This is a genomic window from Kitasatospora sp. NPDC001175 (assembly GCF_053598215.1).
Genome location: NZ_JBSFJU010000002.1, coordinates 229,157 through 283,756, shown reverse-complemented (window position 1 = coordinate 283,756; position 54,600 = coordinate 229,157). Strand labels below are relative to the sequence as shown.

The 54,600-nt window shown below is 72.2% G+C and carries 56 protein-coding genes (2 of these 56 only partly in view); 27 read left to right on the top strand and 29 right to left on the bottom strand.

Features of this window, described 5'->3' with window-relative positions:
- Positions 1-757, top strand: the 3' portion of a protein-coding gene (locus tag ACWDAK_RS03215) for an aldo/keto reductase (RefSeq protein ID WP_344636415.1). It extends 167 nt beyond the left edge of the window; the window shows 757 of its 924 coding nt (coding positions 168-924); its start codon lies beyond the left edge, outside the window; the stop codon is at positions 755-757.
- A gap of 215 nt (positions 758-972) precedes the next feature.
- Here ACWDAK_RS03215 and ACWDAK_RS03210 read toward each other — a convergent pair whose 3' ends face one another.
- On the bottom strand, positions 973-1,368 hold the full coding sequence (locus ACWDAK_RS03210; protein ID WP_427394409.1) for a DUF1508 domain-containing protein: 396 nt from the start codon (positions 1,366-1,368) through the stop codon (positions 973-975).
- 240 nt (positions 1,369-1,608) lie between these two features.
- Positions 1,609-2,223, bottom strand: coding sequence for a helix-turn-helix transcriptional regulator (locus tag ACWDAK_RS03205; protein ID WP_427394410.1), 615 nt, complete (start codon positions 2,221-2,223; stop codon positions 1,609-1,611).
- A 113-nt stretch (positions 2,224-2,336) separates the two neighbouring features.
- Between ACWDAK_RS03205 and ACWDAK_RS03200 the strand changes: the two genes are divergently transcribed.
- Positions 2,337-3,563: an FAD-dependent oxidoreductase gene (locus ACWDAK_RS03200; RefSeq protein ID WP_427394411.1), complete on the top strand. Its 1,227-nt coding sequence runs from the start codon at positions 2,337-2,339 to the stop codon at positions 3,561-3,563.
- A 114-nt stretch (positions 3,564-3,677) separates the two neighbouring features.
- On the opposite strand, the gene ACWDAK_RS03195 is transcribed toward ACWDAK_RS03200, so the two are convergent.
- Entirely contained in the window at positions 3,678-4,190 is a 513-nt protein-coding gene (locus tag ACWDAK_RS03195; RefSeq protein WP_344636419.1) for a DinB family protein, read from the bottom strand.
- A gap of 202 nt (positions 4,191-4,392) precedes the next feature.
- Here ACWDAK_RS03195 and ACWDAK_RS03190 point away from each other — a divergent pair, with 202 nt between their 5' ends.
- Together ACWDAK_RS03190 and ACWDAK_RS03185 are read left to right on the top strand one after the other, a co-directional pair.
- The gene (locus ACWDAK_RS03190; RefSeq protein WP_427394412.1) at positions 4,393-4,797 is read left to right on the top strand and encodes a DUF488 domain-containing protein; all 405 of its coding nucleotides are present in this window, start codon (positions 4,393-4,395) and stop codon (positions 4,795-4,797) included.
- 105 nt (positions 4,798-4,902) lie between these two features.
- Entirely contained in the window at positions 4,903-5,424 is a 522-nt protein-coding gene (locus tag ACWDAK_RS03185) for a cupin domain-containing protein (protein WP_427394413.1), read from the top strand.
- A 98-nt stretch (positions 5,425-5,522) separates the two neighbouring features.
- On the opposite strand, the gene ACWDAK_RS03180 is transcribed toward ACWDAK_RS03185, so the two are convergent.
- The 3 genes from ACWDAK_RS03180 to ACWDAK_RS03170 form a co-directional block, all read right to left on the bottom strand.
- Positions 5,523-6,152, bottom strand: coding sequence for a GOLPH3/VPS74 family protein (locus tag ACWDAK_RS03180; RefSeq protein WP_344636422.1), 630 nt, complete (start codon positions 6,150-6,152; stop codon positions 5,523-5,525).
- 168 nt (positions 6,153-6,320) lie between these two features.
- On the bottom strand, positions 6,321-6,554 hold the full coding sequence (locus ACWDAK_RS03175; protein WP_344636423.1) for a hypothetical protein: 234 nt from the start codon (positions 6,552-6,554) through the stop codon (positions 6,321-6,323).
- A gap of 22 nt (positions 6,555-6,576) precedes the next feature.
- On the bottom strand, positions 6,577-7,530 hold the full coding sequence (locus ACWDAK_RS03170; RefSeq protein ID WP_344636424.1) for an SPFH domain-containing protein: 954 nt from the start codon (positions 7,528-7,530) through the stop codon (positions 6,577-6,579).
- A gap of 570 nt (positions 7,531-8,100) precedes the next feature.
- Here ACWDAK_RS03170 and ACWDAK_RS03165 point away from each other — a divergent pair.
- Entirely contained in the window at positions 8,101-9,954 is a 1,854-nt protein-coding gene (locus tag ACWDAK_RS03165; RefSeq protein WP_344636425.1) for a stealth family protein, read from the top strand.
- A 54-nt stretch (positions 9,955-10,008) separates the two neighbouring features.
- Here the strand turns inward: ACWDAK_RS03165 and ACWDAK_RS03160 are convergent, their stop codons facing one another.
- Positions 10,009-12,180 (bottom strand): PIG-L family deacetylase, encoded by a 2,172-nt coding sequence (locus tag ACWDAK_RS03160; RefSeq protein ID WP_427394414.1) that lies wholly within the window; start codon positions 12,178-12,180, stop codon positions 10,009-10,011.
- Positions 12,181-12,499: 319 nt separating this feature from the next.
- Between ACWDAK_RS03160 and ACWDAK_RS03155 the strand changes: the two genes are divergently transcribed.
- Positions 12,500-13,240, top strand: coding sequence for a class I SAM-dependent methyltransferase (locus tag ACWDAK_RS03155; protein WP_344636427.1), 741 nt, complete (start codon positions 12,500-12,502; stop codon positions 13,238-13,240).
- 16 nt (positions 13,241-13,256) lie between these two features.
- On the opposite strand, the gene ACWDAK_RS03150 is transcribed toward ACWDAK_RS03155, so the two are convergent.
- Positions 13,257-13,454 carry a superinfection immunity protein gene (locus tag ACWDAK_RS03150; protein ID WP_344636428.1) on the bottom strand — a complete coding sequence of 66 codons (198 nt, stop codon included), beginning with the start codon at positions 13,452-13,454 and terminating at the stop codon, positions 13,257-13,259.
- Between the two features lie 171 nt (positions 13,455-13,625).
- On the opposite strand from ACWDAK_RS03150, the gene ACWDAK_RS03145 reads away from it, so the two are divergent.
- Complete coding sequence (locus tag ACWDAK_RS03145; protein ID WP_344636429.1) at positions 13,626-14,639, top strand: hypothetical protein; 1,014 nt, start codon at positions 13,626-13,628, stop codon at positions 14,637-14,639.
- Here the strand turns inward: ACWDAK_RS03145 and ACWDAK_RS03140 are convergent.
- Together ACWDAK_RS03140 and ACWDAK_RS03135 are read right to left on the bottom strand one after the other, a co-directional pair.
- On the bottom strand, positions 14,600-15,394 hold the full coding sequence (locus tag ACWDAK_RS03140) for a pyrimidine reductase family protein (RefSeq protein WP_344636430.1): 795 nt from the start codon (positions 15,392-15,394) through the stop codon (positions 14,600-14,602). The two genes, ACWDAK_RS03145 and ACWDAK_RS03140, sit on opposite strands and share 40 nt — an antisense overlap.
- Before the next feature lie 128 nt (positions 15,395-15,522).
- The gene (locus tag ACWDAK_RS03135; RefSeq protein WP_344636431.1) at positions 15,523-16,383 is read right to left on the bottom strand and encodes a helix-turn-helix domain-containing protein; all 861 of its coding nucleotides are present in this window, start codon (positions 16,381-16,383) and stop codon (positions 15,523-15,525) included.
- A gap of 171 nt (positions 16,384-16,554) precedes the next feature.
- Here ACWDAK_RS03135 and ACWDAK_RS03130 point away from each other — a divergent pair, with 171 nt between their 5' ends.
- Entirely contained in the window at positions 16,555-17,337 is a 783-nt protein-coding gene (locus ACWDAK_RS03130) for an alpha/beta fold hydrolase (RefSeq protein ID WP_344636432.1), read from the top strand.
- A 445-nt stretch (positions 17,338-17,782) separates the two neighbouring features.
- Positions 17,783-18,535 (top strand): ferritin-like domain-containing protein, encoded by a 753-nt coding sequence (locus tag ACWDAK_RS03125; RefSeq protein ID WP_344636433.1) that lies wholly within the window; start codon positions 17,783-17,785, stop codon positions 18,533-18,535.
- 103 nt (positions 18,536-18,638) lie between these two features.
- On the opposite strand, the gene ACWDAK_RS03120 is transcribed toward ACWDAK_RS03125, so the two are convergent.
- Positions 18,639-20,255, bottom strand: a complete 1,617-nt coding sequence (locus ACWDAK_RS03120; RefSeq protein WP_427394415.1) for a hypothetical protein — start codon at positions 20,253-20,255, stop codon at positions 18,639-18,641.
- Positions 20,256-20,694: 439 nt separating this feature from the next.
- Positions 20,695-21,711 (bottom strand): glycoside hydrolase family 19 protein, encoded by a 1,017-nt coding sequence (locus ACWDAK_RS03115; RefSeq protein ID WP_427394416.1) that lies wholly within the window; start codon positions 21,709-21,711, stop codon positions 20,695-20,697.
- A gap of 47 nt (positions 21,712-21,758) precedes the next feature.
- Between ACWDAK_RS03115 and ACWDAK_RS03110 the strand changes: the two genes are divergently transcribed.
- Positions 21,759-21,956: a hypothetical protein gene (locus ACWDAK_RS03110; protein WP_427394417.1), complete on the top strand. Its 198-nt coding sequence runs from the start codon at positions 21,759-21,761 to the stop codon at positions 21,954-21,956.
- A gap of 215 nt (positions 21,957-22,171) precedes the next feature.
- Here the strand turns inward: ACWDAK_RS03110 and ACWDAK_RS03105 are convergent, their stop codons facing one another.
- Positions 22,172-23,035, bottom strand: coding sequence for an alpha/beta fold hydrolase (locus ACWDAK_RS03105; RefSeq protein ID WP_427394418.1), 864 nt, complete (start codon positions 23,033-23,035; stop codon positions 22,172-22,174).
- A gap of 60 nt (positions 23,036-23,095) precedes the next feature.
- On the opposite strand from ACWDAK_RS03105, the gene ACWDAK_RS03100 reads away from it, so the two are divergent.
- Positions 23,096-23,695: a TetR/AcrR family transcriptional regulator gene (locus ACWDAK_RS03100; RefSeq protein WP_427394437.1), complete on the top strand. Its 600-nt coding sequence runs from the start codon at positions 23,096-23,098 to the stop codon at positions 23,693-23,695.
- Positions 23,696-23,738: 43 nt separating this feature from the next.
- On the opposite strand, the gene ACWDAK_RS03095 is transcribed toward ACWDAK_RS03100, so the two are convergent.
- Positions 23,739-24,338 carry an NUDIX domain-containing protein gene (locus ACWDAK_RS03095; protein ID WP_427394419.1) on the bottom strand — a complete coding sequence of 200 codons (600 nt, stop codon included), beginning with the start codon at positions 24,336-24,338 and terminating at the stop codon, positions 23,739-23,741.
- Between the two features lie 294 nt (positions 24,339-24,632).
- Positions 24,633-24,932 (bottom strand): hypothetical protein, encoded by a 300-nt coding sequence (locus tag ACWDAK_RS03090; protein WP_427394420.1) that lies wholly within the window; start codon positions 24,930-24,932, stop codon positions 24,633-24,635.
- A 131-nt stretch (positions 24,933-25,063) separates the two neighbouring features.
- On the opposite strand from ACWDAK_RS03090, the gene ACWDAK_RS03085 reads away from it, so the two are divergent.
- Both ACWDAK_RS03085 and ACWDAK_RS03080 read left to right on the top strand, forming a co-directional pair.
- Entirely contained in the window at positions 25,064-25,891 is an 828-nt protein-coding gene (locus ACWDAK_RS03085) for a helix-turn-helix domain-containing protein (RefSeq protein ID WP_427394421.1), read from the top strand.
- Positions 25,888-26,100, top strand: a complete 213-nt coding sequence (locus ACWDAK_RS03080; protein WP_427394422.1) for a DUF397 domain-containing protein — start codon at positions 25,888-25,890, stop codon at positions 26,098-26,100. Before ACWDAK_RS03085 ends, ACWDAK_RS03080 begins: the two co-directional genes overlap by 4 nt.
- A 239-nt stretch (positions 26,101-26,339) precedes the next feature.
- Here ACWDAK_RS03080 and ACWDAK_RS03075 read toward each other — a convergent pair whose 3' ends face one another.
- The 4 genes from ACWDAK_RS03075 to ACWDAK_RS03060 form a co-directional block, all read right to left on the bottom strand.
- Positions 26,340-26,684, bottom strand: a complete 345-nt coding sequence (locus tag ACWDAK_RS03075) for a hypothetical protein (RefSeq protein ID WP_427394423.1) — start codon at positions 26,682-26,684, stop codon at positions 26,340-26,342.
- Positions 26,681-27,241, bottom strand: a complete 561-nt coding sequence (locus ACWDAK_RS03070; protein ID WP_344636443.1) for an RNA polymerase sigma factor — start codon at positions 27,239-27,241, stop codon at positions 26,681-26,683. Before ACWDAK_RS03070 ends, ACWDAK_RS03075 begins: the two co-directional genes overlap by 4 nt.
- A gap of 129 nt (positions 27,242-27,370) precedes the next feature.
- On the bottom strand, positions 27,371-27,712 hold the full coding sequence (locus ACWDAK_RS03065; protein WP_427394424.1) for a hypothetical protein: 342 nt from the start codon (positions 27,710-27,712) through the stop codon (positions 27,371-27,373).
- Between the two features lie 212 nt (positions 27,713-27,924).
- Positions 27,925-29,166, bottom strand: a complete 1,242-nt coding sequence (locus ACWDAK_RS03060; RefSeq protein ID WP_427394425.1) for an FAD-dependent oxidoreductase — start codon at positions 29,164-29,166, stop codon at positions 27,925-27,927.
- Positions 29,167-29,249: 83 nt separating this feature from the next.
- Here ACWDAK_RS03060 and ACWDAK_RS03055 point away from each other — a divergent pair, with 83 nt between their 5' ends.
- Positions 29,250-30,038 carry a TetR/AcrR family transcriptional regulator gene (locus tag ACWDAK_RS03055; protein ID WP_344636446.1) on the top strand — a complete coding sequence of 263 codons (789 nt, stop codon included), beginning with the start codon at positions 29,250-29,252 and terminating at the stop codon, positions 30,036-30,038.
- 22 nt (positions 30,039-30,060) lie between these two features.
- Here the strand turns inward: ACWDAK_RS03055 and ACWDAK_RS03050 are convergent, their stop codons facing one another.
- From ACWDAK_RS03050 to ACWDAK_RS03040, 3 genes are all read right to left on the bottom strand, one after another.
- Positions 30,061-30,489: a hypothetical protein gene (locus ACWDAK_RS03050; protein WP_427394426.1), complete on the bottom strand. Its 429-nt coding sequence runs from the start codon at positions 30,487-30,489 to the stop codon at positions 30,061-30,063.
- A gap of 80 nt (positions 30,490-30,569) precedes the next feature.
- A complete protein-coding gene (locus tag ACWDAK_RS03045) occupies positions 30,570-31,340 on the bottom strand; it encodes a metallophosphoesterase (RefSeq protein ID WP_344636449.1) in 771 nt (256 codons plus the stop codon).
- Between the two features lie 378 nt (positions 31,341-31,718).
- Positions 31,719-32,162: a hypothetical protein gene (locus ACWDAK_RS03040; protein WP_427394427.1), complete on the bottom strand. Its 444-nt coding sequence runs from the start codon at positions 32,160-32,162 to the stop codon at positions 31,719-31,721.
- A 316-nt stretch (positions 32,163-32,478) separates the two neighbouring features.
- On the opposite strand from ACWDAK_RS03040, the gene ACWDAK_RS03035 reads away from it, so the two are divergent.
- Positions 32,479-33,609 (top strand): alpha/beta hydrolase, encoded by a 1,131-nt coding sequence (locus ACWDAK_RS03035; RefSeq protein ID WP_344636451.1) that lies wholly within the window; start codon positions 32,479-32,481, stop codon positions 33,607-33,609.
- A 169-nt stretch (positions 33,610-33,778) separates the two neighbouring features.
- Positions 33,779-36,154 carry a glycosyltransferase family 39 protein gene (locus ACWDAK_RS03030; protein WP_427394428.1) on the top strand — a complete coding sequence of 792 codons (2,376 nt, stop codon included), beginning with the start codon at positions 33,779-33,781 and terminating at the stop codon, positions 36,152-36,154.
- A 141-nt stretch (positions 36,155-36,295) separates the two neighbouring features.
- Here the strand turns inward: ACWDAK_RS03030 and ACWDAK_RS03025 are convergent, their stop codons facing one another.
- The gene (locus tag ACWDAK_RS03025) at positions 36,296-36,772 is read right to left on the bottom strand and encodes a MarR family transcriptional regulator (protein ID WP_344636453.1); all 477 of its coding nucleotides are present in this window, start codon (positions 36,770-36,772) and stop codon (positions 36,296-36,298) included.
- A gap of 137 nt (positions 36,773-36,909) precedes the next feature.
- Between ACWDAK_RS03025 and ACWDAK_RS03020 the strand changes: the two genes are divergently transcribed.
- The gene (locus ACWDAK_RS03020; protein WP_427394429.1) at positions 36,910-37,830 is read left to right on the top strand and encodes an alpha/beta fold hydrolase; all 921 of its coding nucleotides are present in this window, start codon (positions 36,910-36,912) and stop codon (positions 37,828-37,830) included.
- Positions 37,831-37,898: 68 nt separating this feature from the next.
- On the opposite strand, the gene ACWDAK_RS03015 is transcribed toward ACWDAK_RS03020, so the two are convergent.
- A complete protein-coding gene (locus ACWDAK_RS03015) occupies positions 37,899-38,258 on the bottom strand; it encodes an ArsR/SmtB family transcription factor (protein WP_344636455.1) in 360 nt (119 codons plus the stop codon).
- Between the two features lie 107 nt (positions 38,259-38,365).
- Here ACWDAK_RS03015 and ACWDAK_RS03010 point away from each other — a divergent pair, with 107 nt between their 5' ends.
- A complete protein-coding gene (locus ACWDAK_RS03010; RefSeq protein ID WP_427394430.1) occupies positions 38,366-39,349 on the top strand; it encodes a quinone oxidoreductase family protein in 984 nt (327 codons plus the stop codon).
- A gap of 238 nt (positions 39,350-39,587) precedes the next feature.
- Here the strand turns inward: ACWDAK_RS03010 and ACWDAK_RS03005 are convergent, their stop codons facing one another.
- Positions 39,588-40,340 (bottom strand): HNH endonuclease family protein, encoded by a 753-nt coding sequence (locus tag ACWDAK_RS03005; protein ID WP_344636457.1) that lies wholly within the window; start codon positions 40,338-40,340, stop codon positions 39,588-39,590.
- 259 nt (positions 40,341-40,599) lie between these two features.
- On the opposite strand from ACWDAK_RS03005, the gene ACWDAK_RS03000 reads away from it, so the two are divergent.
- From ACWDAK_RS03000 to ACWDAK_RS02975, 6 genes are all read left to right on the top strand, one after another.
- Positions 40,600-41,094: a MarR family winged helix-turn-helix transcriptional regulator gene (locus tag ACWDAK_RS03000; protein ID WP_344636458.1), complete on the top strand. Its 495-nt coding sequence runs from the start codon at positions 40,600-40,602 to the stop codon at positions 41,092-41,094.
- A 258-nt stretch (positions 41,095-41,352) separates the two neighbouring features.
- Positions 41,353-41,985, top strand: coding sequence for a nucleotidyltransferase family protein (locus ACWDAK_RS02995; protein WP_427394431.1), 633 nt, complete (start codon positions 41,353-41,355; stop codon positions 41,983-41,985).
- A 101-nt stretch (positions 41,986-42,086) separates the two neighbouring features.
- On the top strand, positions 42,087-43,040 hold the full coding sequence (locus ACWDAK_RS02990) for a hypothetical protein (protein WP_427394432.1): 954 nt from the start codon (positions 42,087-42,089) through the stop codon (positions 43,038-43,040).
- A gap of 239 nt (positions 43,041-43,279) precedes the next feature.
- Positions 43,280-44,074 (top strand): hypothetical protein, encoded by a 795-nt coding sequence (locus ACWDAK_RS02985; protein WP_344636461.1) that lies wholly within the window; start codon positions 43,280-43,282, stop codon positions 44,072-44,074.
- A 114-nt stretch (positions 44,075-44,188) separates the two neighbouring features.
- A complete protein-coding gene (locus tag ACWDAK_RS02980; protein WP_344636462.1) occupies positions 44,189-45,028 on the top strand; it encodes a (2Fe-2S)-binding protein in 840 nt (279 codons plus the stop codon).
- Between the two features lie 161 nt (positions 45,029-45,189).
- On the top strand, positions 45,190-46,212 hold the full coding sequence (locus ACWDAK_RS02975; protein ID WP_344636463.1) for a DUF2637 domain-containing protein: 1,023 nt from the start codon (positions 45,190-45,192) through the stop codon (positions 46,210-46,212).
- 143 nt (positions 46,213-46,355) lie between these two features.
- Here the strand turns inward: ACWDAK_RS02975 and ACWDAK_RS02970 are convergent, their stop codons facing one another.
- From ACWDAK_RS02970 to ACWDAK_RS02955, 4 genes are all read right to left on the bottom strand, one after another.
- Positions 46,356-48,581 carry a SpoIIE family protein phosphatase gene (locus ACWDAK_RS02970; RefSeq protein ID WP_427394433.1) on the bottom strand — a complete coding sequence of 742 codons (2,226 nt, stop codon included), beginning with the start codon at positions 48,579-48,581 and terminating at the stop codon, positions 46,356-46,358.
- 450 nt (positions 48,582-49,031) lie between these two features.
- Entirely contained in the window at positions 49,032-49,442 is a 411-nt protein-coding gene (locus ACWDAK_RS02965; protein ID WP_344636465.1) for an ATP-binding protein, read from the bottom strand.
- Between the two features lie 548 nt (positions 49,443-49,990).
- Positions 49,991-50,449: a MarR family winged helix-turn-helix transcriptional regulator gene (locus tag ACWDAK_RS02960; RefSeq protein WP_344636466.1), complete on the bottom strand. Its 459-nt coding sequence runs from the start codon at positions 50,447-50,449 to the stop codon at positions 49,991-49,993.
- Positions 50,450-50,557: 108 nt separating this feature from the next.
- Positions 50,558-51,535, bottom strand: coding sequence for a quinone oxidoreductase family protein (locus ACWDAK_RS02955; protein ID WP_427394434.1), 978 nt, complete (start codon positions 51,533-51,535; stop codon positions 50,558-50,560).
- A 297-nt stretch (positions 51,536-51,832) separates the two neighbouring features.
- Here ACWDAK_RS02955 and ureA point away from each other — a divergent pair, with 297 nt between their 5' ends.
- The 3 genes from ureA to ACWDAK_RS02940 all read left to right on the top strand — a co-directional run.
- Positions 51,833-52,543, top strand: coding sequence for an urease subunit gamma (gene ureA, locus ACWDAK_RS02950; protein WP_427394435.1), 711 nt, complete (start codon positions 51,833-51,835; stop codon positions 52,541-52,543).
- A 91-nt stretch (positions 52,544-52,634) separates the two neighbouring features.
- Positions 52,635-54,359, top strand: coding sequence for an urease subunit alpha (locus ACWDAK_RS02945; protein ID WP_427394436.1), 1,725 nt, complete (start codon positions 52,635-52,637; stop codon positions 54,357-54,359).
- Positions 54,360-54,422: 63 nt separating this feature from the next.
- Positions 54,423-54,600: the start of an agmatine deiminase family protein gene (locus ACWDAK_RS02940; protein ID WP_344636470.1), read on the top strand. Its footprint extends 860 nt past the window's final position; only the first 178 of its 1,038 coding nucleotides appear in the window; the start codon lies at positions 54,423-54,425; its stop codon lies off the right edge, out of view.

The window sequence follows — 54,600 nt, the reverse complement described above, 5'->3', positions numbered from 1 at the left end:
AGCGGTCGAACTCGGTGTGAACCACATCGACACCGCTGCTTTCTACTTCTCGCCGCTGCGCTCCGCCAACGGGTTGATCAACCGGGCGCTGGCGCCCTACCCGGACGACCTCGTCATCACCACCAAGGTCGGTCCCGGCCGCGACCCGTCGGGCGCGTGGCTGCCCCATGCCACGCCGGAGCAACTGCGTGGCCAGGTCGAGGAGAACCTGCGCCAGCTCGGCCGCGACCACCTCGACGTGGTGAACCTGCGCATCGTCGGGACGGATTCGATCGCCGAGCGCTTCGGCGCACTGGCCGAGTTGCGCGATGCCGGGCTCATCCGCCACCTGGGCCTGTCCAACGTCCACCCCCACCACCTCGCCGAGGCCCGGGCCATCGCACCGGTGGTCTGCGTGCAGAACCGGTACGGCCTCGGCGCAGGGCCCGAGCAGGACGAGTTCCTGCGCGGCTGCGGCGAGCAGGGCGTCGCGTTCGTGCCGTTCTACGCGATCGCCGGCGCCGGTAGTACGGCCGGCGCGAGCGGCACCGACAGCGCGGAGGTGCTCTCCGTCGCCCGTGCGCACGGAGCGAGCGCGGCGCAGGTGCGGATCGCGTGGACACTGCACCGCGGCCCGCACGTACTGGCCATCCCCGGTACCGGCGACCCGGATCACCTGGCCGCCAACGTGGCCGCCGGCGCACTGCGCCTCGGTGCGGACGAACTGGCGCTGCTGGACTCGCTCCACCGGGGCGGAGCGAGCGCTGACGGTCGGTAGGTCCGGCGCCCGGCGGGCGGTAGCCCCGCTCCTCGGTGCGACGGGTGGCCGCCTCAGCCGAAGCGGCCCTCGACGTAGTCGAAGGTGCATGGGGCGGCCGGGTCGGTGAAGAGCCCCGGCCGTTCCGAGCTGCCGCCCGGTGGCCGCGCCGAGTGCCCAGTCGACCGTGCGGTCCGGCACCTGGAGCGCCGGCAGCCGGGGTCGGCGCCCGCCGGTCATGGCGGCAGTCCGGGCCCGGCGGAATGATTGGACCCTGCGGGAAGACCGGACCCTGCGGGAAGACCGGGCCCGGCGGGAAGGCCCCTGTTCCCGGGGAGGTCCGGCTTGGTCAGCAGCGCGACGAACCGGCGGAAGGCGTTCTGGCAGGTCGCGTACCGCTCGTACGCCCGGCTGGAGCGTGCCACCGGATCGTCCCGGGCGCCTGGGACCGCCCAGATCCAGCCCAGACCCTCCCGGACGTGAGTGATCCTGGCCACCAGCTCCGGCCCGGCGGCGGCCAGTTCGGCGAAGGCGCGCTCGGCTGTGGGGGCGGAGTCGTACACGGGTGAGGAGACCGCGACCACCCGCCCGTTCGGAGCCTTCAGCTGCCACCGGAAGCGGCCGCTCGGCACCCGTTCGGTCCGCAGCCCCTCCCGGCCGGCGCCGGCCGTTCCACGCTCTCCGGAACGTCCGGAACCCACCACTGCCCCCGCGGGACTCGTGCTGAATGATCGTCACCGGGTCCAACGCTACGTGTGCACACCGGCGGGCGGGAAGCCGGAGCATCCGTCAAAGCCAGCCATTGGCACAGAAGTTCTCCCTCGTTAATCTCCACTGGACCAGACCTCCCGAGGCGCCGCGAAGCAAGGCGGTCAGCTACCGGCCGACGGCTCCGGGGCATCCTCGGCCGGCAGGTCGGCGGCCGTCCAGGACAGCCGGCCGGAGTGGAAGTCCTCGATCACCGCGCGCAGCCAGCGGACCTCCGCCTCGGTCACGGCGCGCAGGTACTCGATCTCCAACAGGCTGACCCGCCCCAGCCCGTCCGCGGGCTCGTCAGCGAGCGAGACCTCCAGTCCGGCCAGCTTCTCGGTGGTGGCGCGCAGTCGCCGCTCCAGGACGGCCGGGATCTCGTCCGGGTCGAGCATCAGCAGGTTGGAGAGAGCCGCGGGGAACTGCGGGTACTCCGGCCTGGGTACCGCCAGCATGTCGATCAGCCACTCGCGGGCGGTCTCGCGACCGGCGTCGGTGATCTCGTAGACGGTGCGCTCCGGGTACGCCTGCTCCCGCCCGGTCTCCCGGACGGCGACCAGACCGGCCTCCTGCAGGCGGTCGATGGTCCGGTAGAGGCTGGCTCGCTGGCCGACGTTGACCACCACGTCCTTGCCCCACTCCTTGATCAGCCGCTGCATCCCGTAGGGGTGCAGCGGCTTGTAGTGCAGCAGCGACAGGACGGTCAGGGCGAGTGGGGAACTCCGGTGACTGCTCATGCATCGATCCTATCCACACCGAAACTAGTTCTTTGGTATCTAGTTGACCAGTTACTAGTTTCAGTGCAACTATCGAGCCATCGGAACGCCCTCGGGCGAAGGCAGGAGGAATCATGGCCAGCAAGACCCGTACCGCCCTGGTCATCGGCGGCGGCATCGCCGGCCCGGTCTGCGCGATGGCCCTGCGGCAGGCTGGGATCGAGGCCACCGTCCACGAGGCCCACCACCGCACGGCCGACGGCGTCGGCGGCGGTCTGGGCATCGCGCCCAACGGCCTGGACGCCCTGGACGTCGTCGGCGTCGGCCACCTGGTGCGGCCCATCGGCATCCCGACGACCGGGATCGTGCTGCAGGACTGGGCCGGCAAGAGGCTCGGCGAGTTCGGCAACCCGCCCGGGGTGCCGCCGACGCAGTTCGTCTGGCGCACCGACCTCTACCGGACCCTGTACGACGAGGCGACCCGCCGCGGCGTCCGCATCGAGCACGGCAAGCGGCTGGTCGGCGTGCGGGAGGCCCCGGAAGCGGTGACCGCGCAGTTCGCCGACGGGACCACGGCCGGTGCCGACATCCTGATCGGCGCCGACGGCATCCGCTCCACCGTCCGCACCCTGATCGACCCTGCCGCACCCGGCCCCCGGTACGCCGGCCTGATCAGCTTCGGCGCACGGGTGCACCATCCCGGCGTGCCCGCCACCCGGGGCAAGATGAACATGAGCTTCGGCAAGCAGGCCTTCATCGGCTACCAGGTCTTCGACGACTCCTCGGCCGTCTGGTTCGTCAACCTGCCCCACCCCGAGCCGATGACCACGGCTGAAGCCCAACGGACCTCGGCCGAGCAGTGGTTGGCGCTACTGCAACGGAAGTTCACCCAGGACCGCACGCCGGCCGGGCGGCTGATCGCGGCGACCGACCCGGCCGACCTGGTGATCGCCGGGCCGATGGAGAACATGCCCAAGGTCCCCGCGTGGAGCCGGGGCCGCATGGTCCTGGTCGGTGACTCGGCCCACGCCCCCTCCTCCAGCTCCGGCCAGGGCGCCTCACTCTCCGTCGAGAGCGCCGTCCAGCTCGCCCGCTGCCTGCGCGACCTGCCGCACGACCAAGCCTTCGCCGCCTACGAGCAGTTGCGACGACCCCGCGTCGAGCGGATCATCGACGAGACGACCCGCAAGAACAGCAACAAGGCCGCCGGGCCCGTCGGCCGCGTGGTCAACAACGTGCTGATGCGCGTGGTCACCAGGCTGGTCAGGCCCGAGAAGGCGGCCTGGATGTTCGACCACCGCATCGACTGGGACGCCCCGGTCTCCCCCGCCGACCACCGGGATCCGGCCCGGGCAGCCTGACCTGGTTGGCCGTCAACTCGAAGTCGCGGTCCCAGCCGGACACCATGGTGTTCCACGGAACGGCGAACTTCCGTGGCCGCCCGGTGGGTTGACGTGCCCCGGAGCGCGGTGATCTCAGCCCTGGGACGCCGGGTCGGCGGCCCGGGGGTGGTCACCGGTGGAACCGTCGATGAGCTCGCGGACGATGTCCATGTGGCCCGCATGGCGGACGGTGTCCTCGATCATGTGGATCAGCACCCAGCGCAGCGACACCCGCTCACCGGACCAGGAGGAGCCGAGGGTGTCGAGGTCCAGGCGGTCGATGACCCGGTCGGCGGCCGCCCGGGCGCGGCCGTAGAAGGCCACGATGTCGGCGGTGCTCTCGTCCGGGCCCGCCCGCATGTCGTCCTCGGGGGCGAACCACAGCGGCTCCGCCTCGACGCCGAAGGTCGTGCAGAACCAGCCGTACTCGACCGCCGCCAGATGCTTGACCAGGCCCAGCAGGCTCGTCCCCGTCGGTGTCATGGGCCGCCGGGCCCGCTCCTCGTCGAGGCCGGCCAGCTTCCACAGCACCACGTCCCGGTGCCGGTCGAGGCTGGCGCGAAGGCTCTCCTTCTCCCCGCCCGTGAGCGGTACCCGTGCACTCATGCCGCACACCGTAGCAGCGGCCGCCGACAGCTCCCGGTCCGGCCAACTCGGGCCGAACGGCGACGACATGGCGCCACCTTGGAGGAGGACCGGACGGGAAGCCGGAGGTGAGGGCCGAGAACGCCCGGGCGGGGCGCGGTGGTCCGGTGCGGGGCATAGTGGCCGTAGGGGGCGTACCCGAGGAGCTGCACGGAGGCCGGTCATGGCCAGACACGTCGAGTACCGCAGGATCTACTCAGATGCCGGCGCCGATGACGGTGTGCGCGTGCTGGTGGACCGGGTGTGGCCGCGCGGGCTGCGGAAGGACGCCGGGGCGTTCGACGTCTGGATGAAGGAGGTGGCACCGTCCACCGAGCTCAGGCGCTGGTACGGTCATGATCCCGAGCGCTATGGCGAGTTCCGCCGCCGCTACCTCGCCGAACTGCGTGATCCGGATCATCAGGAGGCCCTGCGCAGCCTGACCGAGATCGCCGACAGCGGGCCGCTGACCCTGCTCACCGCCAGCCGCGACGTCGACCACAGCCAGGCCGCGGTCCTCGCCGACCGGCTGGGCGGCCACGGCGGAAGGAGCCGCAGCGGAACGGGCCGCGGCGGAAAGCAGCCGTAGCAGTCGTAGTCGTCCAGGGGCCGTCCGGCACGCGCCGGGCGGCACCGGCGCGGACCGGCCCCCGGACCGGCCCACCGAGACAGTCCCCGAGAGCAGGAGTTGCCCATGCCGCCCACCGGCTCCGACGTCCCCCGCCTGCTGGCCGACCTCACCGAGTGCGTCGCCGCGGCCTCCCCGGACCGGCGTGGAGCGCTCTGGCGGCTCGCCGAGCCGGGACGGCAGCTCGACGCCAACCTGGTCCGCCTCCCGGCGGACGGCGCGGTCGAGGAGCACGCCGAGCCGGACCTGGACGTCCTGCTGCTGGTGGTCGAGGGCAGCGGCACCCTGTACTCCGAGGGGCGGCCCCAGCCGCTGACCCCCGGTGCGCTGGCCTGGCTGCCGCACGGCTCCCGGCGGGCGCTGCACGCCTCCTCTCGGGGACTGGCCTGGCTGACCGTGCACCGGCGGCGCCCCGGGATGACCATCCGGTCCGCACCACCGGCCGACCCCGCCCCGGCCGACCGGCCCACCGGGGGCGGCGATCCGGCCTGCTGGCTGGACCGGGTCTGCCCCGCCTGCGGGCGGCTGGCCGAGGGCGCGGCGCCGGCCTTCTGCAGCCGGTGCGGCGAGCGCCTGGAGGCCGTCTGAGCCACCGGCGGTACGCCTTCTACGTCTCCGGACTCCCGCCTCCGGACTCCCGCCGCAGCACGCGCGACCCTCCGTCAGGTCGGGCCGGTCGACGCGCCCTACGACGCGGTCATCGCGTCGCGGCTCTGGATCGCCCGCCGCAGCGCACGCGGCACCGGACCGGCCGCCGGGGCCAGCTTCTCGATCCGCGACCGGAACTCGCGCCTCTGCCGCCAGGTCAGCACGGTGCGCAGCTGGGCCGCGTCGGCGAGGGCCACCAGCGCCGCGTCGTCCGGGTCCACCCGGGAGAGCGGGCCGCGCAGCGCCGAGGAGACCGCTGCCTCCAGCGCCTTGCGCACCCTCGGCTCGCGCAGGGTGATCCGGGCGGCGGGGAACAGGCCGAGGACGCGGTGTTCCTCGACCGTGATCCAGCCCGCCGCGGCCAGGCCGTCCCGTACGGTGCGCGCGGTCCGGTGGCGGCGCCAGCCTATCCAGAGCTGCCAGCTGCGCGTCCGGCCATCGTGGATCTGCCGCCAGAGGTCGGCGAGCAGCGGGTCGAGCCCGGCGGGCACGATCCCCACGGCGGCGGCCGTGCGCCCGTCCTCGCGCAGCAGGCCCCGGCGCAGCAGGTCGGTGAGCATCGCCGCACGCATCAGGAAGTCCAGGTTGCGTCGGCAGGTGAGGCGCTCGCGCTCCGGGTCGTAGGCGAGCAGGTAGAGCTTTCCGGCGAGGGTTTCGGGCAGTTCCATGACGGACTCCGGGTGGCTTCGGCTTGACTCGGCTGGGTGCCGACGGGTCGGTCTCGGTACTGGGAGCGAGCAGAGCGGCAGCCGGGGAAGGCCGGGTCGGGGCTCCTGGGTCACCGGACCTCGCGGCCGGGCACCCGGCCGGGCCGTCCCGGCCGCAGCTCTTCGGCTTCAGGAGTCGCCCGGTTCCTGGCCCTCCGGCTCCAGGCGAGCCTTCGGCGGGCGGCCACGGCGGGGCAGGCGGGCCGCATCGCCCGGCATCCGGGCAGCTTCGGTGAGCGCCCGACGGAGCAGGAACTCGATCTGCGCGTTGGTACTCCGCAGCTCGTCCGAGGCCCACCTGGCCAGCGCGTCGTGGACCGCGGGGTCCAGGCGTAGCAGGATCTTCTTCCGCTCCGTCGCCACCGCGTGCTGCTCCTCACTGGTTCTACTGGTAGAGCGAGCCGGTGTTGACGACCGGCTGGGTGCCCCGGTCGCCGCAGAGCACCACCAGCAGGTTGCTCACCATCGCGGCCTTGCGCTCCTCGTCCAGCTCGACCACGTCGCGCTCGGCGAGCCGGTCCAGGGCCGCCTCGACCATACCGACCGCACCCTCCACGATCAGGCGACGGGCCGCGACCACCGCGCCGGCCTGCTGGCGCTGGAGCATCACCTGCGCGACCTCGGGAGCGTAGGCGAGGCGGGTGATCCGGGACTCGATCACCCGCACACCGGCCGAGGCGACCCGGGCGGCGATCTCCGCGGACAGCTTCCGGGTGATCTCGTCGGCGTTGTCGCGCAGCGACATCTCCCCCTCGCTGTGCGAGTCGTAGGGGTAGCTGTTGGCGATGTGGCGCACCGCGGTCTCGGTCTGGATGGCGACGAACTCGGTGTAGTCGTCCACCTCGAAGATGGCCTTCGCGGTGTCCTCGACCTGCCAGACCACGACCGCGGCCATCTCGATCGGGTTGCCGTCGGCGTCGTTGACCTTGGCGGTCTCGGTCTCGTGGTTGCGGATCCGGGTGGAGATCCGGCGGCAGCTGGTGAACGGGTTGATCCAGGTCGGTCCGTCGGCGCGGATGGTGCCCCGGTAGCGGCCGAACAGCTGGACTACCCGGGCCTGCCCGGGCGAGACGACGTGCAGGCCCCGGGACAGCAGGAGCCCGGACAGGACGAGCACCGGCCCGAGCACCAGTAGCGCGATACCGGCCCCGGTCGTACCGTCCTGCTGCAGGTTGCCGCCGGCGATGGCCAGGCCGATGCCGCCGAGCACGCAGAGCAGGACGAGCCCGAGCATCGGCAGCCCCGGCAGACCGGAGATGGTGCGCTCGGTGACCTTCGGGGTGGGGACGTCGAGGGCGAAGTCGTCCGCCGAGTCGATGTTGTTGTGCGGCGTGGTCATGGGACCGGGTTCCTCTCCTGCGGTATGGCACGAACCTAGCAAAGTGATATCACTTTTTGGCACCCCGCAAACCCCTTCCCTGCCCGACCTCCCGCATCGAGGGCCCCCATCCCCTCCCGACGCACACGGAGGACCCGGTTCCACCAACGCCACGGTGGGCCCCTGGCGGAGTTCCGCCAACCGCCCGCCACCGGCGGACGACGGATGGAAATGTGGTGGATTTCACGATCACCGCAGGCACCTCGACCCTGCCCCCGCACCGCCTCCGGCCTGGGCCTTCCCGCCACAGCGGGTCGGGGACGGACCGATGCGGAGGTACCCTGGAAAGCCTGCTGACGGATGGTCGGCATGGGCCCGCGGCGCCGGAACGACCGGCCGCGCGCAGCCTCGCCCACGCCACCGGGACACCACATCGAAAGTCAGCAAACCGGACATAAGCCTCGACATCTCCCGAAGGAGCGACAGACGCCCCTTGACTCAAGACTGAGGGGGATGAAGATGTGATGAAATTAAGTGTCCGATCCGACTGACGGACGGTGAGCTCCGGAATCCATGCACCAGGGGGATACGTTGGCTGGCTCGCGAATAGACGGCGAACCTGGCGGGCAGACGGCACTCCCCGCCAAGAAACAGTCGGCCGTCGCACCGACCGCCCCCAGCACCGTCGGCGTGCTCCAGTCGGAGCGTTCGAAGGTCGTCCGGGTGTACCGGCGGCTGCTCCCCGAGCGCAGCCGCGCGGCCATCGCCGGCATGGTCCCGTACGAGCTCCGCACCCAGGTGATCCACCGGCTCTCCCGCAGCCTCTCGGTCCAGCAGAAGGTCGCCACGGTGCACGGCGGTCTGCTGGCCAAGCGCCACCCCGCACTGTTCGAGTCGGGCCGGGTCACCCTGATCCAGGTCGGCCGGGCGCGGAAGATCGTCAGCCTCCGCCCGGACGCCGCCCCGCTGCAGGCCCGCAACGACAACCTCACCCTGGTCCGCACCGCCCTGGCCGAGGCCGGGATCGACTGCTTCGCCGTCCGCGGCTTCCAGGAGACCTCCGCCACCGTCGCCGTCTCGCGCGCCGACCGTCCGGCCGCGCACCGGGCGCTGGCGGCACTCTGCGCCACCGTCCCCGGCTACGTCTCGGTCATGCCGACCGACCGGCCCACCGTACCGACCCGTTCCGAGCCCGGCTTCGAGAAGCACACCTGGTCCACCGTCGCGCAGGCCGAGGTCATCCGGATGACCTGGTTCCACGCCGACCCCGGCACCACCTATGTGATGGGCCACGAGTACGGCTGCGACATCGAGTTCTGGGCGCCCGAGGACGGCGAGCTGGTCGCCCCGCGCCGCAACCGGATCACCGAGCGGGTCCCGGCCTGGCACGAGACCGTCCCCGCGCCCGTCGGCATGTTCACCCGGCTGGAGGCCTGGGACCGCCCCGAGAACCCGGTCCCGACCCGGCCCGAGTTCGCCCGCGCGCTGCCCGAGGACATCCGCTTCCCCATCGACGTCGTCTACACCTGGGTGGACGGCAACGACCCGGCCTGGCAGCGCCGCCGCGCCGAGGCCGACGGCTCCGCCCGGGACCTCAACCCCGAGGCCGCCAACGACGCGCGCTACATGAGCCGGGACGAACTCCGCTACTCGCTGCGGTCGTTGCACCTGAACGCGCCCTGGGTGCGCACCGTCTACCTGGTCACCGACGACCAGACTCCCCCCTGGCTGGACACCTCCAACCCCCGGATCAAGGTGCTCAGCCACCGGGAGATCTTCCGCGACAAGGACGTCCTGCCGACCTTCAACTCGCACGCCATCGAAAGCCAGCTGCACCACATCGAGGGGCTGTCCGAGCAGTTCCTCTACTTCAACGACGACGTCTTCCTGGGCCGCCCGATCTCGCCGCAGCTGTTCTTCCACTCCAACGGGCTGAGCAAGTTCTTCCCGTCGGTTGCGGCCGTACCGCTGGGCACCACCCCCTCGCTGCTGGACTCGCCGGTCTCGGCGGCGGCCAAGAACAACCGGCGGCTGATCGAGGAGGACTTCGGCAGCACGCTGGTGCAGAAGATGCAGCACGTTCCGCACGCGCTGCGACGCGAGGTGCTGTCCGAGATCGAGGAGCACTTCAAGGAGCTGCACCAGGCCACCTCGGAGGCCAAGTTCCGCAGCCCCTCGGACCTGTCGGTGGCCTCATCGCTGCACCACTACTACGGCTACCACAGCGCCCGCGCCGTGCCGTCCGAACTCAAGTACGCCTACCTGGACTTGATGCACCAGAGCACATCGCGGCGGCTCGCCCGCATCCTCGCCGCCCGGGACCTGGACGTCTTCTGCATCAACGACACCGTCTCGGACCGCAAGGACCTGGCGAACCAGCTGGAGCTGCTGCAGCCGTTCCTGAACGCGTACTTCCCGCAGCCCAGCCCCTTCGAGAAGCGGTGAACCGAGCGGCGCCGGACCGGGCACCCAACCGGGAAGCGCCCGGGGAGCGCGCGTTCAGACCGTGGTCCAGGGCCCGAAGGCGCTGCCGCCGTCCGGGGCCGACCGGCGGGTGAGGTGGAGGCGGGCGTCGGTGCCGATCACCGCTGCCACCATCCGGCCGGTCGAGTCCTCTGCGAGGGCCGGGGCGTACACCAGCTGCCCGCCGCTCTCCGCCCAGGCGATCCCCGCCGTGCCCGGACCCGCGACCAGCAGGCTCAGCAGCCCGGACCCGGCCCGGTCCGCGACCGCGGTGCCGCCGCGGCCGCCCGAGCCGTGCCGGGCCACCGCGACCTCGCCGATGCCGTCGTGCCCGGCGAGGACGGCCGGCAGCGGCGGCCAGTGCTCGCCGTCGGACTCCTGTCGGTAGGCCACCACGTCGCAGCTGCCGGCCTCCCGGTAGTAGAGGGTGAGCCGACCGGGAGCGGACTCCACCGGGGTGACCGAGCCGGCGACCGGCACCGGGACGCCGATGCGCTCCTCCCGGAACTCGCCACCCGGCTGCGCCTGACGCCAGCGCAGCACGCCGTAGGTGTCCGTCGCGAAGACCTGGACCGTACCGTCGTGGCCGGTGAACGCGGTCACCGCGTCCTGCAGCCGCGCTCCGCCGAGCTTCTGCCAGGGACTCCAGCCGCCCTGCGGCAGCTCGTGGCGGTGGCTCAGCCCGTGGGCGAAGTTGCGGACGAAGACATGGAGGCGCCCGTCCGCGTCGAAGGCGGCGGCAGGACCGCCGATCTCACGGCGCACCCGCTGGTCGGAGTTGCCGTAGTCCGGGCCCTCCAGCGACTCCCAGGGGCCGAAGTCGCCGCCGGGGGTGCTCTGCACCGCCCGCACCACCTCCACCCCGACCGCGTCCTTCTCCCCGGCCCAGCGCCGCAGCGCGACCAGCTGGACCCGGCCCGCCTTGTCCAGCCGCACTTGGAGCCTGGGCATCAGCCAGTCGCCGGCCAGGTAGCGGACCGCGCCCCAGCTCCCGCTCCCGGGTGCCTGCTCGGCCCAGTGCGCCACCCGGCCGCCGAGCACCGCGAAGGCGTTCAGCCGGCCGGTGCCGTCCTTGACCAGCCAGTCGGTGTCGGGGGTGTAGCGGTAGGCGGTGCTGATGATGTGGGTGGAGTCCCCGGGGTCGGGGCGCACCTGGTAGTCGCCGCAGTCGTTCGCCGGGCACGGGGCGCCGTAACCCGCGTACGGCATCAGGTACTTGCGCTTCTCGGCCTTGGCCGCGTAGCTCAGGTTCGACGGCCAGAACTTGCTGGTGTAACCGCGGAAGTGCTCGACCACCGGGCGCTCGCCGGTCTGCTCGGTGTACTGGCGCAGCGCGGCCAGCACGAACTGGGCGGTCGCGGTGTGGTCGATGTGGTCGGCGAGCGAGATGCCCGGCTCGTACGGGTCGTGCTCGGGGTCCGGGTCCAGGGTGCGCAGCACGGTGGGCCGGCGCTGCTTCAGCAGGTCGACCAGGCAGGCGACGACCCGGTCGCGACTGAAGTCCTGCGGCTGGGTGACCGGCGAGCCGGTGCCGGGCAGGGTGCTCTCCAGCGGGACGTCCTGGGACCAGAGGGTGCGCATCCGCACACCGGTGCCGTCCGGCGCCTTGGCCGAACCGTGCAGGTTCTGGGCGAGGTTGAAGAAGTACAGCTGCACCGCCGGGCGCTCGGCGAGGGTGCAGCGCTCCACCTGGGCACCGTCGCCGAGGGTCACCACCTCGCGGCGCCAGGCGGCCCGCTGGTTGCCGGTGGCCATCAGCGCGTAGGCCGAGCGGAGTCCGTTGTGCCGGGCCTCGGTGTAGCCGGGCTTGTCGGTCGGGGTCCTCTCGTGTTCCCGGTCGTCGTCGGTGGGGCTGTTCTTGCCGTCGGCCTCACCGGCGGTCATCACCACGGTGGCCACCGTGGAGCCTTCCGCGATGGAGCGCTGGAGCAGCGGGTTCATGAAGTACAGGTCGTCGTCGGGGTGCGCGATGATCTGCAGGTGCGAGCCGTGCCAGCGCTCTCCGGTGGGCGCGCCGCCGGCCCTGGACAGGTCCGTCAGAGCGGCCTCGTCCTCGTCCGGGCCGGCCCGGAACATCCCGCCGAGGCCGGTCAGTGAGAGCGCGGCCAGCCCGGCGCCGATGACGGTCCGGCGGCCCCACGTACGAGCGGTCCACCGGGTCGGTACGGCTTCGGGCGCGCTGTCCTGCGCGGCTGGAATCGGGCTCACGGGTCGGTCCCCCTGGGCAGTGTCGGGGTCGGCCGCGCTCCGCTGAAGTGGGGGTCCCCGTGTCAAGATCTGTTTCGGGGAACAATACTAAAATTCGCTGTTGGGCCCCTGGTCATGGGTGTCCATCAGCGATTCACCCGGCAGCGGATCCATCGGCCGGGTCACGCCCGGCAAGCGGCCGATGCCCTCCCGGCTGCCCCGGTGGCCGCCTCACCACATCCGTCCGGCGCGGCGACACAGGGCGACGGCCGCGCAACGGAGCGCGTCCGGCTGCCCGGCAGCGATTGAGGGACGGTGGAGTTGCGCCGATGATGGACTGATGGAGCAGGCGCCCCGCGAGCCGGGCGCGGAGGCCCCGTACGCGGTCTCCGCGGAGTTCTACGACGTCCTGCACGGTGCGCAGTACCGGCGCCAGGCACTGGCGCTGCGCGGTCCCGCCGCGGCCGCCCGGATCGGGATCGTGGAACTCGGCGCCGGCACCGGGCTGGTGACCGCGGTGCTGCTCGGCGCCTCGACCGTGCCGGTGCACGCGGTGGAGCCGGCCGCCGCGATGCGGGCGGTCCTGCTCTCCCGGCTGGCCTCGGCCGGCAGCGAAGCGCTCGGGCGGGTGACGGTCCATCCCTGCCGTGCCCAGCAGCTCGGGCTGTCGGCGGAGGTGGACCTGGCCGTCTGCCTCCGGGTGATCGCCTGCCTGCCGCCCGCCGAGCGCCGAGAGGTCTGGCACGCCCTCGCCGACTGGTTGCTACCGGACGGCCTGCTGTTCGTGGACCGCCCGCCCACCGCGCTGCTCACCGGGGCCGGACGCCATCGTGTCGGCGAGGCCCGGGTCGGAGCGGACGTCTACACCGCCTGGCTGACCGAGCGGCCGGAGCACGACCGCATCCGGCTCGACTACCTCTACCTGGTGCACCGGCGTGGCCGGGAGATCCGGCGGGCCCACGAGACCTTCCACCAGTGGCCGCTGGCCGACGACGAGTTGGCGAAGGAGTTGGCCGAGGCTGGTTTCGACCCGGAGGACGGCTACCGCCCGGACCTGCTCCGGCTCCGGCGGCTGGCCTGACGGCCCCGGGCCGCCGCTACCGCTGCGAGCGCGAGCCGCTGAAGGACATCGCCAGCGCGACCACCCAGCCGAGGAAGGTCCAGCCCAGGAACAGGTTGACGACCAGCACGGACCCCTTGTTCAAGGTGCCGCGCAGGAAGGCGACCAGAGTCGGGACGAAGTACACCACCACCCCGACGACCAGGAACACCGACACTCCCCCGCTTCTCACCATGCTGCGAGCGTACAAGTCCCTTGCGGTGAAGGACAGATGGCGGAATGCACGTTGTCGCACCGCAGGCACGCACGCCAGCCCCGGCCACCCAGTGTGGCCACCTCTTCACCAACCGGCACACCAGCCCCTAGCATCGGCTGCGGCCGGTCAGCCTCCCGAAAGGCGGCAGCAATGCCCACCATCAGCGTGGTCACCGTCGTGCCCGACGAGCACCGCCTCCCGGAGGCGTACCGCTCGCTGTCCGCCCAACGGCTGCCCGACGGCTGGCAGTGGCAGTGGGTCCTCCGGGGCGTCCGGGACCTGCCGGAGGCCGGGCTGCCCGAGGACGGACGGATCTCCGCGGCAGCGCCGGCCTGCGACCGGGACGCACTCACCCGCACCACCGGATGCCTGCTGCGGACCCTGGACGCCGACGGGCTGCTCCCGCAGGACGCGCTGAAGCGGGACATCGAGCTCATGACCGCGCGCCCCGAGCTCGGCTGGTGCCTCTCGCCGGGCCTGCAGCTGCTGCCCGACGGGACCACGGCGGCCGACCCCGACGGTCCACCGCCCGGTCCGATCGCACCGGGCATCCTGGCCGGCACCCTCCGCTCCGGTCAACTCCCGGCCCCAGGAGCGGCGTTGACCGTACGGACCGAGCTGCTGCGCGCTCTCGGCGACCGGCTCGACGAACCCGGCGGGGCGGGGCTCGGGCTACTGCTGGCCTGCGAGGCCGTCGCCCAGGGCTGGATGCTCGCCGAGCCCGGCACGATCCACCGGAACGGCCGCCGGCTCCCGCCCTCCGAAGACGCGGTGGCCGCGGCGCTCGGCCGGGCCGACGCGCTGCTGCGCACCGGCTGGCGCCGCCAGAGCCCACCCGCGCTCAGCCGGTTCGAGCAGCAGCTCGGACGGTCGTCGGATCCGCAGTGGTCCCACGACCACCGGGTGGAGATCCACGGCGCCGTGAACGCGGTGCTGCGCGAGGCCGACGACATCATGAAGCGGCGCACCAGGAACGGGCTTTGGACCCCACCGGGCGAGATCGCCGAGGGCGGCAGCAACATCGGCCTGGTGACGGCGGCCCGGGTCTGGGTGCTGGACCGCCTGGAGGCTCGGATCCGCGCCGCGCGCGAGGTGCTCGACCAGGTCGAACGCGACAGCCGCGCCTACCGCGAGGAGGGGCCGGCCGCCCGGCTCCGGGTGTAGCGCGTGAAGAGGAAGCCGTCCTCCTCCAACACGGCGGCGAGGACCATCCTGGTCCGGTCCGCCGCACCCCGCTGATCCAGGATGCGCGGGCTCTCGCCCGCCGTGAGCAGCGGGGAGACGGTCAGGCAGAGCTCGTCCAGCAGCCCGGCCGCCCACAGCCGGCCGAGCAACCGCGGACCGCCCTCGCAGTGCACCCGGCACAGCCCGCGCGCCGTCAACTCGCGCATCAAAAGCGATGGTTCGACCTGCTCCTCGCCCGCGACGACCACCTCGGCGACCCGCTCCAACGCCCGCCGGGCGGCGGCCGGTGCCCGGCGTGCGGTGATCACCATGGTCCGTGCGCCGGGGGACGCCGCGGGGCGGGCGAAGAGGTCCGAGGCGGGATCGAGGTCCAGCCGGGCGCTCACCACCGCGATCGCGGGCGCCGGTTCCTGCCCGGCGGCCGACCTGGCCCGCACCAGCTCCGGGTGCACCTCGGCAGGTCCGTACCCCTCACTGCGCGCCGTCCCCGCACCGACCAGCACCGCGTCGGCCAACGCCCGCAGCACGCCCAGCAGTTCCGCGTCCGCCGGCCCCGAGAGGCCGCCCGACCGGCCCCGCCACACCGCCGCCCCGTCCAGCGCCGACACCATGCACGCCCGCACCCAGGGCCGCCCGGCCGCCGCCTCTGCCGGATAGCGGTACACCTCGGCCAGCCACCGGGTCCGGTCCGACTCCGGTGCCACCACCACGGGTTGGGGGTACAGCTGCCGCATGCCGACCAGTCTGGCACCCTCGCGTCCCTGTCGCGGTCCAACGGCCGGGCCGACGGTGTGCCGACCTGTCACCAGCCGCCAGGGAAACGCGAGTTCGCCGTGCCCGTCCGCCCCGGATGCCTCCGGGCTCAGCCGGTCGGGCTGAACCGCTCGGTGCCGACCACGTCGAGGAGGGCGAGGCGGCTGGCCGCGTCGGTGCCGGGCGGCGGGGTGTAGAGGACGAGGCGCTGGTCGCCCTCGGGGGCGAGCAGGACCTGGCAGTCGAGGTCGACGGGTCCGATCACGGGGTGGAGGACCCGCATCCGGGTGTGGCGGCGGACGGCGACCTCGTGCAGGTTCCACAGGGCCCCGAACTCGGGGCTGGCGGCGCGCAGCCGCTCCACCAGCCGGACGGCGGCCGGGTCGCCCGAGCGGCGGCCGGTGGCGGCGCGCAGGTCGGCCACATGGAGGCGGCTGTAGTGGTCGTGCTCCTCGACGGGGTACGCGGCGCGGACGGCGGGGTCGCCGAACCAGCGCCAGACCACGTTCCGGCCGTGCTCGGACACCGTGCACACCCCACCGAGCAGCGCCTGGGCGACGGCGTTCTGGGCGAGGACGTCGCCGAGGTCGCTGAGCACCTGGGCCGGGGTGGTGGGGAGTTGGTCGAGCAGATGCAGCAGGCCGGGGCTGACGTGGTCACCGGCGGCGTGGGCGGCGGGCGGGCGGTGCCCGGCGAGCAGGTACAGGTGGTCGCGTCCGTCCACGTTCAGCCGCAGCGCCCGGGCGAGCGCGGAGAGCATCTGCGGCGACGGCTGCGGGCCGCGGGCCTGCTCCAGCCGGATGTAGTAGTCGGCCGACATCCCGGCGAGCTGGGCGACCTCCTCGCGCCGCAGCCCCGGGGTCCGGCGCCGGGGACCGGAGGGCAGGCCCACGTCCTGCGGGCGTACCCGGTCCCGGGAACAGCGCAGGAAGTCGGCCAGCTCAGCACGGTTGATGATCATGCCGGACATCTTGCCCGACCCGTGCCCGGGCCGAACCAGGGACTGCCGATCCCAGGCTCAACGAAGCTCTCCCGCCCCGGACCGGTCGGCGGAAGTCTTGGCGGTGCCGGAGCGAACGCCCGGCCCCGGCAGCGCCGGGCAGCACCCCGGCAGCGGCCGGGAGAGTCGAGGAGTACCACCATGGCAACCGTTTCCGTCGCCGGCGCCCAGGTCCACTACGAGCGCACCGGCTCCGGCCCGACTCTCGTCCTGGTCCACGGCACCGGATCCGGCGGCGCGGCGGTGAACTGGGGCCAGACCGTCCCGTCCTTCACCGGGCACCGCACCGTCATCACCCCGGACCTGTCCGGCTCCGACCGCACCACCGACGACGGCTCGCCGCTGACCGTGGAGGGCCTGGCGGCCCAGGTGATCGCCGTCATCGAGAACGCGGGCACCGGCCCGGTCGACCTGCTGGGCTTCTCGATGGGCTCCACGGTCACCGCGGCGGTCGCCGCGCTCCGCCCCGACCTGGTACGGCGGCTGGTCCTGGTGGCCGGATGGGCCCACACCGACGGCGACGAGTACCTGCGCAACCTGTTCACCCTGTGGCAGCAGCTGGGGCGGACCGACTCCGAGGCCTTCGGACGGCTCGTCACCATGACCGGCTTCAGCCGCGACTTCCTCAACTCCATCGGCCGCGAGCAGATCGAGCAGCTGATCCCCAACATGCCGCCCACCCCGGGCACCCTGCGCCACGTCGACTACGACCTCCGCGTCGACATCCGCGCCCTGCTGCCCCGCATCCAGGCAAAGACCCTGGTCATCGGCTGCACCCAGGACGCCACCGTGCCCGTCGAGAACAGCAGGGCACTGCACGCGGCGATCGCGGACAGCCACTACGCCGAGATCGACGCGGGGCACGTGGCGCTCTTCGAGAAGCCCGAAGAGTTCGTCAAGCTGGTGGACGAGTTCACCCGTTGAGCCACCGGATGGCGACGATTCGGGCCGCACTCCCCCGGGGGCCGCTGCTGCCCGCTCCGCATCCGCCCGCACCGGGCGGGTGCGGAGCAGCGCTTGGGTCGGGAGGGCGGTCGCGACGAGGCTGAGCGGGATCGCTCCGGCGGCCGGCGGCAGCGGGGTGCAGGCGGCCGCTTCGTCCGGGGCGGGGTGGTCGATGTCTTCCCGGACTCGCGGCCTCAGGTCAGAGCCCGTACGGGGTCCGCCGCGCGTCGACCGGCCACGGATTTGAACGCGTTCAATGTTAGGTTACGGTGTGTCGAGGACGCCGCGGCGGCGCGCCGTTTCCGCTGCGTACCCGCCTTGGGGACCGGTGTGTCCGCACGCCGCCCGGACCGGCGGGGCGAGTCCCGGCCGGTCCGTACGGACGGGCGTCCTTCATTCGACGGCCGACACACAGGGGGAAGAAATGAGTACGGACGGATTCGCCGACTGGGTGGCGGAGTTCGAAGCCGAGAAGGAGCGCCGGGCCAGGGCCGGGGACCCTGACTGGTCGCAGGGGGCGACCCTGCCGGCCGCCGTCTGGCGCAGCCTGCAGCGCTTCCAGGTCGGCGAGGACGGGGACGGCCGGAACCTGATCAGCAAGGCCGACCAGGCCGGGGACGACACCTACGCGACCGCGGTCCGCCTGTTCGTCGCGGAGGAGCAGAACCACGGGCGCCAGCTGGCCCGCCTGCTGGCGGCCGGTGGCGTCGCCACCCTGGAAGGCCACTGGAGCGACCGGATCTTCGTGCGGTTCCGCCGACTGCTGGGAATGCGCCTGGAGTTGATGGTCCTGATGATCGCCGAGCTGGTCGCCGTCGAGTACTACCGGACCGTCCGCGACCGGGTCGCGGACCCGCTCACCCGCGAGGTCACCGCCAGGATCCTGGCCGACGAACGGCGCCACATCCCCTTCCACTGCAGGCGCCTTCGCCACTCGATCGAGGAACTGCCCGCAGCCCTGCGGCCGGTCGCGATACTCGGCTGGCGCCTCCTGCTGCTGGCCGCCACCCTCTTCGTCATCCTGGACCACGGCCCGGCACTGCACGCACTCCAGGTGCGGCGGACCCGCTTCCTCGCCGGAGTCATGCGCTCCTCGACGAGCGTCGCGGCGGCCATGCTCGGCAGGCACCAGGCGCGCACGGCGGGCGCCGCCTCGCGGCATCCGCTCTCGGCCTGACGGTACGCGGGCTCCGCCGCCGGACCGCCGGGGCCCCTTGCTCCGGCCCGTCCGGGGATCGTCCTGATCACCGATCCCCGGACAGGCTTGAACCGACTGAACGTCAGTTCTTCTTGACGGTGCCACCCTTGGCGTCGTCAGGGCTGCCGGCGGCGCCGTTTCCGACACCGCGCACCACGATCGGCCATTCGCGGTGGAAGACCGGGAGCGGCAGGTCCTTCTCCAGGATCGGGGTGCCGAGGATGGCGATGCGCGCCATCAGGGCGCCGTTGATGTCGATCCCGCCGTAAAGACCGAACTTCCCGTTGACGGTCGGTGCGGCACCGCTGGTGTCGATGGCGACCGAACCGTCCAGCGTGGTCTTCAGGTACGGCTCGATGGTGGCCTTCACACCCACGGTATCGTAGAGGGCGACCGACGCTTCGGCGACCAGGCCGGTGCGCACCGAGGCGTTGCCGGCGAGCTTGGCCCGGACCGGGGAGATGGTGGTGGTGCCGGGGTCGGTGGCCTTGGTCCAGCCGCTCCCCTTGGTGTAGTCGGCGTGGACGCCCCAGCTACCGGCGAGGTCCTGCTCGACGTCGACGGTGACACTGCCGTCCGCACTGATCTGCGCGGCGAGGGTGAGGTCCAGGTTCACCACGACCGGCAGCTGTCCGACCATCAGCACGGGGCTGGCGTGGAGCTTGGCCACCGGGATCCGGATCGGGGTGGCGGATGCGGTGAGTCCGGCGTTGACGTGCCAGTTGGCGTGCGCGCCGAGCTCGAATCCGACTCGGGCCTGCTGGGGGCCGAGGATCCCGCGGCCGCCCTGGTAGGAGAAGTCGACGGTCGGGTCGAGTTCGAGCGAGCCGGAGAGGCCGACCGAAGCTCCGTGCGGCAGCGGGACGGTGGTGTTCGCGTTCAGCTGCAGCCCCGTCGAGACGGAGCCGCTCCCGCCGCCGGGGTGCGCGTCGAAGGAGACCTTGAGGTCCTTGACCAGCGGCTGGACCTGGATGTTGTGCGAGTCGAGGGCACTGCGGAGCTTGGCGGTGGACTCGCCGAGCAGTTCGGAGATGGTGGCCGGGCGGGTGCTGACCGCCACCTTCCCGTCGTCGGCCGGCCGCACGTCGGTGATCGCGACCAGCGCACCGCGCGGCGCGGCCGCGGACGGCGGACTGTCGATCAGCTGACCGGCACGGACACCGGCCACGGCGGCGGCCGCGGTGGCCTTGGCCGAGGCGGACGCGGAGGCCGGGGCCGCGGCCTTGGCCGAGGCGGGCGCGGATGTCGACGCGGACGCGGAGGCCGGGGCTGACGCCGAGGCCGGGGCTGACGCCGAGGCGCTGTGGCCGAGTGCGGCCGCGGGCTTGTCGGCGACGGCGAGAACGGCCTCACCGGTCCGCTGGTCGTAGGAGTCCAGCTTCAGGTCGGGAGTGCCGACCGCGGCGGGCGCTCCGGACGGGGACGGGCTGGCCAGCGCGACGTTCGGCGAGCCGGTGGTGGCCTGGCCGGCCGTAGAGGTCTCCGCAGCCGAAGTCGCCAGCACCACCTTCGAGGCGCCAGTGGAGTCCAGGCCGGTCACCCGGCTCGAAGCGGTCTGGGCGATCGGGGCGGACGCGGCCTCGGCGGCCGTGGCCGCGGCATCGGTCGACCGGTCCGCCGGCGTGGTCGGATTGCAGCCGCAGAGCGTGAACAACGCGGTTGCGGCGAGCGCGGGCAGCGCGAAGGTACGTATGGACAAGCTGGTGATCACCTTCGTTACGAGGGTAGGGAAGGCAGAACTTGCCTGCACCGGCATGCTACTGACAAGTAGTCAGCAAAGGTAAACCGTTGCTCAAGCAATGCTCAAGAGATCAGATCCGCACGACATCGTGCGTAAACGATCCGATTCCTTCCCGCCCCGCACACCCGCCGACGCCACAGCGCACGACCCGCGCGGGCACACCCACCCCCGGCCTTGATGCCGGCCTGCACCAGCGCTTTGCCGTCGACAACTGGTCGCCCCCGGACGGCTTCCCATCAGCACATCCGACTCGGGTCGACCCGGGACCGGCGAGCCGGACGAACACGACTCGGAGCGCTCTCGACGACCATGTTCGCGCCAGCCTCGCCGGTCCGTTCACCCCGACCGCCTCGCCCTGGCGATCCGGGAGTCGACGGGTTGACTCAATGACTGATCGTCAGCAACCCAGGTTCGGGCCGGGGTCGATGCCGAGGATCCGGGTGAAGCTCTGGTACGCGTTGATCCGGCTCTGCACCTGGGCGGGGTTGCCGCCGTTGCACTCGATCGAGCCGTTGATGCTGCGGATGGTCTCGCCGAAGCCGCGACCGTTGACGATGGCGTCGTGCGGCGTCATGGTGCCGGGGCCCCGCTGGGTGTTCCAGTACCAGAGCGCGGTCTTCCAGGAGACGGCGGAGTCGTTCTGCACCAGGTTGGGGTCGTGCAGCAGGTCGATGCCGAGAGCATCGCCGGCGGCCTTGTAGTTGAAGTTCCAGCTGAGCTGGAGCGGTCCGCGCCCGTAGTAGGCGGCCTGTCCTGCCGGGCAGCCGTAGGGCTGGTTGGCGTCGCAGTAGTGCGGGTAGTTGGCGGTGTTCTGCTCGACGACGTAGACCAGCCCGCCGGTCTCGTGGCTGACGTTGGCGAGGAAGGCGGCGGCCTCCTGCTTGCGGACGGTGTCGCTGCCGGTGGCGGCGAAGGCCGGGTAGGCGCCGAGCGCGGCGGTCAACCCGGAGTAGCTGTAGAAGGAGTTCCGGTTCGGGAACATCTGGTTGAACTGGGCCTCACTGACCGGGAACTGGCCCGGGCCGGGCGGCTGGCTGGGGCCGCAGGCGTACGGCTCCCAGTACCAGGTGCTGATCACCGGGTCGTAGCCGGGGTTGTCGTGAGTGGCCCGGTAGAAACCGCCGTTGGTGTACCGGACGATCGAGCCGGCCTGGTAGTACTGCCCGGCGACCCAGTCCGGGTAGTTGCAGCCGTCCTTGGGCGGCGTGGTCGGACCACCCTGGCCGCCGCAGCCCCCCTGGTCGGCCCAGACTCCGGAGGAACCGCCCGGGGTCTCGTTCTGCGTCCACCACTTCGCGGACCAGTTGTGGCCGGCGTACGAGGCCGGGGACCCGCCGCTGTACGCGGTGGCCGGGTTCCACGGCGCTGCACAGGAGGCCGCGTTGGCGGCGGCCGCGGGAAGCAGCACGGCCATTGCCAGCACCGTGAACGCGGCGGAGAGCAGCGCGAGTATGCGCTTGCATGCAGGCGTGGCAGTTCCGCGATCGCGGCCATTGGCTCGCGCTCACCATCGGCCAGTGGGACAAGGAGCTGCCGCTCGAACTGCTGGCTGCGGTCGGCCGGACCGCTGCGCTCGACCCGAACCGGTGCAGCTACCCCGCGAGCGGCCCGGGCTCCGACCTCCCGCACCACCTCCACCAGCCGCTCGACCCCGGCTGAGCATGGGTTCTGGCAACAGAACTCACTCCCGCTCAGTCTTCAGGAACGGTGGTGGCCGCCCGATACGAGAAGCGCGCCCACGTGTTCCGTGGCACCGTCACCCGCACGGCGATCAGGCTCCGGCTGCACCCGTAGTGCCGGGTCCCGGAGCGCGTCCTGGATCCGTCTCGGCCGTGCGGAGAGCCGATGGCCCGGAGTCGGTCCAGCAAGCAGGGCTACCGCCCGGCGACGTTGAGGATGCGCTCAGCCACCAAGGCCGGCTGGTCAGTTGGCAGCGCGTGGCCCGCGCCGGGCACGATCTCCACCCGGGCGGAGGGCACGAGCCTGCCGAGGCGGTCGGCGACCTCGCGTGAGTCGTGCATGGCGCTGCGTTCCCCGAGCAGGAACAGCGATGGGACGCGCAGGCGGCGCAGTTCTTCGTCGGAGAAGACCGGGGGCACCGGGAGTGCACGACGGAATCCCATCGACGCGCGCATCAGGCCCATGAGTTCGCTCTCCAGGATGGCGCTGTTGCCGACCAGGCGGGCCAGGCGGGGACGGAGTGGACGCGGCGCGGCTGCGGCGAGCCCGCCGGCGATCAGCCAGGCGTAGAACCGGGGGCCAAAATCGGCGAAGCCCGCCGGATCCACCAGGGTGAGGCCGGCAGTCCGGCCGGGCCGGTGGATCTGGTGGTTGAGCGCCAGCCAGCCGCCGTAGGAGCAGCCGACGACATGGGCGGCCGGCACCTCCAGTGCGGCCAGGACTTCGTCCAGCCAGGCAGCGCCGTCCCGGCCGTCACCGATCGGGGCGGTCTGCACGCTGGCGCCCGGCTCGCCGACCGTGTCGACGGCGATGACCGGACGGCGCCGAGCCAGCACGTCGATGTACCGATGCCACATCAGAGCATTTCCGCCCGAGCCGGGCAGCAGCACGATCGGCTCGCCGCCCTGCGGCCCGGTCCGGTAGACGCGGGTGGTCCCGAAGGCGGTCGTGATGTCGAGCGCCGTCCGTGGCCCCGGCCACAGTTCCTCCAGGGTCCGCTCGTAGGCGGCGCGGAACCGGTCCCTGGCCTGGCCGTTCCTGAACTCGCTGATTCTCATGATACATGTGTATCACGGCATGATACGGGTGTACCAGGAGAGAGAGGTCGCGTCATGACCGTGCGGGTGGATCACGAGGAGCGCAGAAGGCAGATCGCCGAGGCGCTGCTGCGCATCGCCGACACCCAGGGCCTGCAGTCGGCCAGCATGCGGGCGGTCGCCGCCGAAGCCGGCGTCTCGCTGCGGCTGGTGCAGTACTACTTCACCACCAAGCAGGCGCTTCTGCTGGACGCGCTGGCCAGGCTCGGCACCCAGCTCCAGGCCCGCATGGAGAGCTGGATCAGAGCGGCGGGCTCCCCGCCCACACCGCGCAGCATCGTGACTGCGATCCTGTCGAGCATCCTGCCGACCGACCCGGAGAGCCGCCGGATCACCAGGACCTACGCCGCCTACTACACCCTGGTCCTCAACGATCCCGAACTGGTGGGGAAGCACGGCACATCCCAGCCCGACTTGCTCGAGGGCTTCCTCGCCAAGCAGCTCCGCGCGGCCCAGCAGGCCGGGGAGATCGCCCCCGACCGGAACCCCGAGATGACCGCGGCCGGACTGCTGGCCATGGTCAACGGCCTGGGCTCAAGCGTGTTGGGTTACCAGCGCACCGGCGAGGCCGCACTGGCGATCCTCAACCACCACCTGGACGAACTGTTCCGGTCTCCCTGAGAGACGACGAGGGCCGGCTCCGAGTCCCGCCCGACGTTCCGGGTCAGACGCCGATCGGACGGCCGTCGACGTGGTACACGGGTGCGAACGGATCGGTGAGACGCAGCAGGGCGGACCAGATGCGACGGGTCCGCTCCTCGGTGCACCGGTCGGGAATGGAGTCCGGCTCGACCCAGGCGATTTCACCGACCTCGGCGAGCGCCCTCGCCGGAATGGTCGCGGTGGCTGCGGTCCGGGCGGTGACCTGCGCCGTGAAGACGTGGTCGACGCCCCGGGGTTCGTACGGGTGGGGCGTGATGTCCACGATGAGGGCGTCGCTGAAGTGCAGGTCAAGCCCGGTCTCCGCGCGTACGGCACGGGTGACGGCGAGGTGCGGCAACTCGTCGTCGCGAGCGGTGCCGCCGGGCAGGCTCCAGCCTTCCCTGCGATCCGAGTTGACGAGCAGCACGAGGCCCTGGGGGTTGATGATCAGGGCCTGACACCCCATCCGGATCCGGGAGTACTGGTCACCTGGCTGCGACGGCGTGACGGGCGGACTGATCCGCTTGCCGGTTGCTGCGATTCGGTCCGGGGCGGCCGGCTCCGGGTGATCCGCCCACGCTCCGTAGTCCGTGTTCATGAAGGCGGTGGGACGGTACGTCATACAGGGGTCTCCGTCGTCGGGAACGTGCAGGGCAGGGGTACGCGCCGCGCCAGCAGCGCGACGGACATCAACTCGCGGTTCACGAAACGGGCTTCGCGCTGGCGTTCACTCGGCGGCCGACCAGTTGCAGGAACTGCTCGCCAGGATGCGCCGCCGCGTAGCCAGGCGGGAGCGTGTAACCGAAGGCCCCGCAGCCGAGGCAGCGCCAATCCCACACGCCATCGACTGCCTGGGCGGACAACTCGACCTGACCGTCGCACTCTTGCACGGGACAGGCCCGTGCCCCTTCCATGGTCATGCGGTCGCCCCGACCGGCTTCGCCGACCGAGCCTCGACTCCGAGCCGGATCACCGCCGCGAGTTGAGCGACCACGTCGGGCCGGGCACTGCCGAGATCCACCAGATAGAACCCGCTACGACGGCCGGCCGCACGGTCCACTCCCACCGAGGGCAGCACGATCCCGGCCAACCGCAGCGCTTCCAGGAGGACGGCCTCGGCGGCATCTGCTTCCTCGCACTTCGTCGCCAACAGGTGATGCAGGAGCGATGGTTGCTCCTGCAGATGCCCGACGCGTGGACGGTCGGAGGTAGGCATGGGGGCGCTCCGATCAGTCAGGGGCCAGCGACCCTGATCGTTACTTTCCGTGCTCCAAGGGTCGCTCTTAGGCGCTACGATCGGAAGCGCCTGAACGTGACAAACGCCTCTGGTTAAGTTGGAAGAAGACCTTGAACGAGAGCGATCTTGATCCGTCAACATCCCCGTTGGCCGCCTTCGGAACACAACTGCGCAGGTCACGGAAGGCACGAGGACTGTCGCAGGCCGAGCTGGGCCGGAAGATCTTCTGCACCGGCACCTACGTGTCGTACATCGAACGAGCGAAGCGCGACCCCAGCCATAACTTCGCCGTTCGAGCGGACGCAGCCTTGGAGACTGGCGGAACGCTCGAACTGATGTGGTGGCATCTCAAGAACACTGCACTACTTGAGGGCTTTGCCGAGTTCGCTGAGCACGAGTCGAAGGCGGCCGAGATCAGAATCTTCGAACTCGGTGTGATCCCAGGGCTGTTCCAGACCGAGGCGTACGCAACAGCGGACGCATCGGGCGCTCTGCAGCGAGGTTCGATCACCCAGCATCAGGCCGATGAGCGAGTTGCCTTCCTGGCCACCCGCCAACGTCTGCTAGAACGGGATCCGGCACCCCTTGTTCACGCGGTGCTGGACGAAAGCTGCCTGCACAGCGAGGTCGGAGGCGTCGCGGTGATGGACGGACAGCTCGAACGCCTTGAACTTCTCAGTCGACGCCCCAATGTGATCATCCAGATCGCTCCGTTCAAGCTCGGCGAGCGCCGCCCCTTCGTCATGCCGGTGACACTGCTGACGCTTCGGGATGTGACTGTCCTCGGCTACACAGAGACGCTGCAACGCGGCTATCTCGAACGCGACATCCAATCGGTCATGGCCTGGCGGAGGAATTACGATCGGCTACAGGTTGAAGCGCTGTCCCAGGCCGATTCCGTTGCAATGATCCGAGAGGTACGAAAGGAACTCACATGACCCAACACCTTGACCTGACGGGCGCTCACTGGTTCAAGTCCTCTTACAGCTCCAACGGTGGGCAGTGCGTCGAGATCGCGTCCGGGTTCGCCAGCCACGTGCCCGTCCGCGACTCGAAGGACCCCGACGGACCCGCCCTGGTCTTCACCGCCGACGCCTTCGCCGCCTTCCTCACAGGCGTGAAGGCGGGCGAGTTCGGCAACGCCTGACCTCACGGCCAAGCCGCCGCCGGCCAGCGGGCATTGCCGATCCCAAGCCCAGGCCGGTTGCGGCTTGGCCTGACGTCCGGGACACCCTGGCCAGTGCGATCAGTTGTGACCGCCGGTATCACCTGGCCCCGCTTCCTGACATTGCCGTTCCGGAAGACGAGGGAGCTGCAACGGGAGTGCGCGCCAAAAGCACCGACCGGCGGGCGAGTATGCCGCACCGGCCGCGATCCGGACATGATCTACGGCTGGCCGATCACACTGGGATCCGCATCGGACGGACTGGCCGGGCGCGGAGGTGCGGACGGCGGCGGTTCGGTGATGCCCGGGGTGCCGGCGGGCGGCGCCGGAGCCGGGTCCAGCGGGCTGCCGGGCAGCAGGACCAGCAGGCACACGGCCACCACGGCAGCAGCCACACCGAGCGCGGCCAGTGCGACCCTGCGCGCCCGGTGCACTCCCCAACTGCGTCCCTGCGGGGGCGCGTCGTGGCGCAGGTCGTGGTGCGTGACGAGCGCGGCGCGGGCGGCCAGCGCGGCGCGCAGCCGGTCCTCGGTCGCAGGTCGGCGGTCTTCGGCATCCGGATTCATCGGGCCGCCCCCAGCTTCTTCTCCAGGACGTCCAGCGCGCGGCTCGCGGTGGACTTCACCGTGCCGCGCGACAGCCCCAGCGTCTGCGCGATCTGCACCTCGGTCAGCTCCAGCCAGTAGCGCAGCACCAGCACCTCTCGCTGGCGCTGTGTCAACTGTGCCAGCGAATCGAGAACTTGACGGTGCTCCTCGGCGAGCAGCAGCCCCTCGTCGACGGGCGGCCCGTAGCCCTGGTGGGGCGGGGTGTAGGCACGGGCGGTGCGACGTCTGCGCAGCACGGAGCGGGCCGCGTTGACCACGGCGGTGTGCAGATAGGCCCAGGGGTCCTGGAGCCCGTCCAGCGAGGTGCCATGCGTGCGACAGACGGCGGCGAAGGCGTCCTGGACGACGTCCTCGGCGGTGTGCAGATCGTCCACCAGGAAGAGGGCGAGCCGCACCATGTCGAGTCGCCGTGCCCGGTACAGCTCGGTCAGCGTGGGCGGCGACTCGTCGTCGCACGGCGTACCGAGTGCCCGTAGACGGCGTTCCCGTACCGGCACATCCTCGGTCCGGGACATGCGGGAGAGCAGACGGGACCACCAGGGCGGCGCTGCGGGAATGGCGTACTGCATGGGCCTCGATTCGTTGCGGGAGGGGCGGGCGGGCCTGTCGAGAGGCCGGCCCGCCCCGTGGTTCTGCCGCTACTGCTACTTCTGGAGTCCGCTGCCCGGCTGGATCACCCGGGGCGCGTTCTCGGCCGGGGCGGACCCGGCGCCGGTCCTGCCCGCGTCGACGACCTTCGGAGCACCGGTCGACTTGCCCGCGTCGACGACCTTCGGAGCGCCGCCGGGCTCCGAGACGCCGGGCTTCGACGCGGTCTGCGGGGCCGCGTCCCCGGTCGTGGTGACCTTCGGCGTGACGGCCGGCTTCGCGCCGGTGTCGGCGACGGCCTGCGCAGCGAACCCGCCGCCCAGCAGCAGCGCGACACCGGTGGCGAGACCCAGGCCCCGGAGGCGGGGGCGGTGGTTCACCTTGGCGTGCGAAGACATGGGATCCTCCCGAGGAAGTGATGGAAACAGGTCTGGAACAACAGCTGAAGGGCGCCTTCAACCCACCAGACGTGCGACACCCCCCGAGGTTGCGACCATGTCCGGAAAACCTCACCACGGCGTGCTCATCAAGAGGAGAGTGGCCGGCAGTGAGGTCGACGGACCGGGCCGAGACCGGGCCGAGGTCCCCGCCGCGCTCCCCGGCGGGCCGCCTACCGAAGTGCCACCGGGGCCGGGGGGCGGCGGGCGAAGGCGGGGGCGTGCTCGGGGCGCGGGCCGAGGGCGATCAGGCGGGACGGGAGCTGGCGGAACCCGGGTACGTACTTGGCGGCCAGGACGAGCTGCGGGGGCGGACCGACCCGTCGGCCGGTGAGGGTCGCCGTGAACATCGCGTCCTGCAGAACGCGCTGCATGCGCTGCATGATGACCACCGGCCGCCAGCGCCGGCGCTGGACCTTGGCCAGGTCAGCGGTGGTCACGCGGCCCCGCCGCAGCGGTTCGGCGAGCAGGGTGGCGGCCGCCACCGCGTCCTGGATGGCGAGGTTGATGCCCACCCCGCCGGCCGGGGACATCGCGTGGGCGGCGTCGCCGATGAACAGCAGCCCGTCGGTGTACCAGCGGTGCAGCCGGTTGAGCTTGACGTCGAGGAGGTGGAGGTCGTCCATGGTCCGCAGGTGGTCGACCCGGTCGGCGTACCGGGGCAGCAGGCGGGCGATCCGCTCGCGGAAGGCCTCGACGCCCTCGGAGCGCAGGCGGGCGTCGGAGCCCTTCGCGGCGAAGTAGGCGATCTGGAAGAAGTCGGTCCTGGTGAGGCTCAGCGCCAGTTCGCCGGGCTCGAAGGCCATGAGCAGGTTGGGCGGGACGGTCTGCTCGGATTCGTGCCGGGGCAGCCGGAACCACCAGGTGTCGAACGGGACCGGGAACTCCTCGGGCACCAGGCCCGCGTCCTGGCGCAGCACGGAGTGCCGGCCGTCTGAGGCGGCGGTCAGGTCGGCGCGGATCTCGCCCTCCTCGCCGTCCCGGGTGCGGTAGCGGACGCCGACGGTCTTCCCGCCCTCCCGGATCAGTCCGGTGGCCTCGGTGTTCATCCGCAGCGTGAACGAGGGCTCCTGCCGGGCCTCCTCGACGAGGAAGTTGAGCAGGTCCCACTGCGGGATCATCGAGATGTAGTTGTACGGCGCGGGCAGGCCCTCGAAGTCGGTCACCTGCACCAGGCCGCCGCCGGCCGTCGGCAACTCCATGTTGCCGAGCCGGCTCTGCGGCAGTGCGGCGAACTTCTCGCCCAGGCCCAGCTCGTCCATCAGCCGCACGGTGGAGGCATGGACGGTGTCACCGCGGAAGTCTCGCAGGAAGTCGCCGTGCTTCTCCAGCACGGTCACCTCGATTCCGGCCCGGGCGAACAGCAGGCCCAGCATCATGCCGGCCGGCCCACCACCGGAGATGACGACGCTCATGGGACGCTCCCCTCATCCGCTTGGAACTCCTACATATAGAGTCTATGGAACGGTGTCAGGTGTCAAGTAGTACGATGTTCCACATGCAGGATCTGGTGGCAGCGGCCCTGGCGGCGGCAAAGGACCGTCAGCAGGACGTCGCGGACGTCCCGCTGACGGCGATCGCGGCGGCGGCCGGCATCTCACGCAGCACGCTGCTGCGCCGGCTCGGCGGCTCCCGGGCCGCGCTGGACGAGGCGGTGCGACAGGCGGGAGTCGACCCCGGCGGGCGGCCGCCGGTGCGCGACCGCGCGATCGCGGCCGCCGCACAACTGGTCGCCGAACGCGGCCTCGGCGCAGTGACGCTGGACGCCGTCGCAGACCGGGCCGAATGCTCGCTGCCCAGCCTGCACACCGTCTTCGACGGCCGGGACGGCCTATTCGCCGCCGTCTTCGAACTCCACGGCCCGCTACCGGACTTGGAGGCCCTGGCGGCCGACCCGCCGGAACACCTCGACGACACCGTGCGGGCGCTTCACCGGACGTTCGTCGCGGCGTTCAACCACGAACCGCGCGTGCTCCCCGCCGTGTTCGCGGACATCTTCAGCCGGCCCGACGGCCCCGCCGCGCGGATGATGGCGACCAACTTCCCGCGCCTGGCCGACAGCCTCGGCCGGCTGCTGCTGCCCCACGTGGCGGCCGGCCGAATGCGGCCGCTGCCGCTGCCGGTGATGATCCAGCTCCTGCTCGGTCCGCTGGTCACCCACATCCTGATGCGGCCCGTCCTCGCCCCCGCACTCGGCGACGAGCTCCCCTCACTCGAACAGACCTGCGAGCTCTTCGCCGACGCGTACCTGCGAGCGGTCACCTACCCAGCCGAACGCCGGCCGTGACAGCTCGTACGGGCCGGCCGGCTCAGGGCTGCTCCGGGGTCTGCGGAAGGAGTGTGGTCTTGTCCAGGCCGTGCGCCTGCGCCGCGGCCGCCACCAGCGCCACTGCGGCGACCCCGGCCTGCTGCCACGGCCAGCGCAGCACCCTGAACGCGTACAGGTACCCCGCGGGTGCGAAGAACCCGAACCACGAGTCCCTGAGGACCAGGACCGCCATGGTCGCGATCAGCACGGTGAAGAACACCGCCATCACCGACTCGCGCTCACGCCAGGCGGGATGCAGCGTGTGGACCCACAACATCCACGCCCCGGCCAGCGCGCACAGGGCCAGATCGATGAGCGGCGACTCGCCCTCCGAGCGTTTGCCGACCACCGTGAAGGCGACCAGGACCGCGAGCAGCACGTACGGCACGACGTTCGTCGCCGCGGACCAGCGCGGCACCGGACTGCTCACCCGCGTCCCCTCCCCGGATTGCGGCTCCCCCGGACAATGTAGACGAACAAGTCCCGTGTGAGCGGCGGGAAGTCGATCGGTCAGTCGTCGAGCTGCCGGTCATGGACGTTCCGGAAGTGGGTGGTCAGCCGCCCCTCGTCGTCGAGGACGTGGAAGGCGAGCGCGGGCGGCTGGTCCAGGTGGACGTGATCCCGGGGATGGGCGTGCCGTTCCCAGGGGAGGCGCAGGGTGGAGACGACTCCGGGGGCCACCAGCACCGGGCGGCCGGCGAAGGTGGTCGCCGCCGCCGTGTGGGCGTGGCCGCACAGGAAGGCCGCGAGGTTGGGATGGCGGTCCGCGAGCTCGGCGAGCCGCTCGGCTCCGAACTGGCGGATCCCGTCGACGAAGGGGACGTGCAACCGGGTGGGCGGGTGGTGGAAGCCGACCAGTACCGGCAGCTGGGACGGGGTCCGGGCCAGGGTGTCCGCCAGCCAGGCCAGCGTCTCGTCCGCCAGGAAGCCCTCGTCCTTCTCCGGCACCGTGGAGTCGCACAGCGCGATGACGAAGTCCGCGGCGCGGTGCACCTGGTTGATCGGTGCCGTCGATCCCGGCTGCCCCAGCAGGTGTTCCCGGAACTCGGCGCGCCGGTCGTGGTTGCCGGGGCAGATCAGGACCGGGTGTCGTGAGGTGAGAAGGCTGCGGGCCTGCTCGTACTCGGCGGGCAGGGCATGGTCGGTGATGTCTCCGGTGACCAGGACCGCGTCCAGGTCGTGGGGGAGGTCTTCGAGGTAGTCCATGACGGCCCGGGTGCGCCTGACACTGCGCCGGCCGGTGTCGATGTGGGTGTCGCTGAGGTGGGCGATCACGATCATCGGGCGGTCTCCTCCGTCGTCGTCCGCGGGATGCGGGCTGGGCGGGGACGGCCGGACGGTCCCGGACGGCGCGAGCCGCGCGTCCGGCGAGCGACATCCGTGGCACCAAGTCCATTGGCAGCGACGCGTTTCACGCCCGTCTCCCTCCGCCGGTCCCCTGGGCTCCGAACCTAGACGTCGACCGGACCGTGCGTAAGGGCCGGTTCCATGCTGGATTCCCGGGCCGGTTCCCGGACCGATCCGCCCCTCGACCTCGACGGGCCGGGCGGACGCCGGTCCGACCCGGGAGGCGAGACGGTGGTGGTCGCGGGGGGAGGTGGCGGTGCCGCCGACTCGGCTCAGTCACACTGATGTCAGGCCGGTCTCAACCGACGCGCGCTACCTGGTCGCGAACAGCGTGCGCAGGTGCTTGCCGTTCGCGACCGCGACGACACCCGCCAGCAGCAGCCCGCAGACGCCCTGCTCGACCCTCATCCACAGTGGCAGGAAGCCGGGCAGCGAGACGAGGACCGCGATGGCCACCGTCATGACGCCCGAGGCGATCCGCAGCCGGAGGTACGCCCGGCGGCGGCCGCGGGAGGCGCCGACGGCGAAGGCGAGCATCAGCAGGGAGGTGAGGGCGACGATCCCGCCCCGGATCCAGACCGTCTGGTTCACCAGCCCGGTGTCGTGGCGGAGCAGGTAGACGGCTCCGAGGGTGAGCACGCTGATCGCGGCGTAGCCGCCGATCAGGCGCTTCACCGTGCGAAACGCCGCCAGGCTGCGTGGGTGGTCCAGAGCTTCGTCGGCCGTCGCTGCGGGTCGCGGTGTGCGGATGTTCATGGTGGCCTTCTCCTTGCCGGCTGGACGGCCTCCAGCGTCGCAACACCGCGGCAGGCCGCGCATCAGCCGATCCCATGGGACCGCGGCTGAACCGGCCGGCCAACCGGACGGCTGAGGCGGTCCACCGATCGGCTGACCGCGGCGTCGGCACCGCGCGGGCCCGGGCACCGCAGTCCGTCGCCGTCAGGCCGTACGACCTCACGCCCGGCGAGCCGTACGGCCTCACGCCCTCGGACCGACCGGTCGGCGCGGCCCACCGGGCCTCCGGACAGGGGGCCGCCCGAGGGCCCGTGGAGAGGTCAATTACCATCGGCGGGTGCCCAGCCTGACCGGACTTCCACTGCAGATCATCGCCATCGTCATGGCGATCGCCGTCTTCGCCGCCACGTTGTGGCTCTGGCCCCGACTGAGCGGGCGGAGTTGGCGGGCCTGGCTGGGCAGGATCGGCGCCTTCCTCGTGGCCCAGGTCGCGGTGCTGGCCGCGCTCGCGCTGGTGGCCAACTCGTACTTCGGCTTCTACAGCACCTGGAGCGACCTGCTCGGTCTGGACGGCGCCCCCGGTACGGTGGTCGACCACAAGCCGGGCGGCAAGGCGATCTCGGTGACCGGCGAGCAGAAGATGTACTCCTCGCAGGGCTCGGCCAAGGACCGCTCCGGTCTGATCCAGCAGGTCCGGATCCAGGGCGCGGCCTCGGGCATGGCCGGCAAGGCGTACGTCTACCTGCCGCCGCAGTACTTCCAGCCGGAGTACGCCGGGCAGCGGTTCCCGATGGCACTGGTGCTCTCCGGTTACCCGGGCTCGGCCGAGAAGCTGATCAGCCTGCTGCAGTACCCGGCCTCCACCCTCAAGGCGATCGAGGCCAAGCAACTGCCGCCCACCGTACTGGTGATGATGCAGCCGACGCTGTCCGGAAACCGCGACACCGAGTGCATGGACATCCCCGGCGGGCCCAAGGTCGAGACCTTCTTCACCGAGGACCTGCCGAAGGCGATGGCCACCGACTACCGGGTGCTTGACCGGCCCGACGCGCGCGCGGCGATGGGTGACTCCACCGGCGGGTACTGCGCGCTGAAGTTCGCGCTGCGCAAGCCCGACGCGTACCGGGCGGCCGCCTCGTACTCCGCCTACTACAGCGTCTCCAACGACCCCACCACCGGTGACCTGTTCGGCGGCAGCGCCGAGCTCAAGCGGGAGAACGACCTGCTGTGGCGGCTGAAGAACAAGCCCGCCGAGCCCGTCTCGCTGCTGCTGGCGACCAGCCCCAACGAGGAGAACTACGCCGCGACCCAGAAGATGGTCGCCGCGTTCAAGGCCCCGACCGCGATGTCCACCATCACCCTGAACAGCGGCGGCCACAACTTCCACACCTGGACCCGCGAGATCCCGCCCGCGCTGGAGTGGCTGGGCAAGCGGATCACCCCGCCGCAGCCCGCGAAGTCCGCGTAACCGGCCCTGCGGCGCCGGCACCGCACGGCCATCCCCACACTGCCGGCCGGTGGGCTCGCACCAGCCCGGGGGACGATCGCGATCCCCGGCCGTCCGGCCCGGGCGAGATCACACCACGCTCATAGCTGGGGCTCATGAGAATCTCAGTGACGGCCCCGAGCGTGGTGCCATGACCTCGACCAGTTCCGCTCCTCCGACCGACGAACCGTGGCCCGAGGCTGCGAACTACCCGCCGCCGGAGCCCCCGTCGAGCGGTACGAGCGTCGCAGCCGAACAACTGCTCTTCCCCCCGGTCGAGTTGCCCGCCCACGGCCCCAAGGGCCCGGCGTCCTGGGGCGGCCGGCTGCAGACCCTGCCCGCCCGGGCCTGGCGCGGCCGCCCGGACGACCCCCGCTGGGCCCGGCCCGCGCTGCTCGCCCTGCTGGCGGCGACCGCCGTGCTCTACCTGTGGAACATCTCGGTCTCCGGCTGGGCCAACTCCTTCTACTCGGCCGCCGTCCAGGCGGGCACCCAGAGCTGGAAGGCGTTCTTCTACGGCTCCTCGGACGCCGCGAACTTCATCACCGTCGACAAGCCCCCGATGTTCCTGTGGCCGATGGAGCTCTCGGCCCGCGTCTTCGGGCTGGGCTCCTTCAGCATCCTCGCCCCGCAGGCGCTGATGGCGGTGGCCACGGTCGCCACGGTGTACGCGACGGTGCGCCGGCGCTTCTCGCCGCTGGGCGGCCTGGTCGCGGGTGCGGCGATGGCGCTCACCCCGGCCGCCGCGCTGATGTTCCGCTTCAACAACCCTGACGCGCTGCTGGTGCTGCTGCTCTCGCTCGCCGCGTACGGGCTGGTGCGGGCCACCGAGACCGCGAGCACCCGGTGGCTGGTCTTCACCGGGACGATGTTCGGCTTCGCCTTCCTCACCAAGACGCTGGCGGCCTTCCTGGTCCTGCCCGCCTTCGCGCTGATCCACCTGGTGGCCGCGCCGGCCGGCCTCTGGCGCAGGGTGCGCCAACTGCTGCTCAGCGGGCTGGCGTTGGTGCTCTCCGCCGGCTGGTGGGTCGCGATCGTCGCGCTGGTTCCGGCTTCCTCCCGGCCGTACATCGGCGGCTCGCAGGACAACAGCTTCATCTCGGTCGCGCTCGGCTACAACGGCCTTGGCCGACTGACCGGCAACGAGACCGGCAGCGTCGGCGGTGGCGGCCCGGCGGGCGGCGGAGGAGGCGGCGCGACCGGCCACTGGGGCACCACCGGCATCACCCGGCTCTTCGGCACCGACATCGGCGGCCAGATCGCCTGGCTGATCCCGGCCGCCCTGGTGCTGCTGGCGCTCGGCCTCTGGGCGACCCGGCGCCGCCCCCGCACCGACGGTGCCCGGACCGCCTTCCTGGTCTGGGGCAGCTGGCTGGTCTGTACCGGACTGGTCTTCAGCTTCATGTCCGGGATCTTCCACCAGTACTACACCGTCGCCCTCTCCCCGGCCGTCGCCGCACTGGTCGGCATGGGCGTGGACGGGCTGTGGCGAGCCCGCAAGCAGCTGCCGTACGCGGCGCTGCTGGCCGTGGTGACGGCCGGGACGGCGGTGTGGTCCTACGTACTGCTGGGACGCAGCTCGGCGTTCCTGCCGTGGCTGCGGTGGGCCGTCCTGGTCGGCGGTCTGCTGGCGGCGGCCGCACTGCTGCTTGCGGGCCGACTGGCCGGGCGGGTGGCCGCGGTGGCCGGCCTGGCCGGGCTGGCCACCGCCCTCGGCGGGCCGACGGCGTACGCACTGGACACCGTGTCGACCGCGCACACCGGCTCGATCGTGACCGCCGGGCCCCGGGTGGCGAGCGGCGACGGCTTCGGACGCGGCGGGCGCGGTTTCCCGGGCGGCCCTCCCGGTGGACAGCGCGGGGGCCGGGCAGGCGGCCAGAACGGCGCCTTCCCGGGCGGCGGTTTCCCGGGCGGCTTCCCCGGCGGCTTCGGCGGTGCGCCCGGGCAGCACGACCAGGGCGGACAGCGCGGTCAGGGCGGTCAGGGCGGCACTGCCGGAGCCTGGCGGGAGTTCGGACGCAGCGGCTTCCCGGGCGGCATGGGCGGCGGTTTCCCCGGCGGCGCAATGGGCGGCGCAATGGGCGGGCTGCTCAACGGCGCCCGGGTCAGCAGCCAGCTCGCCGATCTGCTCAAGCAGAACGCCGGCTCGTACACCTGGGTCGCGGCCACCGTCGGTTCGCAGAACCAGGCCAGCTACCAACTCGCCACCGGAAAGCCGGTGATGGCCCTCGGCGGCTTCAACGGCACCGATCCCTCGCTGAGTCTGGCGGCCTTCCAGCAGTACGTGAAGGAGGGCAGGATCCACTACTTCATCGGCTCCGGCGAGGGCGGCGGCATGGGCGCAGCGGGCGGGGGCAGGAGCGCGGGCGACGGCGCCGGCGAGAGCTCCCGCTTCAACGGCGGCCTCGTGCGCGGCGGTTCGAACTCGCAGTCCAACCAGATCGCCGCCTGGGTGGCCGCCCACTACACCGCCAGGACCGTCGGCAGTGCCACGGTCTACGACCTGACGGCGCCGGCCACCAACTGAAGCACCACCGCTGACCGCCCTGGGCCCACCGGTTCTCCCCACCGGTGGGCCCTCGGCCGTCCTCAGGGTCCCTGCGGAACACCCGCAGGGCGGTCATTCGGCCGGGCGGTCAGTCGACCCGCCGTCACTGCCCCGTAGTCGCTAACCCTCCCGGGCGGCCGTGACCACCTGAGTCATCGCCAGCAGGAAGCGTCGGGCCACCGCCAGTTCCGCGGCGTCGAAGTCGCCGAGCACCGCCACCATCCCGTTGATCAGCGGACCGAAGAACGACTGCCCGAGTTCCATCGCCCCTTCCTCGACCACGAGCAGCACCCGGCGGCGGTCCCGGGTGTCCCGCACCCGGCGGATGTGGCCGAGCCGCTCCAGCCGGTCGACCAGGGCCGTCGTCCCGGCGGAGTTGAGGCGCAGCTGCTCGCCCAGCCGGCCGGGCGTCACCTCGATTCCGGCGCGTGCGGCGTCCAGCAGGTGGATCAGGGCGCGCAGGTCGGTCGGATGCAGCCCGTTCACGTTCGCGAACTCGCCGCCGAGCAGGTCGAGTTCGACGGTGAGCGCGCGCAGCAGGTGCACCAGTCGCATCGAGCTGTCGACGGCACCCGTCGAGCCCTGCTCCGTTCCCATGTTCCTTCTTCCGTCCGCTCGGGCCCGTCCGGGCTTCCACCGGGAACACCGATGGATCTAGTATCTCGCTGAGCGAGAGTGTTTCTCAGCGAGATTGTTTTCGGCAGATGGATTCTGCCAGATCCGGGGGTTGCAGCATGGGTGCACGACCGGCCGGCCCGCCCGCTTTCGGGACGCCCGAGGCCGAGACCGCCTTCTTCTCCGCGTACGAAGCCGCACTGGCCCGCTGGCCGGTCCCGGTGACGCCGGCCACCGCGCGTTCCGAGTTCGGAACCACCCGGCTCAACGCCTGCGGCCCCGAGGACGGCCGCCCGGTGGTGCTGCTGTCCGGCGGCGGCGCCACCTCGGCGGTCTGGTACGCCAACGTCGCGGCACTCGCGGCCACCCACCGCGTGTACGCGGTCGACCTGATCGGCGATCCGGGCCGGAGCATCCACGACGGACGTCCGATCAGGCGCGCCGAGGACATGACGGCATGGCTGGACACAGTTCTCGACCACCTCGGCCTGGACTCGACCGCCCTGGTGGGCCACTCGTACGGCGGCTGGATCGCGCTCACCTACGCGCTGCACGCCCCGCACCGGGTGGAGCGGCTCGCCCTGCTGGACCCGACCCAGTGCTTCGCCGGGTTCCGATTCGGCTACCTGCTGCGGGCCCTTCCGATGCTGCTCCGGCCGACGGCCGCCCGCGCCCGCGCCTTCATCGACTGGGAGACCGGCGGCGCGCCCGCCCGAGGGCTGATCGACCCGGCCTGGTCGGCCGTGCACGCGCTCGGCACGGCGCACTTCCCGAGCTCCAAGCCGGTCACCGGTCCGCGCCCCGCCACTGAGCGGCTGCGCTCGCTCGATATTCCGACCCTGATCCTGACGGCGGAGCTGAGCCGCCCCCACCGGAGCAGCCAAGTCGCCGACCACGCAAGGGCGTTGCTGCCGAACGCCGAGGTCGCCGTGCTGCCCGGCGTCTCGCACCACGCCGTGCCGATGGCCGATCCCGCCCTGCTGAACGACCACCTGACCCGCTTCCTCGACACCCCCGCGCGGACCGCCCCCGACGCCTGACCGGGCCCGGCCGGGCGGCCGATCCGCCGCGCGGCGGCACGATCCCCACCCTCCGGCCGGTCGGCCCCTCAGTCCTCCTGGGCGACCGGCCCCGGCCCGGCCGGGCCGGCGGCCGCGGCGAGGATCGCATCCAGCACGCCGGGGAAGCGCTGCTGCAACTCCTCGCGCCGCAGCTCGTTCAGCCGCCGATTGGCCTCGCCGCGCTGCCGGATGACGCCGGACTCGCGGAGCACCTTGAAGTGGTGGCTGAGCGTGGAGGGGGCGACGTCGACCGGGAAGGTGCCGCAAGCGCGCTCGGGTTCGGCCCAGAGGGTCCGGACGATGGTCATCCGAGTGGGGTCGGCGAGGGCGTGCAGGACGTCGAGCAGGTCGATCTCCTCGGGCTCCGGGTGGTACAGCGGGGCACGACGCTGATGCGAGCGCGGCAAGGAGAGCCTCCTGAACAGCGATGTTCGACATTCATCGAATGGGGTGCTACTAATTTCGTCGTTCGTAGAACTTCGAAGGACATCGTACCCACAGGAGGCGTTCACAGATGCGTACCTTGGTGATGACCGCGCCGGGCGGCGCCGAGAGCTCGTCCGTCGTCGAGGCCGCCGAGCCCACGCCGGGGCCGGGCGAGCTGACCATCGACGTCGCGTACGCCGGGCTGAACTTCGTCGACGTGATGGCCCGCCGCGGCGACGCCGGCTACGCGACCTGGCCGCACCGCCCCGGCCTCGAGGTCTCGGGCACCGTCCGCGCCCTTGGCCCGGGGGTCACGGGCTTCACCGTCGGCGACCGCGTGGCGGCCGTGCCGAAGGGTGCCGGAATGTCCGAAGTTGCGCTCTCCAGAGCCGAGTTGACGGTACCGGTGCCGGACGGCGTACCGCTCGCGGAGGCCGCCGCGACGCCGCTCGGCCTGGCCACCTCGCTGCTGCTGCTGACCGATGCCGGACGGTTCACCCCCGGCGACACCGTTCTGGTGCACTCGGCGAGCGGCGGGATCGGCAACGCGATCGCCCGGCTGGTGCCGCTGCTGGGCGGCGGGCGGCTGATCGGCACGGTCGGCCGGCCCGAGAAGATCGCCGAGGCCGAGAGCGCGGGCTACTCGCCGGCCCTCGTCCGCGACACCGGCCTCACCGAGGCGGTTCATGCCGCCACCGACGGCCGGGGAGTCGACCTGATCCTCGACCCGCTGGGCACCACCGCCCTCAACCTCGACCTGGACCTGGCGGCGCCAGGCGGCCGGGTGGTCCTGTTCGGCAACGCCACCGGCGCACCGGTCGAGGCCCTGCCGCCGGTGGGGCGACTGCTCCGGGGCAACCTCACTGTCACCGGCTTCAGCCACCGCGGGCTGGCCGCCACCGCCCCCACCAGGGTGGCCGCCGCCACCAGTCGCATCCTCGGCTTCCTCGCCGAGGGCAAGCTCGCCATGCCGGTCACCGAGGTAGCGGGCCTGGCCGGCATCCCCGCCGCCCACGACCTGCTCGCCGCGGGCCGCGGCACGGGCAAGTACGTGGCCCGGATCGGCGGCTGAGCCGATCGGAGCCCACCGGGGAGAGCGCGAGCCCGGTCAGGGCGCGGTCGCCAGCGTCGACGACATGAAGATCCGCCACCCTCAACGCCGACCCTCCGGGCGGGAGCCGATGCTCCTCCCGTCACCGCCGACGCTAGCGCTCCTCCCAGTACCAGGGCCGCAGCCGCAGGCCACCGTGGTGGAGGCGGGGGTGCCGGCGCTCATGCGAGTGCGTGCGGCCGTGCTGGGCGGATGCTCTTCAACCGTCGCACTGGCGAAGCATCGCCTTCTTGTCGTCCGGCGTCACCGGCAGCCGGTACTTGAGCGAGACCTGGGCGAAGCGCACCGCGTAGGAGCAGCGCACGGCCCCGTTGGCCGGGAGCCAGCCGGCGGGCCCGGCATCGCCCTTGGAAGCGTTCTGCGAGCCGTCCGCCGGGATCAGGTTGAGCGGGTCGTTGGCTATCTGGAGCCGCTTGGCCCGGTCCCACCTGGCCGCGCCCATCTTCCAGTCGTAGGAGAGCGGCATCACGTGGTCGATCTGTATCCGGGTGGCCTGCTGCTTGGTCCACTTGACGTTCTTGCCGGTGTACGGGTCGTAGATGGTCATCGCGGTGACCACGCAGGCCGAAGCGTCCTTGTGCTCCACGGACTTGCCGTCCCGGGCGAGCATGTCGTCCCGGGTGTCGCAGTTGTTGTGCCCGAGCGGGACGCCGTCCACGTTGTCCGTCCAGGCCGGGCCGAACTGGTCCCGGTCGTAGCCCGCCTTGGAGCCGGCGGACGCCGTCGTGACCTTGTCTATCAGGTCGCGGGCCGCCCTGCGGTCGGCGTCCGACCCTATCGGCGCCAGGCCCGGCTTGGTGCCGTCCGGATTCCGCAGCGGACTGGTCCCGAGCGCGGCCGGTTTCGCGGGGTCGTCGGAGGATTTGCCGCCGTGGCCGCCGCAGGCCGTCAGAACCGGCGCGGCAACGAGCAACAGGGCTATCGCGGACAGGGTGGTACGGCCGGCGCGCACGATGGTCTCCCCCGATGGTGTGACGTCTGACGGCGCACCAGCACACCAGGGCCGTCGGGGCCGGTCAAGCCACCACAACGGGGTGCGCACAGACATGTCGAGGCTCACATTCCCGTGCTCCGAGGCGTCCGGCCGACCGGGCGCGCGCCCGGGGAACACGGGAGGGGCCGGACGTGGGGGCGGCCGAGGGGTCACGACATCCGGGCAAGTCGTCCACATTCGGATAATCCAGTAACTTTCCAGTTGTTAGGCTGGCGTCATGCCGAACCCAGCCCCCAAGCGCCACGTCGTGGACCTCTCCGCCCAGTTGGCGCACGCCAGCCATGTCCTGGCGACCCGGATGGCCGCCGCCTTCGCCGAGATCGACATCACCCCGCGCGCGTTCTGCGTCCTGTTCCACGCCCTGGAGGCCGAGCGGACCCAGATCCAGCTGGCCGAGATCGCCGACCTCGACAAGACCACCATGGTGGTGACGGTGGACGAGCTGGAGAAGGCGGGCCTGGCCGAGCGCCGCCCGTCGGCCACCGACCGCCGCGCCCGGATCGTCTCGGTCACCCCGGCCGGCGAGCAGGCCGTCGCCAGGGGCGCGAAGATCGCCGACTGGGTGCACCGCGAGGCCCTGGCCTCCCTGCCCGCCGGGGAGCGCGAAATCTTCGCCGCCGCACTGCTGCGCCTGGTCGACGAGGGTGGGCACCTGTCCACCCCGGTCGAGAGCGAGCGAGGGGTGCGACGGAGTCGGCAGCCCCGGAAGTAGTGCGGCGGCAGCACGCAGACAAGTAAATAACTAGATAGTTTCGCAACAGCCACGCCGAGGGCGCCGCCGACCGGTCGACCAGCGGGCCGGCCGCTCGCCGTACGTCGGCTCCGTACTACGAGGCGCCATCCACCAAGTACGGGGCCTCCCGAGCGGAGTACCAGCGGTGGAAGAGTCGGTGGACCGCTGCCGGCCGTACCGCCGCCTTGTCCGATCATCCAACTGCCCGGTCCCGGCGAGAACCGCCAGACTGGCCGCATGGCAGATCACCCCCCACCGCTCCCCACCCCCGTGGCCCTGGTCCTGGCCGCCGGCGGCGGCCGGCGGCTCGGCGGGCGGCCCAAGGCGCTGATCGAGCACGCCGGCCGGCCGCTGATCGAGCACGCCCTGGCGGTGGTGCGGGCGGGGGGCTGCACCGAGACGGTCGCGGTGCTGGGCGCGGCGGCCGAACGGGTCAGGGCCACCGCCGACGTCGGCGACTGCCGGCTGGTCGACAACCCCGAGTGGGAGAGCGGTATGGGCTCCTCACTGCGCGCCGGGCTCGCAGCTCTGCCGCCGGGCGCACGCGCCGTACTGGTGATGCTGGTGGACACCCCGGGGGTGACCCCGTGCGCCGTCGCCCGCCTGCTGGCCGCCCACCGTGCGGGCGCCGAGCTCGCGGCCGCCGCGTACGCCGGCAGGCGCGGCCACCCGGTGCTGATCAGCGCCCGCCACTTCGTCGAGGCCGCGGCCGGTGCCACCGGCGACGTCGGAGCCCGCGCGCTGCTCACCGCGCACGCCGCCGAGATCGTCCTGGTCGAGTGCGGCGACGTCGCCGTGCCGGACGACCTCGACACCCCGGCGGATCTCGCGCGCTGGAACGCCTCCGCCGAAACACCCCCGCGCCCCTGAAGTCCCCCTGAACTATTGCCGCATTCGGCGCCAAGCCCCCTGCGGATCAGGGACGATGGAGGGCGAACCTGCCCAGCCGACCCGAACGGACGGTGCACGCCATGGCCTCAGTGCCGCTGCCCGACGACTTCAGCGATCCGGCCTGGTTCGGCCCAGACGCCCTGCCCGAGCCCGCCGACGGCCCCGGCTTCAGCGGGTCGCCGGCCGAATCGGGGGCCGCCGGCACGGGCTCGGGCGCCGGCGCGATCCGCTGCCCGGCCTGCCGCCGCGAGCACATGTACGAGCCGCCGAGCCTGCCCTGCCCGTGCGGGGCGCAGCTGCGGGTGCCGCTGCTGCGCGGCGGCGTGCCGGTGCAGGTGCGGTTCCGCTCCTGGGAGGACTCCTGGCTGAGCATGCGCTGCCCGCACTGCAGCCGCAGCGACCAGTGGCCGCAGCCGGAGTTCACCTGCAACTGCGGCGCCACCGTCCGTCTGCCGGTGGACCGTTCGCCCCGGGCGCAGAGCACCGCCCTGCCCGGACCGGCGGCGCTGCCGGGCCAGAGCGCCCCGTTCTCGCCGCGCCCCCGCCCGTACGGGGCACGGTCGCACGGTCCGGTGCCGATGGTGCCGCCGCAGGGGTACGGCTCCGAGTTCCGCGACCGGGGCGGCCGAGGGCCGGGCGCGGGTCGGGCGCCGTTCCGCCCGCAGCCGGTGCAGGGCCAGGAGGACGCGGTGATCACGGCGGCCCGTTACCTCCAATGGCTGGGCTTCGAGGACCTGGAGTTGACGGAGGAGCAGGAGGGGCCGGCCGTCACCATGCTGGGCAGCCGGATGGTCGCCCAGGTTGACGCGGGTATCGAGCCGGCGGACGTCAAGGCCGTCGAGTGCCTCTGGCTGCAGACCCTGCACGCCGAGGAGATCGCCGCCGCGATGTTCACCGTCGGCGGGTACTCGCACCAGGCGACGGTGCGCGGCGAGCAGCTGCTGGTGGCCCTGTTCCAACTGGACGAGGCGGGACTCCCGCAGCCCGCCAACGGCGCGGCGGAGGCTCTGGCGGAGACCGGCTGGACGTCCTGACCGGCCCCGCTGCCGCCGGCCCGGCCTCACCCGGCCCGGCCCGATCAGCCGTCAACCGCCGCTGACGCACCCGTCAATCCCCACCTGACCCACAGTCAACCCAGGTATCAGGGCGCCGTGAGATCGATCACGGATTTCCGCAATCTCCGGCGCTCGTGATCTGGTGCACAAGCTCGCCCCCGTGTTGAATTGCGGCCACAGAGTCCCGTTTTCTGGACACCGCACACAAGGAGGTGGCGTTGTCGGAGCACGGTACGGACCTGGGGGGAAGCGCCGACACGGTGTGGCGGTTACGCTCGCGCGGCTGCTGGCGGGAGGCTGCCGAGCTGCTCGCACCGACCGCGGCGCAGGATCCGGACGTCGCCCTGCGCCGGGCCGAACTCCTCATCGAGCAGAGCCTGTTCACCGGGCACCACTGGCAGGAGGCGGAGCACGCGCTGCGCCTCGCCGAGGCCGGGGCCGCCGCCCCCGACCAGCGGGCGGCCGCCGCCTGCGCACGCGGCTTCCTGGCGTACGTGGCCAGCGTGCTCGGGCCTCGCGACCGGCTGGACGAGGCCCAGGCCGCACTGGGCCGGACGTCCGCCCTGCTGCCGCCGGGCGCCCCCGGACGGCCGCTGCTGGACTTCCGGCGCGGCCTGGTCGCGGAGAACCTGCTGCACGACCGGACCGCCGCCTGGATCGCCTACCGGCGGGCGCACGACGGCGCCACGGAGCGCGGTGACGAACTGCTGCGCTCGTACACCTGGGGGCACCTGGCCGCGCTGGCCCTGGCGGCGGGCGATGTGGAGCGGGCCCGGGAGGGGTTCCGGGCCTCCCTGCGGCTGCGGGAGGACCTGGGCTTCACGGTGGGTGTGGCACCCGCGCTGGCCGCGCTGGCGGAGGTGTCGGAGCCGGTCGAGGCGGCGCGGCTGCGCGCCGAGGCGGCCCGGCTGGTGCAGGCACTGGGCGGGGTTCCGGTGTGGCTCGCGCGCCGGTTGGGCGCCGTTCCCGCACCCGCCGCTCCACCGAACGGGTCCGTCGTGCGGGAAGGCTAAGCTTCCATCAGCTAAGGTGAGCCTAACCTGCCCGAGGGGAGCAGCGCCTCGGGCAGGTTCAGTCCTGCCGTAGCGGAGCTCACCGGGCTCCGGTCCACCCGATGGGGCCCGACCATGACCGTGAGCAGCACCGCGGCCGCCGCACAGGCAGTGCCCGTCCCGCAGGCCCCGCCCCCGCTGCTCGGCAGCTACGCCCGGCTGGGCCAGGTCTTCCCCGGGCTGCGGGTGCACGCCGGCCCGCCGCGCACCGGTCACGGCTGGGCCCGCACCGCCGACTTCGTCCGGCACCCGGACGCTCTCGGGAAGCTGATCGCCCATGACGCCGCGCTCGGTCTGGCCGAGTACGGCCGGCCGCTGCGCCCGGACGTCGCGGCCGGGTTCTGCCTGCACCGCTACAACTGGCCGGTCGCGCTGCTGTTCACGCTGCCGTGGCTGCTGGAGCGGCGGGTGCCCCGGATCCCGGTGGAGCGGGTGTCGGTCCGCCGCAGCTCGGGAGAACTGACCGTCCAGCCGGACGGGTTCGCCTGCCTGCCGGACGATCCGGCGGCCGTCCTGCCCGGCGCCCGGGTGGTGCCGGACGAACAGGCGCTGCGGGACGGGCTGTTGGCCGCGCTGGCCGAGCATCTGGCCCCGGTGCTGGCCGCATTCCGCCCGGAACTGCGGCGCGGCCCGCGCACCCTCTGGGGCATGGCCACCGACGACGTCGTCGAGGGCCTCTGGTACATCGGCAGCCTGCTGGATGAAGAGGCCGGGGCGGTGGCCGCCCTGGAACTGCTGCTTCCGGACGACGAGCGCCGTCCGCCGTTCGTCGGTGGCGCCGGCTTCCGCCCGGCGAAACGGCCGGACTCCCCGAGCACCTGGATGCGCGCCCGGGTGAGCTGCTGCCTGTTCTACACCGTCCGGCCGGCGGAGGCCTGCTTCAGCTGCCCTCGCACGTGCTCGAATCAGAACTGACATCGGAATACCCGCCCAATATTCGTCATATCATCCGCCGTGATTTTTCCCTGAATTCCCTCTCCTCGGTGCTTTGACGGCAAACCAGCCAAAACCCGCGCACGGTTCCGCCATGATGTCCATCACCGTCAATGCGGAGGAAAGCGAGGCTGTTTCCGGCCATGAAATTGTCCGACATACCTCTGGGCTGGGCCGTCGCGGGCGGGGTCGCGCTGGTGGTGACCGCCGTGCTGGTGGCCTTCGTCCGCACCAGGGCCAACGTCTCGGTCGGGAGCCCGGATTCCTGGGAGCGCGCCGAGGAACGCCGCCGCCGAAAGGAGTCCCTGTACGGGGCGGCATCGTACGGCCTGTTGTTCTGTTGCGCCGCCGTCGCGGCCGCGCTCTCGTTCCACGGCCTGGTCGGCTTCGGGGTGCAGAACCTCGGACTCGCCGACGGCTGGGAGTACCTGGTCCCGTTCGGCCTCGACGGCGCGGCCATGTTCTGCTCCGTCCTCGCCGTCCGGGAGGCCAGCCACGGCGACGCCGCACTCGGCTCGCGGCTGCTGGTCTGGCTGTTCGCCGGGGCCTCCGCCTGGTTCAACTGGGTGCACGCGCCGCGCGGTTGGGGCCACGCCGGGGCACCCCAGTTCTTCGCGGGGATGTCCCTGTCGGCCGCGGTCCTGTTCGACCGCGCCCTCAAGCAGACCCGGGTGGCCGCGCTCCGGGAGCAGGGCCTGGTGCCCCGGCCACTGCCGCAGATCCGGATCGTCCGCTGGCTGCGCGCGCCCCGCGAGACGTACGCCGCTTGGTCGTTGATGCTCCTGGAGGGCGTCCGCACCCTGGACGAGGCGGTCGAGGAGGTCCGGGACGACAGGCGCGAGGCCGCCCGGAACCGGGAGCGGCAGCGGCTCGCCAACCGGCGGCAGCGGGCCGAGATCAGAGCCCTGGGCCGCCGACACGGCGGGGCCTGGCGCTCACGCGACGCCCGCCGGCTGGCACCGCAGCTGGAGTCCGGCGGATCGGAGCCCGTCATAGCGGCGGCCGACGCCGCCCGGCCCGCGGAGGGGGCGGTCAGCTTCGCCGGCCTGCCGGCCCGGACGGACCGCCGCACCATCGACCTCACCCCGGACGAGGACACCATGACCCTGCCGCGCCTGGACACCCTGGAGCAGAAACTCAAGGACCTGGAGCAGCAGTTCGGTTGACCGCCGCAGCCCCTGGACGGTTCGGGGCCGGATCCGCTGGGGGCCTCCGCACGGATCCGGCCCGATCATCCTCGCCCCGGGCGGTTCTGAGAGCCTCGGCCGAGGCTGAAAGTTCCGGGCGGCTCTTAAACCCCGGCCGGTGATCAGTTCTCGGCGGAGAGCTCGAACCACATCCGCTTCCCGGTGCCGCGGGGCTCCACACCCCAGCCGTCGGCGAGTGCCTCGACCAGCATCAGCCCGCGTCCGGAGGATGCCTGCTCCCCGGGTGTGCGGCGGGTCGGCCACAGGTCCGACTCGTCCTCTACCTCGACTCGCAGCCTGGCACGGCCGGTCGCCCCACCGTCCCGGGAGGCCTCCCGGTAGAGCCGGGCGGTGAACATCGCGTCCCGGTCGGTGTGCCGGATCGCGTTGGTGACCAGCTCGGAGGCCAGCAGCTCTGCGGTGTCCACCAGTTCGACGACGCCCCAGCGGCGCAGCGCGTCCCGCAGCTCACCGCGCAGTTCGGAGATCCGTGCCAGGTCCGCCTGTCCGATCCGGCGGCGCAGTTGCTGAGCGGCGAGTCCCCCGGCCGGACCGTCCCAGCGGAGCAGCAGCAGTGCTATGTCGTCCTCGCGCTCGGTGAAGTCCGCCGCCTGCGAGGTGATCCGGTCGGCCAGCAACTCCAGTGGATCGTAAGGCGATTCGCTCCGGGCGGGGAGGTCACCGCAGACCGCGGCGCAGAACCGGGCGAAGCCGGTGTCCAGGTCCATGCCCCGGGCCTCGACCAGGCCGTCGGTGCAGAGCACGACGGTCTCGCCCGGGTCCAGGCTGAACCGGGTGACCCGGTACTCCTCGTCCGGGTCGACGCCCAGCGGCAGCCCGCCCGCGACCGGGACGGGCGAGGCACTGCCGTCGGCGCGGCGGACCACCGGATCCAGATGGCCGGCCCGGACCGCGTAGACCACGCCGTAGTCCACGTTCACCTCGGCATAGGTGCAGGTGGCGAAGTGGTCGGTGTCGAGGTCGGCCAGGAAGCGGGAGGCCCGGGCCATCACGGCGGCGGGCGGGTGGCCCTCGGCGGCGTAGGCGCGCAGCGCGATCCGCAACTGGCCCATGATTCCGGCGGCGTGCACGTCGTGGCCCTGGACGTCGCCGATCACCAGGCCGACATGGCCGCCGGGGAGCGGCACCACGTCGTACCAGTCACCGCCGATCTGCAGGCCGGACCCGGCCGCCAGGTAGCGCACGGCGGTGGTGACGCCGGAGATCGACGGCACCGTGCGCGGCAGCATCACGCGCTGGAGGCCGGCGGCGAGTTCGTGCTCGGCGTCGTGCAGCCGGGCCCGGGCCAGCGATTGGGCGACCAGACCGCCGAGGGTGGAGAGCAGGGTGCGCTCGTCCGCGTCCAGCTCCCGGTCGTCGTCGAACGAGACCAGGCAGACGCCGATGGCTCTGCCGCTGGCGACCAGCGGCAGGAAGGCCCAGGAACTGCGCGGGTTGTCGGGCGAGATCCGCGCCCAGGCCTCGGGGTAGCGCTCGCGGTACTCGTCCCGGCTGGCGATGAAGACCGGGGCGCGGTTGCGGATCGCCTCGGACGCCGGGTGGGTCAGGTCGAGCAGCGAGCGGTCGTAGGGGCGGACGCTGTCGGGGGTGTAGCCGGTGGCGCCGAGGATCTGGAGGCGGCCGGCCTCCAGGGAGGCGAGCAGCAGTCCGTCCGGCGGCAGTCCGGGCAGCGGCAGTTCGGTGAACACCCGCGCCACGTCACGGACCGTGACGGCCTCGGAGAGGGCGCGGGCGGCCTCCTTGATGAAGCGTGAGCGCTCCTCGCGCAGCGCGGCCAGCTCGCCGGCCCGCTCCCGCTTGTGCAGCTCTACGGTGGCGTCCCAGACGAACCCGACCATCCGGGACGGGCGGCCGAAGGCGTCCGCGAGCACCCGCCCACGGAAGCGCACCGCGTGCATCCCGCCGCCGGGGAAGACCGTGCGGTAGTAGGCGCCGCACTGGCCGAGTTCGGCGATGGCGCGTTCGACCCGGCGGCGGAGGACCGGGGCGTCCTCGGGGTGGAGCAGGGCCAGGAAGGCTGCGGAGCTGCGGTCGAAGCGCTTGGGGTCCAGGCCGAGGATGGCGCAGGCCCGGTGGTCCCCCTCCAGGACGTCGCGGCGGATGTCCCAGTCGAACGAGCCGATGCCGTTCGCGGCCATCGCCGGTTCGAGCCAGTCCGGGGTGGAGTCGCCGGTGCGGGTGGGCAACCCCCGGGCTGCCCCGGGCGCGATCCGGCCGGCCGGAAGACCGGGTGCGGTGCGCAGCACGCTGCTCGGCGCGGTGCTGCGGGAGGTCTGCGCCGGTGGGGTGCGGCGCGCGGGCCCTTGCGGCTCCGGCTCAGTCGCCATGGTTCTCCTGCCGCTGCCGTGGCATGCCGTCCGGGCGGACTGCGATGGCCGTGGGGTCGTGGGACGGTGTCACGGGTGGTGGCGGTCAGTCGAGGCTCGGCTCTCCCCGCTGCCTTCCCGGACACACATTCTCACTATCCTGTCGAATGTTCGGCAAGGCGGCAATGCCCGGAGCCAGTGGGTCGACCGGCGCGGCAGTGCCCAGGGCGCGGTCCTCCGCTCGCCCGCGACGAGTGCGGGCTCGGGTTCACCGAGCGGTACTACGAAGGTGCAGGCCCTGCGTACGCACAGGCCCTATGGGCGCGCAGACCCTACGAAGGTGCGTCTACGCAGGTGCGGGCATCCACGCAGGTGCCGAGTCGGCCGCACCTGCAGCCGGTCGCACGGAGCTCCGCGCCCGGATCGCTCGCCCTCGCCCCCGCGGATCGCTGCCCGGCCTAGAGCGGCCGGTCAAGGAGTGGCGAGTTCGAACCAGGTGACCTTGCCGTCTCCCCGCAGCTGCACGCCCCAGTCGTCGGCGAGCGCCTCCACCAACAGCAGACCCCGGCCCGAGGTGGCGAACTCGGCCGGGGTCCGGCGGCCCGGCAACCGGGCGGTACCGTCCTGGACCTCGATGCGCAGCCGCCGCTCCGAGGTCTCGGACGTGAGGACGGCGTCGAAGACCGCCCCTCTACCGGTGTGCACCAGCGCGTTGGTGACCAGCTCGGAGGTGAGCAGCTCCGCGGTGTCGGCGAGCTCCGGCACCCCCCAGCGGTTCAGCGCGGCGCGCAGCCGGTGCCGTACCGCGCTGACCGCGACCAGATCGGCCGGGTCCAGTGCGGCGTGCAGCCTGCGGTGCAGGGCGCAGCCCGGCTCGTGCACCGGCGGCAGGTTCTCGCCGCTCCTTGCGACGGGTGTGACCGTGTCACTGCTCGAAGCCGTCCGCTGGCGCGGAAACCTCGCCTGACCATCCATCACCGTACGCCCCCACTTTGTCCGGACGGCCGGCCACCGCGTCCCCCATCGGTCGGTCCGTCCAACGTTCTGCCGACCATCCTCATGCCCAGTCATCGACGTTCGCAACAGTGCGTAGGCGGTCACATGGTGTGAAAGCGGAGCTCGGAGGCTCCCGAGTGATCCTTTTCAGGGCCTGTCGGAGGTTTGCGCGCGCCGCACACGGTTCTCGACCACCGTTCGGTTCGCTGGAAAGCCGCTTCCGCGAGCGGCCGATTGAGCACCATCCCCCCGATCCGTCACCACTCCGACGACCTGGGCGTCACCACTTATTTCACCGCAGGATCGTCACCGCTTAACCGGTGGAGGCATGACGCTCCGGCGGCGCGAACGTCACCACGCCGGTGTCGAGCGTGGGCCCCGGCGACGTCCAGATGGGTGACGGCCACTCTACCGGGCCCCGGCAGGTGCTTCATTCACTTGTGCAGTACGGAAGTTACCCGTCGGAGAAAGCCACGGAAGAGGTCACGTTCGGACTCGTCGAAGGCCGTCCAGAGCGCAGACTCGATCCCGACCGCGCGAGCGTCGGCCTCTGCCACCACTGCCCGGCCGGCCTCGCTGAGCCTGGTCACCAGGACCTTCCCGTGCAGTTCGGAGGGTTCACGCTCGATCAGCCCCTTGGCCTCCAGATTGGCCAGCACGCCCGCCATGGTCTGCGGTGTGACGGCCGCCCCGCGCGCCAGTTGGGCACCCGACATCTCGGGCCGCTCGGTCAGCTGCAGTAGCACGGCGTACTGCGGGACGGTCAGGTCGAGTTCGCGCAGTGCGTCGGCCTTGGCCGCCATCATGGCCTGCTCGGCCTGCTTGATCGCGAGCCCGAGGCGCAGCTGGGCGCCCTGAGGTCCGGCGAGCAGTTCGGCGGGGTCGGTGGTCATGGGCCGCAGCCTCTCCTCAGCTTGCGCTCGCTTCCGCCGGTGCCGACTGCGGCACCGGTCGGGGCCCGGACGGGCCCCGACCAGTATCGCCGCCCGGGCCGGGGAGGTTCAGCGCACCCGCAGCACGTACTTGCCGATCGCCGTGCGGCCCTCCAGCCTGCGGTGCGCCTCGGCGACTCCGTCCCAGCCGATCTCCTCGACGTCCAGCAGCAGGGTGCCGTCGGCGACCAGGCGCAGGCCCTCCTCCAGGTGCGCGCGCAGCAGGTCGGGGCGGCGCCCCAGGACGCCGCCGAGGTTGTAGCCGGCGAGCGTGAAGCTCTCGTACCAGACCTGGTTGGCGTCCATCGTGATGTCCCGGTCGGCGGCGTTGCCGATCACCACGTGCCGGCCGAACACCGCGAGCAGCCCCCTGACCTGCTCGCGCGGCTCACCTCCGACCGAGTCGATCACCACGTCGTACCCCTGCCCGTCGGTCAACTCATCGATCTTCGCGGCGAGTTCGCCGTAGGTCAGGGCGTGGTCGTAGCCCGCCCGGACCGCCCGGGCGGCACGCTCCGGGGTGCTCGCGGCGCCGACCACCAGGGCGGCGCCCAGGGTGCGGGCGAGCCGGCCGAGCAGCAGACCCAGGGCGCCCGAGGCGCCGAGGACCAGGACCCGGTCCCCCTTCTCGACCCGGGCCGCGTTGCGCAGGGTGCCGACGGCGGTGGCCGCGTTGCAGGCCGCACCGGCGGCCAACGCCGGGTCGAGACCGGCGAGTTCGCCCTCCAGCGGGATGGTGGTGACGGCGCTCGCGATGACCCGCTCGGCGTTGCCGCCGAAGCCCGTCGGCACCGCCACCACCGGCTGGCCGACCCGCAGCGCAGTGACGCCCGGGCCGAGCTCGGCGACCGTACCGGCCACCTCCAGCCCCGGGACGGCGGGCAGCGGCAGCGGGAACTGGCCGCGCCGGAACATCACGTCGGCGAAGTGGACACCCGCATGGCTGACGTCGATGGCGACCTCGCCCTCTCCCGGCCGCGGGGCCGGCACCTCGGCGATCTCCAGGACCTCGGGGCCACCAGTACGGGTGTAACGGACAGCGCGCACGGCTGCGCTCCTCACGACTCGGACGTACTCGACCCTGCAGGGGTCGGTTTACAAGGCGCCTCTTCATGATTGCAAGGCGCCTTGTTTATATCAGGCCCCTGATACTCATGGGTAGCCGAATACTCGATTGCGACATCCGGCGCGCCGATCGCCCCGCCACGGGCAACGCTGGACATGGCGGCCCGGCCCGGGTTCAATGACCGGAGAGCTGTTTGAACGACGTTCTAACCAGTCCGAGAACCCCCACCCCGACCGCCCCTGACACCGGCTCCACCGGCATCCCGCGAGCGAGGAACCGTGCGACTGACCCCCACCGAACGGGACCGGCTGCTGATCTTCACAGCGGCCGAACTGGCCCGCGCCCGGCGCGCCCGAGGCGTCCGCCTCAACGTCCCCGAGGCCACCGCCCTGATCGCCGACACCGTCTGCGAGGCGGCCCGCGACGGCCTCCGGCTCGCCGAGGCCATCGAGGCCGGCCGCAGTGTGCTCACCGCCGACGACGTGCTGCCGGGCGTCCCGGACGTGGTGACCGTCATCCAGGTCGAGGCCGTGTTCGACGACGGCACCCGCCTCGCGGTGGTCAACGATCCGTTCAAGGGCGCGGGCTCGCTCGGCGAGGAGGCACCCGGCACCACCCTGCTCGGCGAGGGCAGGGGCTACGACCCGATCGAGGAGACGGTCGTGCTGCTGGTGCACAACACCTCACCGGTGCCGATCTCCGTCACCTCGCACTTCCACTTCTTCGAGGCCAACCCGCGCCTGGCCTTCGATCGGGAGGCCGCCTACGGCACCCACCTCGCGGTACCGGCGGGCTCCTCCGTCCGCTTCGACCCGGGCGCCACCGTGGAAGTCGGCCTGGTCCCGATCGGCGGCGAGCGCGTCGCCATCGGCTTCGCCGGCCTGGTCGACGGCCCGCTGGACGCCCCCGGCGCCCGCGAGGCCGCCCTCGCCAAGGCCCGTGCCACCGGCTACCTGACCAAGTTCGACGACGCGGAGATCGAGTCGTGACCGCGATCACCCCCCACGACGCAGCCGCCCCGCGGGGGACGACCCCCGCAACCCCAGCCCGAACCCCGCACGACTGCCCGGAGGCGGGAGCATGACCGCGATCACTCCGCACGACTACATCTCCGTCCACGGCCCCCGCGCGGGCGACCGGATCCGCCTCGGCGACAGCGGTCTGATCATCCGGGTGGAGTCCGACTCGCAGGCGCCCGGCGAGGAGTTCCTGGCCGGCTTCGGCAAGACCGCGCGCGACGGACTGCACCTCAAGGCCGCCGCCGTCCGCGACACCTGCGACGTGGTGATCAGCAATGTGCTGGTGATCGACGCGGTCCAGGGCATCCGCAAGACCTCGATCGGCATCCGGGACGGCCGGATCGTCTCGATCGGCCGGGCGGGCAACCCCGACACCCTCGACGGCGTCGAGGTGGTCGTCGGCACCGGCACCACGATCGTCTCCGGTGAGGGGATGATCGCCACCGCCGGCGCCATCGACACCCACGTCCACCTGCTGTCCCCGCGGATCATGGAGGCCTCGCTGGCCTCCGGAGTGACCACGATCATCGGCCAGGAGTTCGGCCCGGTCTGGGGCGTCGGGGTCAACTCCCCCTGGGCGCTGCGGCACGCCTTCAACGCCTTCGACGCCTGGCCGGTCAACATCGGCTTCCTGGGCCGCGGTTCGTCCTCCGACGCCGCCCCGCTCGTCGAGGCGCTGGCCGAGGGCGGCGCCTCCGGCTTCAAGGTGCACGAGGACATGGGCGCACACACCCGCGCCCTGGACACCGCGCTGCGGGTCGCCGAGGAGTACGACGTCCAGGTCGCCCTGCACACCGACGGGTTGAACGAGTGCCTGTCGGTCGAGGACACCCTCGCCGTGCTGGAGGGCCGCACCATCCACGCCTTCCACATCGAGGGCTGCGGCGGCGGACACGTCCCCAACGTGCTGAAGATGGCCGGCGTCGAGAACGTGATCGGCTCCTCCACCAACCCGACCCTGCCGTTCGGCCGGGACGCACTGGGCGAGCACTTCGACATGATCGTCTCCGCCCACGACCTGAAGGTCGACCTGCCCGGCGACGCCAAGATGGCCCGCGACCGCATCCGGGCCGGCACGATGGGCGCCGAGGACGTGCTGCACGACCTCGGGGTCATCGGCATCACCTCCTCCGACGCCCAGGGCATGGGCCGGGCCGGAGAGACGGTGCGCCGCACCTTCGCGATGGCCGGCAAGATGAAGGCCGAACTCGGCCCGCTGGACGGCACCGGCTCGTACGGCACCAGCGCGAGCGGCGACGACAACGAGCGCGTGCTGCGCTACATCGCCAAGCTCACCATCAACCCCGCCATCGCGCACGGCCTCGCCCACGAGGTCGGCTCGCTGGAGGTCGGCAAGCTGGCGGACATCGTGCTCTGGCGACCCGACCACTTCGGCGCCAAGCCGCAGCTGGTACTCAAGGCCGGGTTCCCCGCGTACGGAGTGGTCGGCGACCCCAACGCCTCCACCGACCGCTGCGAACCCCTGGTACTGGGACCGCAGTTCGGCGCCCACGGCGCCACGGCCGCGGACATCTCGGTCGCCTTCGTCGCCCAGGCCGCGGCCGAGGCCTCCTACCTGGACGCCGCCGCCGACCAACTCCCCACCCGCAGGCGGCGCGTGGGCGTCCGGAACACCCGCGGCATCGGTCCGCGCGACATGGTCCGCAACGCCCGGATCGGCCGTGTCGACGTCGAGGCCGACACCGGACTGGTCTCCCTGGACGGCTCGCCGCTGCGCTCCGCACCCGCCGACAGCGTCTCGCTGAGCCGCCTGTACTTCCTCTGACCCCGCCGAATCCCCCGAACCCCCGATTCCCCCACACCGCCGCGGACTTAGGACATCCCCCTGATGACGACTCCCGCTTCCCTCGGTTTCCGGATGCCCGCCGAGTGGCACCCCCACGAGCGCACCTGGATGGCGTTCCCGACCGCCAACCAGACCTTCGACACCCCGGAGCACCTGCACGCCGGCCGTGAGGCCTGGGCCAAGGTCGCCAACACCATCGTCCGGTACGAGCCGGTCACGA

Coding starts and splice junctions, on each gene's coding strand:
- ACWDAK_RS03060 (WP_427394425.1), bottom strand. CDS start 29,166: ATGAGCGTCGTCATCTCCGGTGGTGGGCCGGCCGGCATGATGCTGGGC.
- ACWDAK_RS03075 (WP_427394423.1), bottom strand. CDS start 26,684: ATGAATCCGGATGCCGAAGACCGCCGACCTGCGACCGAGGACCGGCTG.
- ACWDAK_RS03095 (WP_427394419.1), bottom strand. CDS start 24,338: ATGACGTACCGTCCCACCGCCTTCATGAACACGGACTACGGAGCGTGG.
- ACWDAK_RS03070 (WP_344636443.1), bottom strand. CDS start 27,241: ATGTCCCGGACCGAGGATGTGCCGGTACGGGAACGCCGTCTACGGGCA.
- ACWDAK_RS03155 (WP_344636427.1), top strand. CDS start 12,500: ATGGAGCAGGCGCCCCGCGAGCCGGGCGCGGAGGCCCCGTACGCGGTC.
- ACWDAK_RS03135 (WP_344636431.1), bottom strand. CDS start 16,383: ATGTCCGGCATGATCATCAACCGTGCTGAGCTGGCCGACTTCCTGCGC.
- ACWDAK_RS02975 (WP_344636463.1), top strand. CDS start 45,190: ATGAAATTGTCCGACATACCTCTGGGCTGGGCCGTCGCGGGCGGGGTC.
- ACWDAK_RS03040 (WP_427394427.1), bottom strand. CDS start 32,162: ATGAACATCCGCACACCGCGACCCGCAGCGACGGCCGACGAAGCTCTG.
- ACWDAK_RS03110 (WP_427394417.1), top strand. CDS start 21,759: ATGCAGGCGTGGCAGTTCCGCGATCGCGGCCATTGGCTCGCGCTCACC.
- ACWDAK_RS03010 (WP_427394430.1), top strand. CDS start 38,366: ATGCGTACCTTGGTGATGACCGCGCCGGGCGGCGCCGAGAGCTCGTCC.
- ACWDAK_RS02970 (WP_427394433.1), bottom strand. CDS start 48,581: ATGGCGACTGAGCCGGAGCCGCAAGGGCCCGCGCGCCGCACCCCACCG.
- ACWDAK_RS03180 (WP_344636422.1), bottom strand. CDS start 6,152: ATGGAACTGCCCGAAACCCTCGCCGGAAAGCTCTACCTGCTCGCCTAC.
- ACWDAK_RS02980 (WP_344636462.1), top strand. CDS start 44,189: ATGACCGTGAGCAGCACCGCGGCCGCCGCACAGGCAGTGCCCGTCCCG.
- ACWDAK_RS02995 (WP_427394431.1), top strand. CDS start 41,353: ATGGCAGATCACCCCCCACCGCTCCCCACCCCCGTGGCCCTGGTCCTG.
- ACWDAK_RS03115 (WP_427394416.1), bottom strand. CDS start 21,711: ATGGCCGTGCTGCTTCCCGCGGCCGCCGCCAACGCGGCCTCCTGTGCA.
- ACWDAK_RS03140 (WP_344636430.1), bottom strand. CDS start 15,394: ATGCGGCAGCTGTACCCCCAACCCGTGGTGGTGGCACCGGAGTCGGAC.
- ACWDAK_RS03145 (WP_344636429.1), top strand. CDS start 13,626: ATGCCCACCATCAGCGTGGTCACCGTCGTGCCCGACGAGCACCGCCTC.
- ACWDAK_RS03195 (WP_344636419.1), bottom strand. CDS start 4,190: ATGAGTGCACGGGTACCGCTCACGGGCGGGGAGAAGGAGAGCCTTCGC.
- ACWDAK_RS03205 (WP_427394410.1), bottom strand. CDS start 2,223: ATGAGCAGTCACCGGAGTTCCCCACTCGCCCTGACCGTCCTGTCGCTG.
- ACWDAK_RS03090 (WP_427394420.1), bottom strand. CDS start 24,932: ATGCCTACCTCCGACCGTCCACGCGTCGGGCATCTGCAGGAGCAACCA.
- ACWDAK_RS02960 (WP_344636466.1), bottom strand. CDS start 50,449: ATGACCACCGACCCCGCCGAACTGCTCGCCGGACCTCAGGGCGCCCAG.
- ACWDAK_RS03200 (WP_427394411.1), top strand. CDS start 2,337: ATGGCCAGCAAGACCCGTACCGCCCTGGTCATCGGCGGCGGCATCGCC.
- ACWDAK_RS03150 (WP_344636428.1), bottom strand. CDS start 13,454: ATGGTGAGAAGCGGGGGAGTGTCGGTGTTCCTGGTCGTCGGGGTGGTG.
- ACWDAK_RS03105 (WP_427394418.1), bottom strand. CDS start 23,035: ATGAGAATCAGCGAGTTCAGGAACGGCCAGGCCAGGGACCGGTTCCGC.
- ACWDAK_RS03170 (WP_344636424.1), bottom strand. CDS start 7,530: ATGACCACGCCGCACAACAACATCGACTCGGCGGACGACTTCGCCCTC.
- ACWDAK_RS03185 (WP_427394413.1), top strand. CDS start 4,903: ATGCCGCCCACCGGCTCCGACGTCCCCCGCCTGCTGGCCGACCTCACC.
- ACWDAK_RS03125 (WP_344636433.1), top strand. CDS start 17,783: ATGAGTACGGACGGATTCGCCGACTGGGTGGCGGAGTTCGAAGCCGAG.
- ACWDAK_RS03045 (WP_344636449.1), bottom strand. CDS start 31,340: ATGATCGTGATCGCCCACCTCAGCGACACCCACATCGACACCGGCCGG.
- ACWDAK_RS03065 (WP_427394424.1), bottom strand. CDS start 27,712: ATGTCTTCGCACGCCAAGGTGAACCACCGCCCCCGCCTCCGGGGCCTG.
- ACWDAK_RS03020 (WP_427394429.1), top strand. CDS start 36,910: ATGGGTGCACGACCGGCCGGCCCGCCCGCTTTCGGGACGCCCGAGGCC.
- ACWDAK_RS03055 (WP_344636446.1), top strand. CDS start 29,250: ATGCAGGATCTGGTGGCAGCGGCCCTGGCGGCGGCAAAGGACCGTCAG.
- ACWDAK_RS03000 (WP_344636458.1), top strand. CDS start 40,600: ATGCCGAACCCAGCCCCCAAGCGCCACGTCGTGGACCTCTCCGCCCAG.
- ACWDAK_RS03025 (WP_344636453.1), bottom strand. CDS start 36,772: ATGGGAACGGAGCAGGGCTCGACGGGTGCCGTCGACAGCTCGATGCGA.
- ACWDAK_RS03130 (WP_344636432.1), top strand. CDS start 16,555: ATGGCAACCGTTTCCGTCGCCGGCGCCCAGGTCCACTACGAGCGCACC.
- ACWDAK_RS02945 (WP_427394436.1), top strand. CDS start 52,635: ATGACCGCGATCACTCCGCACGACTACATCTCCGTCCACGGCCCCCGC.
- ACWDAK_RS03030 (WP_427394428.1), top strand. CDS start 33,779: ATGACCTCGACCAGTTCCGCTCCTCCGACCGACGAACCGTGGCCCGAG.
- ACWDAK_RS03080 (WP_427394422.1), top strand. CDS start 25,888: ATGACCCAACACCTTGACCTGACGGGCGCTCACTGGTTCAAGTCCTCT.
- ACWDAK_RS02990 (WP_427394432.1), top strand. CDS start 42,087: ATGGCCTCAGTGCCGCTGCCCGACGACTTCAGCGATCCGGCCTGGTTC.
- ACWDAK_RS03190 (WP_427394412.1), top strand. CDS start 4,393: ATGGCCAGACACGTCGAGTACCGCAGGATCTACTCAGATGCCGGCGCC.